The following is a 56,472-nucleotide window of genomic DNA, read 5'->3' as shown; positions in this document are numbered from 1 at the left end:
CAGGAGGACGGCGCCGCAGGTGACGAGCAGCTCGCCCAGGCCGCGGGCGACGCTGCGCCAGCGGTCCCCGCGGACGGGCTCGGGGCTGTCCTCGTCAGGCGCCCGGTGGGCGCCGGTGCGGGGAGGCACGGGCGGTCGCGTCCGCTGCGGTGCCCCGCTCATCGCGGGCACGCGGTCCCAGCGATCGGTCCGTTCCTGGGGCCGATCCCCGTCCGGGTCCACCATGCCGTTCCCCCGGTCCTCTCCCTGGCCGCCGGCGCTGCTCCCGCCGACGCTGCGAATGCTAGGCGAGACGGCTCCCGCGACCCGGTTCTGCCCGCCTCACCGGGTGTCGGACGCGCAGGAGCCCGGGCAACCTCGCGGTGGCCCGGGCTCCTGGGAGTGCGGTGACGGGTCAGACGGCCGAGCGACGACGGGAGGCGACGAGCAGCCCGCCACCCAGCAGCAGCGCCGCGGCGCCGCCGGCCAGCGGCAGCGCGATGTCGGCACCGGTGTTCGCCAGGCCGGCGCCGGCCTTCAGGGTCACGGCCATCGTGAGGTTGTGCGGAGCGCCGGACGGGTCGACGCCCCCGGCGACCAGCGTGTGGTTGCCGGAACCGGCCGGCAGCGTCACCGTGGCGGAGATGTTGCCGCTGGCGTCGGCCACCGTGGTGCCGAGCACGGTCGGGGTGCTGTACATGAGCAGGGTCACGGTCGACCCGGGCAGGTAGCCGCCGCCGGTCAGCGTGACCGACGCGCCGGGGGCCAGCGTCTTGACCGCGCCCTTGGTGGTGGACAGCGCGCCGGAGGACTTCGGCAGGGTGGCCGGGGCGGCAGCGGCCTGGATCTTCCCCGTGAGCACGAAGGCCGACTCGCCGCGACCGGCGGCGTCGAGGGCGACGACGCCCACGCTGTACTCCTGCCCGACGGGCACGCCGATCGTGCAGCTGCGGGCGGCCGCGCTCAGCGGCGGGCACTTCACCAGGCCGGCGCTGGACTGCGCACCGGCCGGCATCGCCCAGGCCTCGTACCCGGTGATCCCGGTCGGGTCGGCCGGAGGCGCCCAGGTGACGGTGATCGAGCCGGGGCCGGCTGTCGCGGTCACGCCGGTCGGCGCACCCAGGACGTGGCGGGGCGTGACCGTCTGGGCGACGGTCGGCTCGCTGGAGCCCCAGGTCGTCGTCGTGCGGACGCGCACCGAGTACGTGCGGCCGTTCACCAGGCCGGTGATGGTGGGCTCGTACTGGAAGTCGTTGCCGGTGACGAGCGCCTGCCAGGGGCCCTCGTCGAGGCTGTACTCGTAGACGGGCGTGGACGCGCCGTCGGGCAGGTCGCCGGCCCAGATCTGCAGGGTGGCGGACTTCTCGCCGCCCTCGATCCAGTTCACCGTCGGGGTGCCGATCTCGCAGGGCTGGACCGTGCCGCTCACGCTGCCGTTGCCGGCACCCGGAGCGACCACCCGGTCGAACTCGGTGCCCTCGACCCGGTTCCCGCCGTTGCCCTGGCCGAAGCCGGCGCTGCTGTCGGGGTCGGCGTCACCGCCGTTGCCGCCGAAGGCGAAGAGGAAGGGGAAGCCGTCGGCCTGCACGGTGGTGGCCCCGCCGCCGCCACCGCCGCCGGAGACGCCGTCCGCACCGGCGAGACCACCGTTGCCCTGACCGTCGCCGTTCGTGCCGCCGGCGCCACCGAGCCCGCCGGCGCCCGGCTGCCCCTCGGTGCCGGGGAAGAAGGTGAAGGTCTCGTCGGCGTACACGTCGGTGGTGACGACGAGCTTGCCGCCGTTGGCGCCGGGGGTGCCGCTCTGGGACGCGCCGCCCGACCCGCCGACGAGCGTCCAGTCGACGCTGCAGTAGCCGGCGGAGATGACCAGCGGGCTGCTGCTGGAGGTGAAGGGGATGGGGGTCAGCGGAGCGGCCTGGGCCACGCCCGCGACGCCGAGCACTGCGGTGGACATCCCGATCGCACCGACGGCCACGAGGCCGAGAGCACGACGGGGTGATGACGTGAGCTGCACGTCTGCTCCCTCGATGGGTCCCGGATCGCCGGGGCGGTGGCCCGGCGGTCCGGACGGCGCGAACCAGACCATGCGGCCGCAGCGCGAGATCCCGCCGCCACGCTCGCGGAACGGCTGGGACCACACGTGACCCGATCGTGACCTGCAGCGCGAAAACCCTGGTCAGCGCGCCGTCGGTGCAGCCGAAATAGCGACGAACCGCGCCCGGGCGGACTGTGCGGATCAGTTCACGCCGTTCTCGTACCGGTACGGGACCGGCGCGGGAAACTCCCGGACGGGGCCGCTCAGCGGATGTGCACGCCGGAGATGGTGCGGGCGATGACCAGCCGCTGGATCTCCGAGGTGCCCTCGAAGATCGTGTAGATCTTCGCGTCGCGGGCCATCCGCTCGACCGGGTACTCGCGGGTGAAGCCGTTGCCACCGAGGATCTGCATCGCCTTCTCGGTGACCCGGACGGCGGTCTCCCCCGCGACGAGCTTGGACATCGAGCCCTCGGCGGCGGTGAACTGCTGGCCGTTGCGGGCCATCCACGCCGCCCGCCACACCAGCAGCCGGGCCGCGTCGATCGACGTCTTCATGTCGGCGAGCATGAAGGCGATCGACTGGTTCTCGATGATCGCCCGGCCGAACTGCTCGCGCTGCTTGGCGTACTCCAGCGCGTAGTCGTAGGCCGCCCGGGCCACGCCGACCGCCTGCGCGCCGACGGCGGGCCGGGTGCGCTCGAAGGTGGCCATCGAGGGCTGGGTCCGGCCGCTCTTCACGCCCTCCCGGGCACGGGCCAGCCGCTCCTCGAGCTTCTCCCGGCCGCCGAGCAGGCAGTCGCCGGGGATGCGGCAGCCGTCGAGCACGACCTCGGCGGTGTGCGAGGCGCGGATGCCGTGCTTGAGGAACTTCTGCCCCTGGCTGATCCCCGGCGTGCCCGGGGGGACGACGAAGCTCGCGTGACCGCGGGCCTTGAGCTCGGGGTCGACGACCGCGGTGACCACGTGGATGTCGGCGATGCCGCCGTTGGTGGCCCACGTCTTGGTGCCCGTCAGCACCCACTCGTCGGTCTTCTCGTCGTAGACCGCGCGGGTCCGCATCGCGCCGACATCGGACCCGGCGTCGGGCTCGCTGGAGCAGAACGCGGCGACCTTGGGCTCGGCCTCGGTGCCGAACATCGCCGGGATCCACTGCCCGACCTGCTCGTCGGTGCCGTTCGCCCTCACGGACGCGGCGGCCAGCGTGGTGCCGACGATGGCCAGGCCGATGCCGGCGTCACCCCAGAAGAGCTCCTCCATGGTGAGCGGGATCCCGAGGCCGGACTCGTCGAACCCACTGGGTGGCGAAGAAGTCGAGCGAGTAGAGCCCGATCTTCGCCGCCTCCTGGAGCACCGCCCAGGGGAAGTCCTCGCGCTCGTCGTACTCGGCGGCCGCCGGGCGGACGACGTTCGCGGCGAACTCGTGCACCCACTTCTGCAGCTCGATCTGGTCCTCGGTGAGGTCGAACGACACGGCCATGCGGGATCTCCTGGTCTCAGAGCGGGCGGACGCGACGACGAGGCCCGGGACGCCTGTCGGGTCGATCATCGCCGGGCGGTCCGCTCACCGCTTCCGGGGGGCCACCTCTCCGCTGCGTGGGCCAAGGGAGCGCTCCAGATCGTCGCCAGCCGGGTCGCAGGCGTGCGACCGTGGTGTGGCTCACACCCAAGGGCGCACCAACCATCCCCCTCGAGAAAGCGACGGTCGACATGACGCGAGCAGCGGTGGTGCAGGCGGGATCCGTCCCCTTCGACCGGAAGGCGGCCGTCGCCAAGGCGATGGGCCTCATGCGCGAGTGCGCCGAGGGTGGCGCCACGCTGGCGGTCTTCCCCGAGGCGTTCATCGGGGGCTACCCCAAGGGATCGGCCTTCGGCAGTGCGGTCGGGTACCGCAGCCCGGAGGGGCGCGCGCTCTTCCAGCGCTACTTCGACGCCGCCATCACGCTCGACGGCGAGGAGGTCGCGCTGCTGGAGCAGGGGGCAGCCGAGCACAAGCTCTTCGTCGTCATCGGTGTGATCGAACGGCTCGGCAACACCCTCTACTGCACTGCCCTGATGATCGACCCGCACAAGGGCGTCGTGGGGAAGCACCGGAAGCTCATGCCGACGGCCGTCGAGCGCCTGGTCTGGGGCTTCGGCGACGGGTCGACGCTGGACGTCGTCGACACCCCGGCCGGTCGCCTGGGCACGGTCATCTGCTGGGAGAACTACATGCCCCTGCTCCGGCAGGCGATGTACGCCCAGGGTGTGCAGATCTACTGCGCTCCCACCGCGGACGACCGACCCACCTGGCAGAGCTCCATGGTGCACATCGCGCTCGAGGGCCGCGTCTTCGTGCTGTCCGCCTGCCAGGCGATCACGAAGGACGCCTATCCCGCCGACTACGAGTTCGACTACGACGCCCCGGACACGGTCATGCGCGGCGGCAGCATGATCGTCGATCCGCTGGGCAACGTGCTCGCCGGCCCCGTCTTCGGCGAGGAGACGATCCTGTACGCCGACATCGACCTCGGAGCCAAGACGAGGGGTCACATCGACATGGACGCGACGGGCCACTACTCGCGCCCGGACGTGTTCTCCCTCCGCGTCGACACGGGTTCGAAGACGTCCGTGGAGTTCTCGACGGAGCCGTCCGCACACGGCTGAGCCGGCCGCAGCCACCGCGGCCCCGCCGCCACGGCCCACGGCCTCGTCGGGCCGCGGGCCGGGGCTGACCCGGTCTCAGAGCGGGCGGATCGTGCCGACCAGGTGCTCGGTGCCGCTCTTCGCATTCCGCACCGCGGCGTCCCAGCCGCCGCCGGCCTGCGCCGTGGCGAGGGTGACCGTCGAGGGCAGGAACAGCGGCTTGCGGAAGCCGACGTCGACGGCGAAGGACTCCGGCAGCCGGTTGGCCAGGGCGCCCAGCACCCGGGCCTTGACCCACATGCCGTGCGCGATCGCGCGCTTGAAGCCGAACGCCTTCGCCGTCAGCCCGGACAGGTGGATCGGGTTCACGTCGCCGGAGACCGCGGCGTAGCGCCGTCCGGCGTCGTCGGGGATCCGCCAGGTGGCCACGGACCGCTCGAGGTCGCCGACGGCCACGGTGACGTCGGCCTCCGGCGCACCGGCCGGGGCCTTCGCGCCGCGGGCCAGGTAGGTCGAGCGGCTCCGCCACACCTCCGCGCCGCCGGCCGACACCGACGCGCAGAGGTCCACGGTGGCGCCGCTGCGGTGGCTCGCGAACCGCTCCGCCCACACCTCCAGGTCCAGGCTCTCGCCCGCCCCGATCGGCCGGACGACGTCGATCGTGTTCCGCACGTGCACCAGCCCGGGCAGGGCCAGCGGGAACGCGCGGTCGCTCATCAGCGCCATCTGCAGCGGGAAGGCGAGCATGTGCGGGTAGGTGGGCGGCAGCGTGTCGCCCAGCGGGAAGCCGCACACGCGGGCGTAGCCGGCGAGGTTCCCGGCGTCCACGGTCACGCCCCGACGGGCGAGCCGGGTGCCGGGCAGGTCGCCGCTGCGGCCGCGCGCGGTCAGCGCGGCCCTGGCGAACAGCGCCGCCATGTTCGGCGGCGACTCCAGCACCGTCACGTCCTCGGCCGCCATCAGGCGCCCAGCATCGACTGGCCGCAGACCCGCACGGTCTGGCCGTTGACCCCGGCGCTGCCCGGCTGGGACAGCCACGCGATCGTCTCGGCGACGTCGACCGGCAGCCCACCCTGGGACAGCGAGTTGATCCGCGACCCGACCTCCCGGGTGCCGACCGGCATCTTCGCCGTCATCTCGGTGATGATGAAGCCCGGCGCGACGGCGTTGATCGTGGCGCCGCGCTCGGCGAACTGCGGGGCCCAGGCGCGCACCATGCCGATGACGCCGGCCTTGCTGGCCGCGTAGTTGGTCTGCCCGCGGTTGCCGGCGATGCCCGACTGCGAGGAAACGCAGACGATCCGGGCGTTCTCGTTCAGCACGTCGCCGTCGTCGAGCAGCGCCTGGGTGATGTCCAGCTGCGCCTGCAGGTTCACCGCCATCACCGAGTTCCAGCGGGCGGCGTCCATGTTCACCAGCAGCTTGTCGCGGGTGATGCCGGCGTTGTGGACGACGACGTCGACCCCGCCGTGCCGCTCGCGGAGGTGCTCGATGAGCCGGTTCGCCGCGTCCGGCGCGGTGATGTCGAGCTGGAGGGCCGTGCCGCCGATCTCGTTGGCGACCGCGGCCAGGCTCTCCCCGGCGGCCGGGATGTCGACGGCGACCACGTGCGCGCCGTCGCGGGCCATCACCGAGGCGATCGAGGCGCCGATGCCGCGGGCGGCGCCGGTGACCACGGCGACCTTGCCGGCCAGCGGCTTGTCGGCGTCCTCACCGGTGGGCACGTCGGCGGGCGAGAGCGCGAGCAGCTGCCCGTCGACGTAGGCCGACCGGCCGGAGAGGAAGAACGCCAGCGGGCTGGCCAGCGAGGCCTCGGCGCCCTCGGGCACGTAGACGGCGTTGGCCGTGGAGCCGTTCAGCAGCTCCTTGGCGATGGACCGGACCAGTCCGTCCACCGCCTGGCGGGCGGCCGCCTGCGCCGGGGAGTCGGCGTCCGAGGGCGGGTCGGCCAGGATCAGCACCCGCCCCGAGGGCCGCAGCCGCTTGATGGCCGAGGCCAGGAAGTCGTGCGCGCTGGCCAGGTCGCCCGGGCCGGTCAGCCCGGTCGCGTCCAGGACCACCGCGCCGAGCTTCTCGCCGTCGGTCGCGCCGTCCGCCGTCACCGGGGACTGCACGGTCACCCCGGCGTCCCGGAGGACGGTGGTGACGGTGTCGCGCAGCCGGCCCTGGCCGGCCGAGCCGATGACGACCGGGCCCGGGAGCAGCGGCTGGCCGGGCTCGTAGCGGCGCAGCACCGCCGGGCGCGGGAGGCCCAGCTGCTTGGTGATCGTGGTGCCGAAGCCGGAGTTGGCGAAGGTGGTGTACCAGTCAGCCACAGGGGACTTCCTTCCGATGGACCGCGCTTTTCCGCGGAAACTCAGGGGTGAGTTTCCGCGGAAAAGCTGGGGGGTGGGTCAGGACTCGAGGATGGCGACGACGCCTTGGCCGCCGGCGGCGCAGATGGAGATCAGGCCGCGCTTGCCGGGGCCCGCCTGGTGCAGGGTCTTGGCCAGCGAGGCCACGATCCGCCCGCCGGTCGCGGCGAACGGGTGCCCGGCCGCCAGCGACGAGCCGTGCACGTTGAGCTTCGACCGGTCGATCGAGCCCAGCGGGGCGTCCAGGCCCAGCTTCTCCTTGCAGTACGCCGGGTCCTCCCAGGCCTTCATCGTCGCGAGCACCGTGGAGGCGAACGCCTCGTGGATCTCGTAGAAGTCGAAGTCCTGCAGCGAGAGGCCGTTGCGGGCCAGCATCCGCGGCACCGCGTAGACCGGCGCCATCAGCAGGCCCTCGCCGCCGTGCACGTAGTCGACCGCGGCGGTCTGCGCGTCCACCAGGTGGGCGAGCACGGGCAGGCCCTGCTCGGCGGCCCACTCGTCGGAGGCCAGCAGCACCGCCGAGGCACCGTCGGTGAGCGGCGTGGAGTTGCCGGCGGTCATCGTGGCCTCGGCGCCCTCGGGGAGAGCCTTGTCGAAGACCGGCTTGAGCTTGGCCAGCTTCTCCAGCGAGGAGTCCGGCCGCAGGTTCTGGTCGCGGCTCAGGCCCAGGAACGGGGTGACCAGGTCGTCGAAGAAGCCCTGGTCGTAGGCGGCGGCCATGTTCGAGTGCGACCGGACGGTGAGCTCGTCCTGCTCCTCCCGGCCGATCTCCCACTCGTGCGCGGTCAGCTGGGCGTGCTCGCCCATGGCCAGGCCGGTGCGGGGCTCGGAGTTGCGCGGGATCTCCGGGGCGATCATCCCCGGGCGGATCCTCGCGATCGCCTTGAGCCGGTCCTGCACGGACTTGGCGTTGTTGAGCGAGATGAGCACCCGGCGCAGGTCGTCGCTCACGGCCAGCGGCGCGTCGGAGGTGGTGTCCACACCGCCGGCGATCCCGGACTCGATCTGCCCGAGGGCGATCTTGTTGGCGACGAGGATCGCGGCCTCGAGGCCGGTGCCGCACGCCTGCTGGACGTCGTAGGCGGGGGTGCTCGGCGCGAGCTTGGAGCCCAGCACCGACTCACGCGTGAGGTTGAAGTCCCGCGCGTGCTTCAGGACGGCGCCGGCCACGACCTCGCCGACCTCCTTGCCCTGCAGCCCGAAGCGGGCCACCAGACCGTCGAGGGTCGCCGTCAGCATGTCCTGGTTGGACGCCTGGGCGTAGGTGGAGTTGCTGCGCGCGAACGGGATCCGGTTCCCGCCGACGATCGCGGCCTTGCGAGTCGCCGGCTTGGAGTTGCTCGCCATGGGGACCTCCGAGGTCGGGGTGGTGGCCGGGTTGGCCGGTACTCAGGGTACGCGGTACTGTTTGTCACATGAAAGCCGAGGCGGTGAGACGCTCGTCGCAGCTGCGCGCGACGGAGGACAAGATCGCGCAGGACGGCGCCCCGCGCGAGTCGAACGCCGTCGTTACCCGCGATCGGCGGAACTCACGCTGGGACGAGCACCGCCGCGCCCGCCGCGAGCAGCTCGTGGACGCCGCGCTCGCCGCGGTGAGCCGGCACGGCTCCGGCGTGGGCATGGAGGAGATCGCCGCCGCGGCCGGCACCAGCAAGACCGTCGTCTACCGGCACTTCGCCGACCGGTCGGACCTGCACGTCGCGGTGTGCAACCGGGTCGCCCAGCAGCTGCTCCCCCGGCTCCGGGAGGCGCTGGAGAGCAGCGACCACCCGCGGCAGATGACCGCCGCGTCGATCGACACCTACCTGGCCTTCCTGGAGGCCGATCCCGAGGTCTACCGCTTCGTCGTCACCCCGGTGCCGGGCAACGACCCGGTCGACCCCGTCGCCACGCTCGCCGACCTCGTCGGCGACCAGGCGGCGACGATCATGGCCGTCGCGCTGGAGCGTGCCGGCCGCGATCCGGCGGCCGCCGGGGCCTGGGGCCACGGCGTCGTCGGGCTGGTGCGCTCGGCCGCCGACTGGTGGCTTCGCGCCCGGCAGCCCATGCTCCGCTCCGAACTCGCCGCACACCTGACCGATCTCGCGTGGGCCGGCCTGTCCGGCGTCGTGACCGAGGAATCCCAGACCCCCCGCATCGAGGAGGCACAGTGACCACCAGCACCCCCGTGAATTCGTCGGTCGACCCGAAGGTCCTGCAGGAGGTCCTGGACGGCCGCTGGGCACACGTCCGGCGCGACGCACGCGAGAACCTCGACGACCCCGAGATGCTGCCGGTGTACGGGGAGACCATGCAGGAGGCCCGCGAGCGCGTCACCCGCATGTCCAAGAAGCTGGCCGACTCCGGCCGCGTCGTCCTCGGCTTCCCCAAGGAGTACGGCGGCCAGGACGACTCCGGCGGCTCGGTGACCTCCATCGAGATGGTCGCGTTCAACGACCTCTCCATCATGGTCAAGACCGGCGTCCAGTGGGGCCTGTTCGGTGGCGCCTTGCAGCTGCTGGGCAGCAAGCGGCAGCACGACGAGTACCTGCGCGACGTCATGAGCTTCGACCTGCCCGGCTGCTTCGCCATGACCGAGACCGGCCACGGCTCCGACGTCCAGCAGCTGCGCACCACCTGCACCTACGACGCGCAGACGCAGACCTTCGACCTGCACACCCCGCACCAGGCCGCCCGCAAGGACTACATCGGCAACGCGGCCAAGGACGGCCGGATGGCCGTGGTCTTCGCCCAGCTGATCAGCCAGGGCACGAACCACGGGGTGCACGCGTGGCTGGTGCCGATCCGCGACGCCGACGGACAGCCGATGCCGGGCGTCACCATCGGCGACGACGGCCCCAAGGCGGGCCTGCCCGGCGTCGACAACGGCCGGCTGAGCTTCGACCACGTCAGCGTGCCCCGCGACATGCTGCTCGACCGGTACGGCCAGGTCGCGGAGGACGGCACCTACACGTCCTCGATCGAGAACGAGACCCGGCGCTTCTTCACCATGCTCGGCACGCTGGTGCGCGGGCGGGTGAGCGTCGGCGGCTCGGCCGGCTCGGCGACCAAGCTGGCCCTGGACATCGCCGTCCGCTACGGCGACGTGCGCCGCCAGTTCGCCGCCCCCGGCGAGGACCGCGAGATCGTCATCAACGACTACCTGGTGCACCAGCGCAAGCTGCTGCCGGCGCTGGCCAAGACCTACGCGCTGCACTTCGCGCAGGGCGAGCTGGTCGAGACCATGCACGACGTGCAGACGGCGGTGCACGTGCACGGCCAGGAGATCGACGAGCAGGCCCAGCGCGAGCTGGAGTCGCGGGCCGCCGGCCTCAAGGTGGCCCAGACGGCCCACGCCACCGCCACCATCCAGATGTGCCGCGAGGCCTGCGGTGGTGCGGGCTACCTGCAGGAGAACCGGCTGCCCCACCTCAAGGCCGACACCGACGTCTTCACCACCTTCGAGGGCGACAACACCGTCCTGCTGCAGCTCGTGGCGAAGGGTCTGCTCACCGGCTACCGGGACAACTTCGGTTCCCTCGACGGCTGGGGCCGGGTCGGGTTCGTCGCCGACATGGTGCGCGAGACCGTGCTGGAGCGGACGGCGGCCCGCGCGCTCATCGCCCGGCTCGTCGACGCCGTCCCGGGCGTGGACGACGTGCCGATGCTGGAGCGCGGCTGGCAGCTCAAGATGCTGGAGTTCCGCGAGAAGCACTCGCTCGAGGGCGCGATCCGCCGGCTGCGCAAGAACTCCACGACCGAGGGCATGGCGCCGTTCGACATGTTCAACTCCGTCCAGGACCACGTGCTCAAGACGGCGCAGACGCACATCGACCGGGTCGTCCTGGAGGCGTTCGTCGCCGGCGTCGACCGGACCGACGACCCGGCGGTCCGGCAGCTGCTGGACTCGCAGTGCGACCTGTACGCGCTGTCGACCATCGAGGCGGACAAGGCCTGGTTCCTGGAGCACGGGCAGCTCACCCCGGCCCGCGCCAAGACGCTGACGGCGACGGTGAACCAGCTGATCCGCGAGCTGCGGCCGCACATGATCACCCTGGTCGACGCGTTCGCCATCCCGGCGCACTGGAAGGCCGCGGCGATCCTCGAGGAGGAGCCCGACCGGCAGGCGGCCATGGCCGCCCGCGACGCCGAGCTGCGCGCGCGGAACGGCGAGGACACCCCGGAGGGGACCGCGACCGACCTGGACGTCCCGCCCGGCCAGTAAGAGGACCCCCTCGCCCCCCGCCGCTCGCGAGCTCGCGCGGGCCCCTGCGAGATGGGCCGTTCCAGGGCGTCACGCTGACCCGCGCCTCGCAGGCTCGGCGCGGGTCAGCGCAGGCGGACGGCGAGGATCGCGACGTCGTCCTCGGCGCCGGGCAGGAACATCTGGTCCAGCACGCGGTCGCACAGCTCGTCCAGCGGCAGGCCGGCGCACTCCCCCAGCACCTGGAGCAGCTCGTCGGTGCCGGCATCGATGTCCCGGTCGCGCCGCTCCACCAGCCCGTCGGTGTAGAGCAGCACGGTGGAGCCGGGGGCCAGTACGGCCACGTGGTCCTCGCGGGCCGAGTCCGGGGCCACGCCCAGCAGCAGGTCGGCCTGCTTGCCGTCGAGCAGCACCACGCTGCCGTCGGAGGCGAGCAGCACCGGCGGTGGGTGGCCGGCGTTGGCCCAGCGCAGCCGCACCCGGCCGGTCTCCTCGTCCGGCTCCGGCTCGAGGTGGGCCACCAGCGCGGTGGCCATCGTGTTCAGGGCCAGCCCCTGGACGGCCCGGTCCAGCTCGCTGAGCACCTCGGCCGGCGAGCCGCCGCTGGAGTAGCTGATGCCGCGCAGCAGGCCCCGCACCTGGCCCATGGCCGCCGCGGCCCGCGTGTCGTGGCCGACGACGTCGCCGATCGCCAGCACCGTGGCCCCGCCGCGCTGCTGGAAGGCGTCGTACCAGTCGCCACCGATCTCGGCGCCCTCGGCGGCGGGGACGTACCGCACGACGATCTCGCTGTGCTCCGGCTGCGGCGGCTCGGTGAGCATGCTGCGCTGCAGCGCATCGGCGAGGTCGCGCTGCTGGCCGTAGAGGCGCGCCTGGTACAGGGCCAGCCCGGCCCGGCGGCCGATCTCGACGGCGGTGTCGACCTGCGCCTCGGTGAGCGATCCCCGCTCCTCGGTCGTGAACAGGCCCATCGCGCCGAGCGCCTGCCCGCGGGCCATCAGCGGGACCACCACACCGGACCCGGCGCCCAGCCGGGCGAACCGCTCGCGGACGGCGGCATCGGGCAGCGCCCGCCCCACGTGGTCCCAGTCGATCCGGGGCATCACCGCCGGGCGTCCGGTGGCGGTGACCGTGCGGGCCGCGGCCTGCTCGGTCATCCCCGCGACCATGGCGCGCACGTAGTCCTCGACCTCCGCGCGCCGGGCGGGGTCCCGGTGCCCGCTGGCGACGTCGTGCAGCCGGCCCTGCTCGTCGGTGACCACGATCCAGCACCAGTCCCCGAGGTCGGGCACGACCAGGGAGGCCAGCTGCTCGATCTGCCGGTCGATCTCGAGGGTGCCCGACAGCACCCGGCCGGCCTCGGCCAGCAGGCGCAGCCGCTGGTTGGCCTCCGCCATCGCGGCGACGGCCGTGGCGCGCTCGGCGTCGGACTGCAGCCGGGAGACGCTCAGCGCGATCTGCGCGGCCAGCGCCTCCAGCACCTCGACGTCGTCGCCGGCGAAGTCGTGGTCGACGGTCCAGACGGCGAGGAACGTGCCCAGCACCCGGCCCTCGACGCGCAGCGGGACGGCGGCCAGCGCCCGCAGCCCGAGCAGCTGGGTGACCGCGGCCAGCCCCGGGAAGCGCGCGGCGGCCTCCTGGACGTCGCTGATCAGCACCCGGCTGCCGTGCCGGGCCACGTACTGGGCCGGCAGCGCGTCGTCCATCGGGAGGACGACGCCGTCGTCCAGGTCGCCGGCCTCGGGGCTCTCCTCCCGCACGGTGCTCAGCAGGTTCCGCGTCAGGTGCAGCCGCAGCGGCCCGCCCGGGGAGTCGAAGATCGCCAGGCCGCTGGACTGCGCCCCGATGACCTGCGCGCCGCGCAGCACCACGTCGGCGAGCTCCTCCAGCCGCGCGGCGTTGGCCAGCTCGGCGGCGACCTCGGCGATGGCGGCCGCCCGCTGCACGGCGGTGAGGCGCTGCTGGGCCTGCCCGCGGGCCTCGGTGATGTCCAGGATCGTGCCCAGCACCCGGGCCGGGGCCCCGCTCGCGTCGGCCACCACCCGCCCCCGGGCCAGCGCCCAGCGCACGGCGCCGTCCTCGCGCAGCGCCCGGAACTCGACGGTGTAGTCGCCGCCCTCCTCGATCGCGACCCGCATGGCGTCCTCGATCGCGGAGTGGTCGTCGGGGTGCACGTGCGAGCCGAGCACGTCCTCCAGCGAGTCGAGGTCCACGGCGGAGGCGAGACCGAACAGCGCCGCGCACCGGTCGTCCCAGTGGATCGTCCCGGTGCGCAGGTCGCGCTCCCAGATGCCGATCGAGCTGGCCTCCAGCGCCACCTCCAGCCAGGCGCGGGACGTGCCGACCGCCGACTGCGCCGCGGAGAGCTCCAGCTCCGCCACGGCCGAGGCGGCGAGCTGCTCGAGCAGCTCGGTGGCGTCGCCCGACCAGTCGCGGGGGACGGAGTCGTAGACCGCCAGGGCGCCGATGACCTGCCCGGAGGCGGCCACCAGCGGGGCGCCCAGGTAGGCCAGGACCTGCCCGGAGGTGACGGCGGGCAGGGAGGCGACCCGCTCGTCCTGCGCCGCGTTCGGGACGACCAGGGGCCGGCCGGTGCGCACGGTGATGGCGGACAGCTCGCCGGTGAGCAGCGCGGGCCCGCCGACGACGCCCGCGGGGAGGCCGTACCCGCCGACGACGACGTCGTGGTCGGTGAACAGCGTGACCTTCGCGTGCCCGACACCGAGCACCCGCGCGGCCAGCGCGGAGAGCCGGTCGAAGGCCGCCGGCCCCGTGACCTCGAGCAGGAGCCGCCGGGCCGCGGCGACCCGCAGGGGGTCGGTCAGCGGGTCCTCGGCCGGTTCCGCGGTCGGGCGGCCGGGGACGGCCGGTCGGGGCGTGGGCACCGTGCTCCTCCCCACCGGCTGCGGCGCCCGGGCCGGGCGCTGGAGTCCACATGCTGGCACGCGGGCCGCCCCGGCGCGGGAACGGCCTCGACGGCGGGTCGTCTCCCCCACCGGGGTGAGGTTCGGGGCCCGGGTCAAGGAGCGGCGGCGCGGAGCCGATGGACAGCTCATGATCGGCACGCGCACGGACCGGCTCCCCGACTGCCGGCCACTGCTCGCCGACTCCGACGACCTCACCCTGGTGTTCCAGCCGATCGTCGACCTCTCCGCGGCCACCGTCGTCGGCTACGAGGCGCTGGCCCGGTTCCCCGGGACGGCCGGACCCGACGTGTGGTTCGCCGCCGCGGCGGAGGCCGGGATCGCCGCCGAGCTCGAGGCCCTGGCCATCCACAAGGCGCTGGACGCCGTGGACCGGCTGCCGGACAACACCTTCCTGACCGTCAACGTCAGCCCTCACCTGCTCGGCGCCGACGTCGTCCAGCGCGCGCTGGCGGTGCGCCCCGATCTGCACCGCGTCGTCGTCGAGCTGACCGAGCACACCGCGGTCGACGACCTGTCCTGCCTGCGCAGCCAGACCGACGCCCTGCGCGAGCGCGGCGCGCTGATCGCCCTGGACGACACCGGCAGCGGCTACTCGGGCCTGCAGCAGATGGCCGCGGTCCGCCCACAGCTGGTGAAGCTCGACCGCTCGCTCGTCGCCGACGCCGAGGACGACCCGGTGCGCATGGCGCTGGCCGAGATGATGGGCGAGTTCGCGGGCAGGATCGACGCCTGGCTGCTCGCCGAGGGCATCGAGACCCCCGCCGAGCTGGCCGCGTTCACCCGGCTCGGCGTCCCGCTGGCCCAGGGCTGGCTGCTCGGCCGCCCGTCACCGGAGTTCCTGCCGCTGGCCGACGACGTCGCCCAGCTCGTGCGCACCCAGGTCGCCCGCGCCCGCCTCACCGACAGCGTGGCCAGCCTGATGCGGCCGGTGCGCCAGTGCGTGCTCGGCGAGGACGACGTCCCCGACGTCCCCCCGGCGGTGCTGGTGGGACCGCACGGGGAGCCGGCGTCGCTGCTGCTGTCCGACCCGCGGACCCTCGAGGTCTACACCGCCCCGGTGTCCCTGCGGGTGCACCCCTCGACCGACATCGGCGAGGCGCTCCAGCGGGCCCTGACCCGCCCGCCCGCGCAGCGCTTCGACCCCGTCGTCTGCACCGATCCCAGCGGGCAGGTGCTCGGGCTGCTGCGGATCGAGGATCTCGCCTCGGCCGCCCGCGCCCGCTGACCCACGCCCCGAACACCGACATCCGACCCTGAGGAGAACCCCCGTGAAGAGCTTCGCCTGCGGCGACATCATCCCCGGCTGCGACGCCACGTTCACCGCCGCCGACGACGAGGGCATCCTCGTGCAGACCCGCCGGCACGCCGTCGAGTCGCACGGCGCGGCCGAGCCGGGCACGGACTCCGACGTGCTGGTCGTCCCCGCGATCCAGCACGCCTGAGGCCGCTACCCGTCGGAGGCGGCGCTCAGGCGCTGCCGCTGCTCGGCGGTGAGCTCCAGGTCCTGCATCGGGAGCAGGTCGGCCAGCTGCTCCACCGTCCGGCCGCTGGCGATCGGCGCGACGACGGTGGGCTGGTCGGCCAGCCAGCGCAGTGCGACGGCGGCCATCGGCACCCCGTGCTCGCCCGCGACCTCGGAGAGCGCTGCCAGCACCCGGTCGCCGCGCTGCCCCGCATAGGCCGCGGCGCCCTTCGCCCGCGGTGAGTCGATCTGCTCGCCGGGCCGGTACTTGCCGGTCAGGAACCCCTTGGCCAGCGCGAAGTAGGGCAGCACGCCCATCCCGGCCGCGGTGACGACGTCGCGCAGCTCGGCCTCGAACGCCGGCCGCTCCATCAGGTTGTAGTGGGTCTGCAGCGCCACGTACCCCGCGGTCCCGGCGCGCTCCGCCGTGCCCAGCGCCTCGGTGAGCCGGGGGGCGGAGTAGTTCGACGCCGCGACGTACCGGACCTTGCCGGCCCGAACCAGCTCGTCGAAGGCGGTGAGGGTCTCCTCCAGCGGCGTCGTCTCGTCGTCGTAGTGCGCGTAGTAGAGGTCGATGACGTCGGTCCGCAGGTTGCGCAGCGACCGCTCGGCGGCGCTGCGGATCTCACCGGCCGACAGCGGGTGGTCCTTCTGTCCCGGGGACGCCTTGGTGGCCACCACGATCCGGTCCCGCACGCCGCGGTCGGCCATCCAGGCCCCGAGGATCCGCTCGGAGGTGCCCTCCCCGTACATCTCCGCGGTGTCCACGAACGGCGCCAGGGTGCTCGGGGTGGCGTCGAGGTAGCGGTCCAGGACGGCGTAGGACGTCGCCTCGTCCGCCGTCCAGCCGAAGACGTTGCCACCGAGGCAGAGGTCGCTGACGGTCAGATCGGTGTGCGGGATCAGCGGCATGCCCCCACGCTAGCCAAAGGACCCTCCTGCCCCCCGCCGCTCGCACGCTCGCGACGGGCCCCTGCAGGAGGGCCTGAGCGTCCCGCGCGTGCTGAAACTGCTGTGACTTCCGGGTCTGCTGCGGGGTTCCGGGCACCCCCCGCTGGTCAGATGCCCGGGCGACATGGCAGCGTTCCACCGTCCGACCTCCTCACGAGGCCGGGCTCCCCGGGCACCGCGCGCCGCGCGCGCCGGTCACCGGGGGCTCCCGCGGGGCCGTGCGGCGCCCGGGAGGAGGAGCCGGCTGCGTGCCGAACCCTTGGCACCGCCACCGCCTACGAGAGGAAGCACATGAACAAGGCCGAACTGGTCTCCGCCATCGCGAAGCGCGCCGATGTCCCCGCCTCGACCGTGGACTCCGTCCTCGCCGGGCTGCAGGACGAGCTCGTCGACGCGATCACCCGCGGCGAGAAGGTCGCCGTCTCCGGCCTCATCACCGTCGAGCGCACGCAGCGCTCCGCGCGCACCGGCCGCAACCCGCAGACCGGTGAGTCGATCGACATCCCCGCGGCCAACACCGTCAAGGTGACCGCCGGCTCGAACCTGAAGAAGGCTGCGAGCTCCGTCCCGGTCTGATCCGGAGCGGAACTGTCCGCCGCCGGGCGGGCGCCCGACCCCCGTGTGTCCGGGCTCACAACGGCGTGAGCCAGGATGCAGGTCGAGGCGTCGCCCGGCGGCGGACGGCGTCCGGGACCCGGAGGTGCGCGTGAGCGGCGATCTGCAGGTGGACACCGATCCGGCCGAGGTGGGCATGGACGCCGGCCGGCTGGCCCGCATCGACCGCCGGATGGCCCGTTACGTCGACGACGGGCAGCTGCCCGGGTTCCTCGTCACCGTGGCCCGGCACGGCAAGCTCGTGCACGTGGGCCGCGGCGGCTCCCGGGACGTGGAGAACGGCCGCCCGGTCGAGCCCGGCACCCGCTGGCGCATCTTCTCGATGACCAAGCCGGTCACCTCGGTCGCGGCGATGATGCTGTACGAGGAAGGTGCCTTCCAGCTCACCGACCCGATCGCGCGGTGGCTGCCGGAGTTCGCCGAGACCCGCGTCTACGTCGCCGGATCGGCCATGAAGCCGGTGACCGCGCCGCAGACCGAGCCGATCCGGGTGTGGCACCTGCTGACCCACATGTCCGGGCTCACCTACGGCTTCCACCACGCCCACCCGGTCGACGCCATGTACCGGGCGATGGGTCACGAGTGGGGCACGCCGCCGGGTGCGGACTCCGCCGAGGTCTGCCGGCAGTGGGCGTCGGCGCCGCTGGTCTTCCAGCCGGGCACCGAGTGGAACTACGGCGTCTCCACCGACGTCCTCGGCCGGCTCGTGGAGGTCGTCTCGGGGCAGCCGCTGGACGAGTTCTTCGCCGAGCGAATCTTCGCCCCCCTCGGCATGACCGACACGTCCTTCGGCCTCCGCCCGGAGGACGACCCCGACTCGCTGGCCCGGCTCTACACCGCGGTGCCGGGGCAGCCCGGCGGCGCGCCGACCGGCATCGCCCCGCTCGACGCCATGGGCGCCGCGGCCCTGGCCAAGCCGGCGTTCCTCTCCGGCGGCGGCGGGCTGGTGTCCACCGCCGGGGACTACCTGCGGTTCGTGGAGATGCTGCGCCGCGGCGGCTCCTTCGACGGCGGCCGGCTGCTCGGGCCGCGCACGCTGGCGCACATGGTGACCAACCACATCCCGGGCGGGCAGGACCTGGAGACCTTCGGCCGGCCGCTGTTCGCCGAGACGCCGCTGCGCGGGGTCGGGTTCGGCCTGGGCTTCTCGATGATCCTGGACCCGGCGCGCTACGGCGGCGTCGCCAGCGCCGGGGACTACAGCTGGGGCGGCGCGGCGTCCACGGCGTTCTACGTCGACCCGGTCGAGGACCTCACCGTCAGCTTCTACACACAGCTGCTGCCCTCGAGCACGCTGCCGATCCGCAACTACCTGCGCCAGCTGGTCAACGCGTCCATCGTCACCTGACCCCGCCCCAGAGGGGCCAAAATCGCCACTTTGGCCCCTCTGGTGGCTACAGGTAGCGGCGGTAGACGACGGTGGCGACCATCGCGGGCTTGGTGCCGCCCTCGATCTCCACGGTCACGGTGAGGCTCATCTGGACGCCGCCCTCGAACGGGGTCGCGGCCTCCATCGTCGCCCCCGCCCGCACCCGCGCGCCCACGGGCACCGGCGAGGGGAAGCGCACCTTCTCCGTGCCGTAGTTGACGCCCATCCGGAAGCCGCTGATCTCCACGATCTGCGGCACCAGCGAGGGCAGCAGCGACAGCGTCAGGTAGCCGTGGGCGATCGGGCCGCCGAACGGGCTCTCCTTCTTCGCGCGCTCCGGGTCGACGTGGATCCACTGGTGGTCACCGGTCGCCTCGGCGAACTGGTTCACCTGCTCCTGGGTGATCTCCACCCAGTCGCTGTGGCCCAGGTGCTGGCCCACCAGGCCCTGGACCCCTTCGACACCCTCGGCCGTCGTCTGCGCCATCAGCTCTGCCTCCTCGTACACGGTCTGGTTGGCTGACTCCACCACACGCCACGATCGGACGGGGAGCGGGTTGCTGCGACTGGGGGCCCTCGACGTGCCCGACGGCCGGTTCGTGGTCATGGCGATCGTCAACCGCACCCCCGACTCGTTCTACGACCGCGGCGCCACCTACGAGCTGGCCGCCGCCGTCGAGCGGGTGGACCAGGTGGTCGCCGAGGGTGCGGACATGGTCGACGTCGGCGGCGTGAAGGCGGCACCCGGCGAGGAGGTCTCCCCCGCCGAGGAGATCCGCCGGACCGTCGACCTGGTCGCCGCCATCCGCGCGGCGCACCCGGCGCTGCCGATCTCGATCGACACCTGGCGGGCGCCGGTCGCGCGGGAGGCCCTCGCCGCCGGCGCCGACGTCGTCAACGACGCGTGGGGCGGGGTGGACCCGCGGCTGGCAGAGGTCGCCGCCGAGGCCGGCGCCGGCATCGTCTGCACGCACGCCGGCGGGCTGCCGCCGCGCACCCGGCCGCACCGGGTCGCCTACGACGACGTCGTCGCCGACATCGTGACCCGCACGACGGCGCTGGCCGAGGCCGCCGTCGCCTCGGGTGTGGACCGCGAGCGGGTGCTGGTCGACCCGGGGCACGACTTCGGCAAGAACACCCGGCACTCGCTGGAGGCCACCCGGCGGATCGGCGAGCTGGTGGACACCGGGTGGCCGGTGCTGATGGCGCTGTCGAACAAGGACTTCGTCGGCGAGACCCTCGACGTCCCGCTGGACCAGCGGCTCACCGGCACCCTGGCGGCGACGGCGGTGAGCGCCTGGCTGGGCGCCCGGGTGTTCCGCGTGCACGACGCCGCCGCGACCCGGCAGACGCTGGACATGGTCGCCTCCATCCAGGGCACCCGCCCGCCCGTGCGCACCGTCCGCGGCCTCGCCTGATGCGATGACATCGCGGTCCTCCGGCCCGCACCGCGGCCAATTGCCGTCGCCCACTGCCGTTGAGCCGCTGCCCATGTCCCGGTCGGGAGACCCTCCGGGCCCCCGCGACCGGTCCACTCCGCACTGCCGTCGACGACGTTGCCGCTAGGTTCCCTTCCCATGGCCGACACCGGGTTCCTGACCGCCGACGAGCTCAACGACCTGCTCCCGGGCACCTTCCCGGGGCTGCTGGGCATCGTGATCGACACGCACGAGCGCGGGCGCCTGACCAGCCACCTCGACGTCCGCCCCGAGCTGCTGGCGCCCAACGGCTACCTGCACGCCGGCACGGTGGTCACCCTGGCCGACACCAGCTGCGGCCTGCCCACCCGGGCCCTCCTGCCCGAGGGCTCGACCGGCTTCACCACCATCGAGCTGAAGAGCAACCACCTGGGCACCGCGCGCGAGGGCCGGATCGCCTGCACCGCGACCAACGTGCACGCCGGGCGGACCACGCAGGTGTGGGACGCGGTGGTGACCAACGCCGACTCCGGGAAGACCATCGCTCTCTTCCGCTGCACGCAGTCGGTGCTCTGGCCCCGCTGATCGGGCGAACCCGCCGGTAACCCCCTTGTGAGCCCCGACACGCCGGGTGTGAGACTGGGGCCACAACACCGTGCGAGGAGGAACCACCGTGGCTCTGGCCAGCCGTTATCCCGACGTCGAGATCCCGAACGTCTCCGTCCCCGAGTTCGTCCTGGCGGCCGGCAAGGAGCGGCCCGACGCGCCGGCCCTGATCGACGGGCTCAAGGGTGACGTGATCACCCACGGCCAGCTGGCCGCCTACGTCGACCGCGTCGCCGCCAACCTGCACGCCCGTGGGCTGCGCAAGGGCGACGTCGTCGCCGTCTTCTGCCCGAACACCCCCTGGTTCCCGGTGGTGTTCCACGGCATCGCCGCCGCCGGCTGCGTGATGAGCCCGATCAACTCGCTCTACACGCCCGACGAGATCGCCTTCCAGCTCAAGGACTCCGGCGCCAAGATCCTGATCACTATCGGGCTCTTCCTGGACCGCGCCACGGCCGCCGCGGAGAAGTCGCCGGTCGACGAGATCATCGTGCTCGACGGCGCCGAGGGGCACGCCAACCTCTTCGACCTGCTCGGCGCCGACGCGCCGTCGGTCACCGTCGACATCGACCCGGCCAACGACCTGGTCACGCTGCCCTACTCCAGCGGCACGACCGGCCTACCCAAGGGCGTCATGCTCACCCACCGCAACCTGGTGGCCAACGTGGCCCAGTGCCTGCCGCTGCTCAAGACCGGCGCGGACGAGAAGATCATCGCCGTCCTGCCGTTCTTCCACATCTACGGCCTGACCGTGCTGATGAACCAGGGCCTGGCGCTCGGCGGCGCCGTCGTGACGCTGCCGCGCTTCGACCTGGAGGACTTCCTCCGCACGATCCAGGACCAGAAGATCACCCGGGCCTTCGTGGCGCCCCCCATCCTGCTGGCGCTGGCCAAGCACCCGATCGTCGACAACTACGACCTCTCGTCGCTGACCTCGATCCTGTCGGGTGCCGCGCCGCTCGACGAGCAGCTGGCGCTGTCGGCCCAGTCCCGGCTGCGCAAGGGCGCCGACAGCGGCGTCGTCGTCGGCCAGGGCTACGGCATGACCGAGCTCTCCCCGGTCTCCCACACCAGCCCCGACCTGGACGCCCAGCCCCCGGGCGTCTCCATCGAGATCCCCAAGGGCTCGGTCGGCTTCGCGATCCCGAACACCGAGTGCCGGCTGATCGACCCGTCCACGGGCGAGGACGCGGCCCCCGGCGAGCGCGGTGAGCTGTGGGTGCGCGGTCCGCAGGTGATGAAGGGCTACCTCAACAACGAGGAGGCCACCCGCGCCACCCTCGACTCCGAGGGCTGGCTGCACACCGGCGACGTCGCGATCGTCGACGAGAACGGCTGCTACACCGTCGTCGACCGCGTCAAGGAGCTGATCAAGTACAAGGGCTACCAGGTGGCCCCGGCCGAGCTCGAGGCCGTGCTGATCAACCACCCGGAGATCGCCGACGCCGCGGTCATCGGCGTGCCGGACAAGGAGAGCGGCGAGGAGCTCCCCAAGGCCTTCGTCGTCCGCGCGCCCGGCTCGGAGCTGACCGAGGACGCCGTCATGGCCTACATGGCCGAGAAGGTGGCCCCGCACAAGAAGATCCGCTTCGTGGAGTTCATCGAGCAGGTGCCGAAGTCGGCCGCCGGCAAGATCCTGCGCAAGGACCTCAAGGCCCGCTGAATCCCGCACAGCACTCCCCTGAGCGCGAGCATGGCGCCGGGGCCACCGGCCAGCGTCGTCCGGTGGCCCCGGCGCCATGCTCGTCCACGGGGCGGGCCGGCGGCGGGGGGCTGGTGCCGGGCTGGAACGGCCCCGTCGCAGGGTCCCGGCGCGAGCGTGCGAGCGGCGGGGGGCTGGTGCCGGGCTGGAACGGCCCCGGCGCAGGGTCCCGGCGCGGGCGGGCGAGCGGCGGGGGGCTGGTGCCGGGCTGGAACGGCCCCGTCGCAGGGTCCCGGCGCGAGCGTGCGAGCGGCGGGGGGCGACGGGGTCCTTCTAGGGTCGGGGCATGCGTGCGGTGACGATCAGCGAACCCGGCGGCCCCGACGTCCTCACCTGGGCCGAGGTGCCCGACCCGGTCTGCGGACCCGGTGAGGTGATCGTCGACGTCGCCGCCACCGCGGTGAACCGGGCCGACCTGCTGCAGCGGCAGGGCTTCTACCCGCCCCCGAAGGGCGCCAGCGAGATCCTGGGCCTGGAGTGCAGCGGGATCGTCAGCGAGATCGGCGAGGGGGTCCTCGGCTGGCAGGTCGGCGACGAGGTGTGCGCGCTGCTGGCCGGGGGCGGCTACGCCGAGCGGGTCTCCGTCCCGGCCGTGCAGCTGCTGCCCAAGCCCTCCGGCGTCGAGCTGGCCACCGCCGCCGCGCTGCCCGAGGTCACCTGCACCGTGTGGTCCAACGTCTTCCAGCTGGCCCGGCTGCAGCGCGGGGAGACCTTCCTGGTGCACGGCGGGTCCAGCGGCATCGGCACGATGGCCATCCAGCTGGCCGCCCGGGCCGGTGCGCGGGTGCTCACCACCGCGGGCACGGCCGCGAAGCTCGACGTCTGCCGCGAGCTGGGTGCCGACACCACCATCAACTACCGCGACGAGGACTTCGTCGAGCGGGTGCGCGAGGCCACCGGCGGCCGCGGGGCCGACGTCGTGCTGGACAACATGGGCGCGAAGTACCTGGGCCGCAACGTCGACGCCCTCGCCGTCGGCGGCCGGCTGGTCATCATCGGCATGCAGGGCGGCTCGAAGGCGGAGCTGGACATCGGCACGCTGCTGGGCAAGCGGGCCTCGGTGCACGCCACCGCGCTGCGCTCCCGCCCCGCCACCGGCCCGGGCGGCAAGCAGGAGATCGTCGCCGCGGTCCGGCACGACGTGTGGCCCGACGTCGAGCGGGGCTCGATCCGGCCGATCGTCGACCGCCGGCTGCCGATGTCGCGGGCCGCCGAGGCGCACCGCGTGGTCGAGGCCAGCGAGCACGTGGGGAAGGTGCTGCTGCTCGCCGACTGACGGCCGATCAGCGCGGGCGCAGCGCGGCGACGGCGTCGATGATCCGGCCCACCTCGTCGGCGGTGTTGTAGTGCATGAGGCCCAGGCGCACCGCGCCGCCGGTCTCGTTCACGCCGAGGGAGTCGAACAGCTCACGGGCGTAGAAGTCGCCGTCCCACGCGCAGATGCCGTCCCGCGTGAGCTCGGCGGCCACCTGGCGCGGGCGCATCCCGGCCACGGTGAACGACAGCGTGGGGGTGCTGCGCTCGGGCCGGCCCAGCACCTGGACGTGGCGCATCGCCCGCAGCGCCTGGTCCAGCCACTCGAACAGGTCCCCCTCGTGCCGGGCGACGGCGGCCATCGCGGCCCGCAGCCGCTCCCGGCGCGTACCGGGGGCATCGCCGCAGACCCCGGCCAGGTGGTCGACGGCCGCGCTCACGCCGGCGTACAGCTCGAACGGCGGCGTGCCGGTCTCGAACCGGTCGGGCACCCTGTCCGACGACGGCACGAGCTTGTCGGGGTGCAGGTACCCGAGCAGGTCGGGGTCGGCGACGACGGCGCCCACGTGCGGCCCGCACCACTTGTAGGCCGACACCGCCACGAAGTCCGCACCCAGGGAGCGCTTGTCGAGGAAGACGTGCGGGGCGGCGTGAACCGCGTCGACGTAGACGAGCGCGCCGACGGCGTGCGCCTGCGCGGCGATGCCCGCGACGTCCGGCCGGGTGCCCAGCGCGTTGCTGGCCGCGGTCACCGCCACCAGGCGGGTGCGGCGGCCGATCAGGTCGGCGTACTGCCACGCGGGCAGCTCGCCGGTCTCGATGTCCACCTCGGCCCAGCGGACCTCTGCGCCCACGCTCGCCGCCAGCTGCACCCAGGGCCGCACGTTGGCGTCGTGGTCGAGCCGGCTGACCACGATGTCGTCGCCCGGGCGCCACGTACGGGCCAGCGCCCGGGCCATCGCGTACGTCAGGGTGGTCATGTTGGGCCCCAGCACCACCCCGCCGGGCTGCCCGCCCACCAGATCGGCGACGGCGGCCCGCGCCCCGGTGACCAGCGCCTCGGAGCGCCCCGACGCGGGGAACACACCGCCGCGGTTGGCGACCGGCATCCGCATGGCCGTGCCGACGGCGTGCGCGACGCTCTCGGGCACCAGGGAGCCGGCCGGGCCGTCGGCGTGCACGTAGCCGTCGGCGAGGGCGGGGAAGAGACCGCGCAGACGCGCGACGTCCAGCCGTCCGGCCCCCGTTGACATGTCGCGCACCCTAGTTGCTCCACCGGGTCCCCGACGCACCGTCCCGGGTCCTGTCGCGGGCGTCGCCCGGCCGGTCGGTCGCCGTCGGGAGCACGGGGCAGGATGGGGGCATGACAGCACCGGAGAACGGCAGCGGAGGTCCCCACCAGGTGGTCGTGGTCGGGCCCGACGGGCGCCCGCTGGGCGCGGTGCCCGTGGCCCCCTCGGGCGCGCAGGAGGGCGACGACGCCGGCGCCCTCGCCGTGGGCGAGCTGGTCGAGCAGCCGGCCAAGGTCATGCGGATCGGCACCATGATCAAGCAGCTGCTGGAGGAGGTCCGGGCGGCTCCGCTGGACGACGCCAGCCGCAACCGGCTGCGCGACATCCACGCCTCCTCGATCCGCGAGCTCGAGCAGGGCCTGGCGCCGGAGCTGCGGGAGGAGCTGGAGCGGATCACCCTCCCGTTCAGCGAGGACCAGACGCCGTCGGACGCCGAGCTGCGGATCGCGCAGGCGCAGCTGGTGGGCTGGCTCGAGGGCGTGTTCCACGGCATCCAGACGGCGCTGTTCGCCCAGCAGATGGCTGCCCGCGCCCAGCTGGAGGAGATGCGCCGCAAGGCCCTGCCCGGTGGGCAGCAGCCCGGCGCCCAGCCGGACCTCCGGCCGGGCGGCGGCCAGTACCTGTAGGGCGCGATGGAGGCGGAACCAACCGGTTCCCCTGACCGGGTGAATCATGATCATCCGCGGTTTCCCGGGGTGCCCGGGCGCCCATCCCCCGGGCCCGTGGCCGGGACCACCCGGCCCGACCCCGGGAGGACCCCGTGACCACTCAGTCGAGCACCCCCAGCACCCGGAGCGGCCAGAACGGGCTCGCGATCGCCGCGCTCGTCACCGGCATCGTCGGCATCGTCTTCGCGGTGCTGTTCGCGATCATCGGCCTGGCCCTGGGCCTCGTGGCCGTGGCCCTGGGAATCTTCGCGCGCCGCTCCGGCACGCAGCGGGGCCAGGCGACCGCGGGCGTGGCCACCGGTGCGGTGGCAGTCGTCGTGGCGATCGTGAACATGGTGATCGCCTACAACATCCTCACCTGAGGCGCCACCGACGCACGACGGCGCCGCCCCCGCGCAGGAGGACGGCGCCGTCGTGCGTCGTGCGGTCGCTGCTACACCCGGAAGCGAGCCACCGCGTCCTGCAGCTCGCCGCTCATGCGGGCCAGCTCGCCGGCCGCCCGCTGGGCGTCCTCGACCCGCTGATTGGTCTCGGCGGTGCCGGCGGCCAGCCCGGTGATCGCCGCGGCGATCCCCTGCGAACCACTGGCCGCCTCGGCGACGTTGCGGTTCATCTCGTTCGTCGTCGCCGTCTGCTCCTCGACCGCCGCGGCGATGGTCGCCTGGAAGTCGTTGATCTCACCGATGACCGTGCTGATCCGGCCGATCGCGTCCACCGCACCGGCGGTGTCGGCCTGGATCGCCTCCACCCGCTTGGAGATGTCCTCGGTCGCCCGAGCCGTCTCCTGCGCCAGCTCCTTGACCTCGGAGGCGACGACGGCGAAGCCCTTGCCGGCCTCCCCGGCGCGCGCCGCCTCGATCGTGGCGTTCAGCGCCAGCAGGTTCGTCTGCTCCGCGATGCCGTTGATCAGCTTGATCACCGTGGCGATCTCCGCCGAGGAGTCACCCAGCTTGCCGACCGTCCGGGTCGTGTCCTCCGCGACGTCCACGGCCTGACTGGCCACCCGGCTGGCCTCGCTGGCGTTCTGCGAGATCTCCCGGATCGCGGACTCCATCTGCGAGGACCCGGTCGCGACCGTGTCCACGCTGGAGGCCACCGCACCCGCGGAGGCCACGACGTCGTCGGCCTGACCGGCAGCCGTCTGCGCGTTCTGCCGCATCCCCTCGGCCGCGCCACTGAGCTGCTGCGAGGCAGCCGCCAGACGCGTCGAGGAGTCGCCGACGAGCACGAGCACGTTGCCGATGGCGTCGAGCGTGTGGTCGAGAGACACGGCCATCTCGCCGAGCTCGGCGCCGCCGGTGCGACCGGCGCGCACGGTGAGGTCACCCTCGGCGACCTGGCCGAGGATCTCGCGGATCCGCTGCACGGGGCGCATCACGCCGCGGGCCACGAGCATGGCCAGGACCACCGAGATGGCCAGGCCGGCGACGATGATCACGAGGGTGAGGGTTCGGGCGGTCTCGTAGGCCTCCTCGGCCTCGGTCGCGGTGGCGAGCGCCTCTGCCGACGCGGCCTCGGTGGCCTCGGCGAGCGAGGCGCCGATGACGGCCTCGTTCTCCGCCATCGTCCGCAGCAGCGGCGGCATGGCCGCCGGGTTGGTGGCGGCCTGCTGCTGGAGCTGGGCGAGCGCGGTCAGATATGCCTGGGTGGCTGCGCTGAAGGTCTCGAAGGCCGCCCGCGCGTCCGCGCTCAGCGGCATCTCGGCAACCGCGGCGGTGTGCTCGGCCAGGGCCTCGGTCGTCTCGGCCGTGCCCTGACGCGCCTTGGCGATCGTCTCGGCCGGCAGCGTCGGGATGGACGCCCGGGCCACGTTGGTCGACAGCCGCCACCAGTCCGTCTCCAGCTGCCGCAGCGCGCTGAGCGGCACGGCGCCTTCGTCGTAGACGTTCTTGGCCTGGTCGCTCAGCATCGACATCCGGTCGATCCCGAAGGCGCCGACGCCGACGGTCGTGACGGCGACCACGAGGATGGCGCCGAGCATCCGGCCGCGCAGGCCGAAGCGGTAGCCGGTGGCCCCGTCCTGGTCCCGCTCCGCGCCGTCTGCGGTCGGGGGTGCGGGGTCGTGCGCGTGCTCCATGCGTGCCTGCTCTCCTGTGTACCGATGACACGTTCGGAGGCCATTTCGGCAGGAACCGCCCGATCTTGAGCCGACTTGCCCCCGGAGCGGGCAGAAGGTGCTAGAGCGAGGACAGGAACGCGGCGACGCCGTCCTCGTCATTGCCAACAGTGACGTCGGTGCACACCGCCAGCAGGTCCGGGTGCGCGTGCGCCATCGCCACCGCCCGGCCGCCACCGTCGCGCACCCACTCGAACGCGGCGATGTCGTTGGGCATGTCGCCGAACACGACGACGTCCTCCGGCCCGACCCCGTGACGCGCCGCGACCTTCGCCAGGCCGGTGGCCTTGGTGACGCCGGGGGCCGAGATCTCGGCCAGCGCGTCGGTCGAGGAGCACGTGACCGTCGCCTGACCGCCGGCGACCTCCTCCACCAGGGCGACGAACTCGTCGCGCGGCAGATCTTCATGGCGGGCCAGGAGCTTCGCCGCCGGCTGCAGCATCATCTCCTCCAGCGTCGCCTCCGCGACCCCCGGAGCGTCGACGTCCCACCGCGGCTTGTAGACGGGCTCGTGACGGAACTCCAGCCCGTACTCGACGGCGAACCAGGTGTCCGGCTGCCGCCGCCGCAGCTCTGCAGTGACGGCCCGGAGAACGTCGGGGAGCAGCGGCTCCTCGTGCAGGATCTCGAAGCTCTCCAGGTCCAGCAGGACAGCGCCGTTGCAGCACACCGCCGTTCCGTGCCCCAGCACCTCACGGATGCGGTGCATCCAGCGCGGCGGGCGGCCGGTGGCCAGCACGACGGGGACGCCGTCGGCCCGCCAGCGTCCGAGCTCGGCGACGGTCGCCTCACTGACGGTGTCGTCCCAGCGGAGCAGCGTGCCGTCCATGTCGCTGGCGATCAGCCGCGGCTTCCAGTCAGACATCGAGCAGGGCCTCCAGGTAGCGGGCGACGCCGTGGGCGTGGTGGCCGCTGGTCCGCCCGTGCGTCACGGCCCGCACCGCGGGGTGTGCGTTGGCGACCGCGATCGCCCGGCCACCGGCTTCGGCGACGGCGGTGAGCATCGGCAGGTCGTTGGGCATGTCGCCGAAGACCAGCACGTCGCCGAGGTCGACGCCGTAGCGCTCCAGCGCGACCGCCAGCCCGGTGGCCTTGGTGACGCCGGGCGGCAGCACCTCGATGAAGCCGAGACCGGCGTGCGTCACCTCCGCGTCGGCCGGGTCGACGACGCCGCGCGCGCGGGCCAGCAGCTCGTCCTGGTCCAGCGTGGGTGAACGCAGGAAGACCTTGAGCACCGCCTCGGCCGGCAGCACGTCCGCGCGGGACAGCAGCTGCGTGCCCTCGGGGTAGGGCCAGTCGAAGCCGTGCTGCACGCGCAGCCGGGCGTGCACCTCGGCCTGCTGGGCGGCGTCCTCGACGGCGAGGACGAGTTCCCCGGCCACGGCCTCGATCCGCTCGATGACCGCGGCCGCTCGGTCGCGCGGCAGCGCCACGGTGCGCAGCACATCGTCCCGCTCCAGGTCGACGACGAACCCGCCCTGGGCCAGCACGGCGATCCCCCGCCCGTCCAGGGCGACCCGCACGCTGTCCAGCAGCCGGGGTCCGCGCCCGGTCACGCCGATCACCGGGATGCCGGCGTCCCAACAGGCACCGAGGGCCGCCCGGGTGCGCGGGCCGACCTCGCCGGCGGCGTCGAGGAGGGTGCCGTCGAGGTCGGTGGCGACCAGCTTGGGACGCCAGTTCCCGAGGTCCCCGAGCACGACCACCTCGTCGGCGCCGGGGAGGACGCCGTGGGCCGGCAGGGCCTTCGGCTGCTCGTGGCTCATGCGGTGGGGGGCATCGGCGCCGTGAGCGTCATGCCCGGGGTGATGGCCTCGATGCCGCCGAGCCACGGCCGCAGCGCCACCGGCAGGTGCACCGAGCCGTCGGCCCGCTGGTGCACCTCGAGCAGGCAGGCGATCGTGCGGGCGATGGCGCAGAGCGTGCCGTTGAGGGTGGCCGCGATCTGCGTCTTCCCGTCGTCGTCGCGGTACTTGATGCCCAGGCGCCGGGCCTGGAACGTCGTGCAGTCCGACGTCGAGGTCAGCTCCCGGTAGGTGCCCTGGCTGGGGAACCAGGCCTCGATGTCGTACTTGCGGGTGGCGCTGGTGCCCAGGTCGCCGGCAGCGATGTCGACGACCCGGTAGGGCAGCTCCAGTGCGGTGAGGAACTCCTCCTCCCACGCCAGGAGGCGCAGGTGCTCGGCCTCGGTGTCCTCGGGCCGGGCGAAGCTGAACATCTCGACCTTGTCGAACCAGTGCACGCGGATGATGCCGCGGGTGTCCTTGCCGTAGGAGCCGGCCTCGCGGCGGAAGCAGGACGACCAGCCGGCGTAGCGCTTCGGGCCCTTCGACAGGTCGAGCACCTCGCCGCTGTGCATGCCGGCGAGCGCCACCTCGGAGGTGCCGACGAGGTACAGGTCGTCGCGCTCGATGCGGTAGACCTCCTCGTCGTGCTCGCCGAGGAAGCCGGTGCCCTCCATGGCCTCCGGGCGCACCAGCGCGGGGGCGATGACCGGGGTGAAACCGGCGGCGACCGCCCGGCTGATGGCCAGCTGGGCGAGCGCGAACTCCAGCAGCGCGCCGGGCCCGGTGAGGAAGTAGAAGCGTGAGCCGGACACCTTCGCGCCGCGCTCCATGTCGATGGCGCCGAGCTTCTCGCCGATCTCGATGTGGTCGCGCACCCCGAAGTCGTAGGAGGGCACCTCACCGACGGTGCGGATGGTCACCGCGTCGTCCTCGCCGCCGGGCGGCACCTCGTCGGCCACGACGTTGGGGATCCGGGTGTGCACGGCACGCAGCGCGGCGTCGGCGGCCCGCTGCTCCTCCTCGGCCTCCTTGACCTCGGCGGCCAGCGCCTTGGCCCGCTCCAGGACGGCGGGGCGCTCCTCGGGGGTGGCCTTCTTCACCGCCTGCGAGGCATTCTTCTGCGCGCCGCGCAGGTCGTCGGCCCGCTTCACCGCTTCCCGCCGGGCGGTGTCCGCGGCGAGCAGCTGGTCGACCAGGGACTCGTCGGCGCCCCGGGCGCGCTGGCTGGCACGGACGAGGTCGGGGTTCTCACGCACGAGTCGCAGGTCGATCACCGCACGAGCGTAACGAGAGCCGCCCCGCGGCGGCGTCGACGACGGGAGCCGCCCCTGCGAGTGGCCGACGGCGGCGCGGGGTCCGGAGGGCTCCCGGCGTCGTGGGTCGGACACGCTCGACGCAGGCGGGGAACGGCTCCTGGTCGCGGTGTCGACCGGAGGACGACAATGTGCGCATGCGTTTCCTGCAGCGGCCCGATCACGACCTCACCTACTCCGACGTCTTCATGGTGCCGGCGCACTCGACGGTCGGATCGCGGCTCGAGGTCGACCTGACCACGCCGGACGGGGTCGGCACGACCATCCCGATCGTCGTCGCCAACATGACGGCGATCTCCGGTCGCCGGATGGCCGAGACCGTGGCCCGCCGCGGAGGACTCGCCGTGCTGCCGCAGGACATCCCCGTCGACGTCGTCGCCGAGGTGGTGTCGTGGACCAAGACCCGGCACCCGGTCTACGACACCCCGATCACCCTCTCCCCCACCTCCACCGTGGGCGAGGCGCTCTCGCTGCTGACCAAGCGCGCGCACGGGATCGTCGTGGTGGTCGAGGGCGACTCCCCCGTCGGCGTCGTCACCGACGGCCAGTGCCAGGGCGTGGACCGGTTCACCCAGCTGTCCGAGGTGATGACCCGCGAGCCGCTGACGATCCCGGCCGGCACCGACCTGCCCAAGATCTTCGACGTCCTCTCCGGCGAGCGGGTGAGCGCGGCCCCCGTCGTCGACGGCGACCGGCTGGTCGGCGTCATCACGAGGAAGGGCGCGCTGCGCTCGGCGATCTACACCCCCGCGGTGAACGCCGACGGTCACCTGCTCACCTCGGCCGCCGTCGGCATCAACGGCGACGTCGCCAGCAAGGCGTCGGCCTTGCTGGCCGCCGGTGTGGACGTGCTCGTCGTGGACACCGCGCACGGGCACCAGGAGAAGGCGATCGAGGCGCTGCGAGCGGTGCGGGCAGTGGCCGGCTCCGCGCCGGTCGTCGCCGGCAACGTGGTGACCGCGCAGGGCACCCGCGACCTGATCGAGGCGGGTGCCGACGTCGTCAAGGTCGGCGTCGGGCCCGGCGCCATGTGCACCACCCGGATGATGACCGGCGTCGGCCGGCCGCAGTTCTCCGCCGTCGAGGAGTGCGTCGCGGAGGCGCGTTCGCTGGGCAAGCACGTGTGGGCCGACGGCGGCGTGCGGCACCCGCGCGACATCGCGCTGGCCCTGGCCGCCGGTGCGGCGAACGTGATGGTGGGCTCCTGGTTCGCCGGCACGTACGAGAGCGCCGGAGACGTGCACGAGGACGGCGGCCGGCTCTACAAGGAGTCCTTCGGCATGGCCTCGGCCCGGGCGGTCAAGGCCCGGACGGCGACGCAGACCGGGTTCGAGCGGGCGCGTGCGGGCCTGTTCGAGGAGGGCATCTCGTCGTCCCGGATGTACCTGGACCCGGCCCGCCCGGGCGTGGAGGACCTGATCGACCAGATCGTGGCCGGTGTGCGGTCCTCCTGCACCTACGCGGGCGCCCGCACCGTGGACGAGCTGCACGAGCGGGCCGTCCTGGGCGTGCAGAGCTCGGCGGGCTACGAAGAGGGCCGGCCGCTGCCGACGTCCTGGTGAAGGCGCTGCCCATGCCGGTGTTCGAGGCGCTGGTCGCCGACGCGCTGGACGAGGTGCCGGCCGAGCTCATGGAGCTGCTGGACAACGTCGTCGTCCTGGTGGAGGACCGGCACCCCGACGAGCCCGAGCTGCTGGGCCTCTACGAGGGGTACGCGCTGACCGAGCGCGGCTGGGACTACGGCGGCGCGCTGCCGGACCGGATCATGATCTACCGCGAGGCGATCTGCGACATCTGCGAGACCGAGGACGAGGTGGTCGAGGAGGTCACGATCACCGTCGTGCACGAGATCGCGCACCACTTCGGCATCGAGGAGGACCGCCTCCACGAGCTCGGCTGGGGCTGACCCGAGCTTTTCCGCGGAAAGTCACCCCGCCTCTTCCGCGGAGAAGCGTGGGGGACGGCGACGGGTAGCGTTGACCGACGTGCCCGAGGACAACGCCGGCAAGCTGCCGATCAAGATGCTGCACGACCGCATCCTGGTCGCGCTCCGCAAGGAGGACGGCGACCGTCGCTCCAGCGGCGGCATCCTCATCCCCGCGACCGCCCAGGTGGCCAAGCGGCTGGTGTGGGGGGAGGCCAAGGGCGTCGGCCCGAGCGTGCGCCAGGTGAAGCTCGGCGACCAGGTGCTCTTCTCGCCCGAGGACCAGCACGAGGTCGAGGTGCACGGCGAGGACCTGATCATCCTGCGCGAGCGCGACGTGCACGCCGTCGCCGCCGAGCGCATCGAGGAATCGACCGGCCTCTACCTCTGACGCCGCGGCACCGCGGGCAGGGTCCCGGCCAGCAGCTCGTCGGCCTGCAGCTGTTCGACCATGTCGTCGGGGAGGTCGTCCTCGCAGTCCAGCCCGCGGGCGATCAGGTCGCGGTAGGTCTCGATCTTGGCCTGCACGACCGCCAGGTCGTCCCGCAGCTCGACCATCCGCTCCTCGATCTGGGCGCACTGCCGCTCCAGCAGCGCCATGCGCTCCGGGTGGTTGGCCAGCTCGCCGCCACCGAGCTCGATGAACTGCCGCACGTCGGCCACCGGCATCCCGGTGCGGCGGAGCGCCTGGACGAGCCGGATGAACCGCAGGGCGTCGGGTGGGTAGCGACGCCTGCCGTCGGACGCCCGCTCCACGAGCGGCAACAGCCCCACGCGCTCGTACCAGCGCAGCGTGTCGATGCTCAGGCCGGTCTCCTCGGAGACCTGGCGGATCCCGAGGGCCTGCTGCGATGCCGGAACCACGACCGAGTCCATGACCGAGTCCATGACCGAGTCCATGACCGCGAGGCTAGGCGTGCGCGCCACTACCCGGCCCGGTCCGGACCACGGCCCGTCCCGTGAGCGCCGCCATGGCGAGCACCGCGCGCCGGCGGCTGAGCAGCCGCGCGCCCGTCGCCACCACCTGGTTGAGCCGGCCCACCGCCACGCTCGGCGGCGGGTTCCGCCGGTCCAGTGCTCGCAGGGCGGTGGTCACCACCAGGCGCGGCGCCTGCCTCCCCCGCCCGCCGTCGGCCGCATCGTTGCCGAGGACGTCGAAGAACTCGGTGTCGGTGGCGCCCGGCGAGAGCGCCAGCACCCGGAGCCCGCTGGCCAGCGACTCCTGCCAGAGCGCCTCGGTGAAGCTGAGCACGAACGCCTTGCCGGCGGCGTACACCGCCATGTTCGGGCTCGGTGCGTAGGCGGCCATGCTGGCCACGTTCACCAGCACGCCGGTTCCGGCCGCCTGCAGCCGGCCGATGAAGGCGCGGCTGACGTCGACCAGCGCGGTGACGTCGACGGCGATCTCCTCGGCCAGCCGATCGGCGTCCTCCTGGGCGAAAGGCCCGTGCGTGCCGAACCCGGCGCAGTTGACCACGCTGGTCACCGGGATCCCGCGGCGGTCGACCTCGGCGGCGAGCGCCTGCCCTGCCGCCGGCCGCCCCAGGTCCAGGGGGACGACGGCCACCCGGACCCCGGAGGCCGCAGTCAGCTCGGCGGCCAGGGTGTCCAGCCGATCGGCGCGACGGGCCACCAGCACCAGGTCCGAGCCCCGCGCCGTGAGCTGCCGGGCGAACTCGGCCCCGATCCCCGCGCTCGCGCCGGTGACCAGCGTCGTCTGCCCGCCCCACTCCACCCGGCTCACGACCCCACCGCCAGCACGAAGCGGTACCGGACGTCGTTGCGCCCGAGTCGCTCCACCGCCGTGTTCACCTGGTCGAGCGGCAGCACCTCGACGTCGGCGACCAGGCCGTGCTCGCCGCAGAAGTCGAGCATCTCCTGGGTCTCCACGGTGCCCCCGGAGCCGGAGACGGTCAGCGAGCGGCCGAGCAGGCTCATCGGCGGCACCACGTACCGCTCCGGCAGACCGAGCACGCACAGCGTCCCGTCCAGCCGGAGCGCAGCCAGGTACGGCGCGAGGTCGTGCGCGCCCGAGGCGGTGTCCAGCACGAAGTCCAGCCGGCCGGCGACCGCCTCCATCGCCGCGGCGTCGGTGGAGACGACGACGTCGTGCGCGCCGAGGGCCCGGACGTCGGCCTCCTTCGCCGGCGACGTGGTGAACACCGTGACGCGGGCACCCAGCGCGGCAGCGAACCGCACCGCGAGGTGGCCCAGCCCGCCCAGGCCCACGACGCCGACCTGCTGCCCGGGGCCGACCCCTGCCCGGCGCAACGGCCCCCAGGTGCTGACCCCGGCGCACATCAGCGGCGCGACCGCGGCCGGGTCGAGCCCGGCGGGGAGGGCGTAGACGAAGGCGTCACGGACGACGTACTCCGTGGAGTACGCCCCCTGCGTCGGCGTGCCGTCGTACCGGTCGCGGCCGCCGTAGGTGAGCGTGGGGACCTCCCGGCAGTAGGGCTCCCGGTGCGCGAGGCAGTTCTCGCACGCGCCGCACGAGTCGACGATGTTGCCCACGGCGACCGGATCGCCGACCCGGAAGCGGGTGACGTCCGGCCCGACCTCGGTCACCTCGCCGACGAACTCGTGGCCGGGCACCAGCGGCGCCGCACCGGGCGCGAGGCCCTCGATGGCGTGCAGGTCGCTGTGGCAGACCCCCACGTGGGTGATCCGCACGGCGACGTCGTCGGCGCGCAGGTCCCGGCGGGTGAGCTCCAGCGGCCGCAGTGGCCCGTCCGGCCCGGAGGCCGCATATCCCGTCACCGATCTCATGCGGCGGACGCTAGGAGCTGGAGTGCACTCCAGCGCAACCCCGAGCAGGTGACGGGCGGCCGGGCTCGTTGACCCGGGCGGCGCGCGCCGCCAGCATGCTCGCCATGACGCGCGTCGCCGCTCGACCCCGCTCCGCCGCCGTGGGCGTGTGGGCGGTGTTCGTCGCCGCGACCGCGGTGGTCGCCGCCCTGCCGGGGGATCCGGGAACCGTCCCGGGCGGCTGGCTGGTGGTCCTCGCGGTCATCGGGCTGCTGGCGTTCCGCGGCAGCGACGCCGCCTATGCCGTCCTCGCCGTCCTGAACGTGGCGCTGCTGGCCACGGTGCTGCTGCTGGCCACCCCGGTCGCGCCGTCGATCTGGGCGTACTACGCGCTGGTCGCCGCGGCTCTGGCCGCCCTGGTGGGCATCCCCCTGCTCGCCCGGAGCGCCGCCCTCGCCTCCTCGGCTCCGTGACCGCCCCGTAGGCGGGACCATCACTCCTGGGGTTCGGGCGTGCGGGCGTGCGCGACGATCACGTCGGTCATCTCGACCAGGAACCGCCGGACGACGGCGAGCTCGTCGGGCGTATAGCCCTCCATCGCGGCCGAGAGGTCGCGGGCGAGCCCACCGAAGTGCTCGGCACCCGCCGCCATCGCGCTGTCCGACATCTGCAGCACGACCCGCCGGCGGTCCTCGGCGTCCCGTGCGCGGCGCAGGTGACCGACCTTCTCCAGCCGGTCCACCAGCGCCGTCACCGACGCCGACCGCAGCTCCACGGCCTCGCCCAGCCGGCCGGCGGTGAGCTCCTCGCCGCGACGCGCCGCGTCCATGATCGCGACCAGCGCCCGCACGTCGGTGCGGTTGAGGCCGTGCCGCTGGGCGAATCTCTGGCCGACTGCATCCAGTTCGACCGTCAGCCGGCGAAGGAGCAGTGCCAGTTCCCGCCGCGCGCGCTCGTCGTCCTCGGACACCGGTACCTCCGTTCGCGTCCGGCCGGATCCCGACCTAATCTCTCGATGATCGAGACTTTCGACCACCGAAGGACATCATGCCCCGCCGTACCCGCATCCTCCGCTGGTTGATCCCGGCCCTCATCGCCATCGCCTGGCTCGGCCTGGCCGGCCCGCTGGGCTCGTTCAGCGGCAAGCTCGGAGAGGTCTCGGAGAACGACTCCGCCGCCTTCCTCCCCGACAGCGCGGAGTCCACCCGGGTCACCGAGCTGCAGCGGCAGTTCCAGACCGAGCGCGCCCTCCCGGTCATCCTGCTCTGGGAGAGCGACGACGGCGCCCTCGACCCGGCTGCCCTGGCCGAGGCGCAGGAACGCGTCGACGCGGCCGTCGGGATCGCCCAGGACGCCGACGCGCTCCGGGGCGAGCCGTCCCCGGCTCTCCCGTCGGAGGACGGCGAGGCGGTCCAGGCGGTGCTGCCCTTCGACCCGGACCTGGGCGACACCCTTGGCGAGGTCATCGGCGAGCTGCGCGACCTGCCCGGGATCGACGGGACCACGGCGTACGTGACCGGGCCCGGGGCGATCTTCTCCGACTTCGCCGAGGGCTTCTCCGGCATCGACGGACTGCTGCTCATCGCGGCGTTCGGCGTCGTCCTGCTGATCCTGCTCGTCGTCTACCGCAGCCCGCTGCTGCCGCTGCTGGTCATCGGCACCGCGGCGATGGCGCTGGTCGTCTCGCTCGCCGTCGCCTACTTCCTCGCGAAGCAGGGCTGGATCGCGGTCAACGGCCAGAGCCAGGGCATCGCCTCGATCCTCGTCGTCGGCGCGGCCACCGACTACGGCCTGCTGCTGGTCGCCCGCTACCGCGAGGAGCTGCGCCGCGAGGAGTCGAAGTACACCGCGATGCGGGTGGCGCTCAAGCAGTCGTGGGAGCCGATCCTCGCCTCGGGCGGCACGGTGATCCTCGGCGTCCTCTGCCTGCTGTTCTCCGACCTCGGCTCCAACCGGGGGCTCGGGCCGATCTCCGCGGTCTGCATCGCCTTCGCCATGCTCGCCGCGCTCACCTTCCTGCCCGCCGTGCTGGTGCTGTTCGGCCGCGCCGCCTTCTGGCCGTTCCGCCCGAAGCACGGCGAGGAGCAGGCCCACGGCCGCGGCTGGGAGCGGATCTCCACCTCGGTCGGCCGCCGTCCGGGCCGCTACCTGCTGGGCAGCGCCGGGGCGCTCGTCGTCCTCGCGCTGTTCGTCCCGACCTTCGACTCCGACGGCATCCCGCTGTCGGAGGCCGTGCGCGGCGGCTCGGAGTCCGGCGCCGGCCAGGAGGCCCTGGCCCGCCACTACGAGGCCGGTGCGGCCAGCCCGGCGGTGATCATCACCCCGGCCGACGGCTGGGAGGACGTCGCCGAGGCGGCCGCCGCGACCGACGGCGTGGCCGGGGTGGCGCCCTTCACCGGTCAGCAGGGCGGCCCGCCCGGCGCCGGCGCCACCGAACCCGTCGAGGTGGACGGACTGGTCCGTCTCGACGCCACGCTGGACGACGCCCCGGACAGCGAGGCCGCGCAGGCCACCGTCTCCGCACTGCGGACGGCCGTCAGCGACGTCGACCCCGACGCCCTGGTCGGCGGTTCCAGCGCCAGCGACCTCGACACCCAGGAGACGGCGGCCCGCGACCTGCTGGTGATCGTGCCGCTGGTGCTGCTGGTGATCACCGTCGTGCTGGCCCTGCTGCTGCGGGCGGTCGTGGCCCCGCTGCTGCTGGTCGGCACGGTCGCGCTCAGCACGGCCGCGACCGTCGGCGTCGCCGCGCTGGTCTTCGACCACCTGTTCCAGTTCCCGGGCAGCGATCCGCAGGTGCTGCTGATCGGGTTCGTCTTCCTGGTGGCCCTGGGCATCGACTACAACATCTTCCTGATGACCCGGGCGCGGGAGGAGTCGATCCGGCACGGCGCGAAGGCCGGCATCCTCCGGGCGCTGGCGGTGACCGGCGGGGTGATCACCTCGGCCGGGCTGGTGCTCGCCGCGACGTTCGGGGCGCTCACCGTGCTGCCGCTGGTCATCCTCATCCAGCTCGGGTTCCTGGTCGGCTTCGGCGTGCTGCTGGACACCTTCGTCGTCCGCACCCTGCTGGTGCCCGCCGCGGTCCACCTCATCGGCGACAAGGTGTGGTGGCCCAGCAAGCTGGCGAAGGGGCCGACGGCGCCGACGGAGGACCGGGAGCTCGAGCGCGTCTGAGCCCCCCGCCGAGTGGTCGGTTGCGGTCGCCTCCCCGTCAGCCGAGGCGACGACGACTGCTCACTCGACGCCGGAGGGCCGATGGCAGGCTGACCGCGTGGAGACCTTGCGCGTGGCGGTCCTGGGACCCGGCGGCGTCGGCGGCCTGCTGGCTGCCCTGCTCGCCCGCGACGGGCACGCGGTCAGCTGCCTGGCCCGCCCGGGGACGGCGCAGCACCTCGACCGCGCCGGTCTGGCCGTCCGCAGCGACCGCTACGGGGAGCTGACGGCCACCGTGCGCGGGGTGGAGCGGCTGGACGGGCCGGTCGACGTCCTCCTGGTGACGACGAAGGCCACCGCCCTGGACGCCGCGCTCGACCGGGTGCCGGCCGACGTGCTGGGGAACGCCGTCGTCGTGCCGCTGCTCAACGGGGTCGAGCACCTGGCGCTGCTCCGCGAGCGCTACCCCGCCGCCTCCGTGGTCGCGGGCACGATCCGGGTGTTCGCCTCCCGGCCCGGTCCCGGCGTGATCCGGCACGAGGGGCAGCTCGCCGCGGTCCAGCTGGCGCCCGGCGCCGAGCGGCTGGCCGCTGCCCTCGACGCGGCAGGGGTGGACGTCACCGTCCGCCCCGACGAGGCCGGTCTGCTGTGGGACAAGCTCTGCTTCCTCGCGCCGATGGCGCTGCTCACCACCCGGACGCGGCAGCCGCTCGGGGCGGTGCGCGAAGGGCACGGCGAGGAGCTCACCGCCGTCATCACCGAGGTCGCCGCCGTCGCCCGCGCCGAGGGGGCGGCCTCCGACCCAGCCGCCACCCGCGACTTCGCCTGGTCGCTGCCGGACGGGATGCGCTCGTCGATGGAGCGGGACGCCGCGGAGGGCAATCCCACCGAGCTGGAGCCGATCGGCGGCGCGGTGCTGCGGGCGGCCGACCGGCACGGCGTGGACGTGCCGGTCACCCGGTCGATCGTCGAGGAGCTCCGCAAGCGGCTCGGATGAGCCGACCCGCCGGCGATCGGCGGTGCGCCGGACGGGGGTCTAGCCGGGCCACCGCCCCCGGAGCCGTGCCACGACGCGGCTCCAGGGACGCTGACGCGGCTCAACCCGCGGCGACGACGGGGTAGGCGGCCCAGACGAAGATCAGTCGCCGCCACGGCTCCACCCGCCGGAGCTCAGACGGCGCCGGAGCGGAGGCGGGTCAGCCAGTCCCCGGCCTCGGCGAAGGCGGCGTCGGCGGACTCCGCCGGCACCGGCCGGTTCTCCCGGCCGTCCTCCCGCGGATAGGACCCCAGGAAGCGCAGGTCCTCGCACATCCGGTGCAGGGCCGACAGCGCCTCCCCCACCCGCGGCTCGGCCACGTGCCCCTCGCAGTCGAGGGAGAACGAGTAGGCGCCGAGCCGCTGCCGGGTGGGGCGCGACTCGATCCGGGTCAGGCTGATCCCCCGGACGGCGAACTCGCTCAGCAGGTCCAGCAGGGCGCCGGTCCGGTCGGCGACGACGGCGACCAGCGACGTCTTGTCGTTGCCGGTGGGCGCGGGCAGCGGGCCGGGGCGGGCGACCAGCACGAACCGGGTGACCGCGCCGGCGTGGTCGGCGACGTCGTCGGCCAGCGCCTCCAGCCCGTAGCGGGACGCCGCGATCGCCGCGCACACCGCGGCGTCGACCTCGCCCGCGGCCACCGACGCCGCGGCCGCCGCCGTCGACGTCGCGGGCATCGGGGTGACGCCGGGCAGGAGCTCGGCCAGCCGGCCGGCGGTCTGGGCCAGGGCGTGCGGGTGGCTGGTCACCGAGCGGACGTCGGCCAGCGCGGTGCCGGGGCGCACGGCGAGCACGAAGGCCACCTCGAGGAACACCTCGCGGGTGATCACCAGCGGGTCGCCGTCGGCCAGGCCGTCCATGGTCGCGGGCACCGAGCCCTCGACGGAGTTCTCGAACGGGACCAGGGCGGCGTCCGCCTCCCCCGATCGGACGGCGGACAGCGCGGCGGCCACGCTCGGCCGGGGAGCGCGCGATCCCTCCGTCGACGGAATCGCCCTGCTCAGGGCCGCTTCGGTGAAGGTACCCTCCGGTCCCAGGTACACGAATCGCGTCGGAGGTGTACTGGGTGGCATCCCGGGCATCCGACGAGGGTAGTGCCGACGGGGCGAGGCGCACGTCCCGCCCGGGAGGATCGGCCTCACTACGGCAGGACCGGCCGGCTGGCCGCCGAACCCGAGTGGAGGACAGGTGACCCCCGGCCCGGCCCGCGTCGCCCCCGGAGTCCTCCAGGCGGCGCTGTGGCGGTACCTCGACGCCAGCCACGTCGAGGACCCGGAGCCGTTCCTCGCCCTGCTCGACGAGTCCGCCGACACCTTCGCCGACGGCTGCGAGCCGACCTGGACCGCCTGGCGGCACGCGCTCTCCGCCCGCCGGGCCACGCTCGACCGCGACCCCGACACCACCGCCGACGAGGTCACCGCCGCCCGCGACCTGCTGGACCGCTGCCCGGTGTCGTCGGAGACGGCGCTGCTCATGGCCTACCTCGCGCACGTCGAGATGACCGCCGACCACTTCGACCACGCGATGCTGCTCGCCGTCGACGCGAGCCTGCTCACCGACGGCCAGGCGCAGCCCTCGCGCGCGCTGCTGCAGGCCCACCGCTGGCTGTCGCTCACCCTCTGCGGCCTGGACCTGGAGGAGCTCGCCGTCGCGCACGCGGTCCGCGGGCACCAGGTGGCCGCCGGGCTGCCCGACGTCGGCGACCACGGCCGGCTGCTGCTGCTCGGGGCGCGGCAGCACGCGGAGCTGGCCCAGACGCTGCGCCGCCGCGGCGACACCGAGCGCGCCGCCGAGCTGGCCACCGAGGCGATCGCCTGCGCGACCGCCGCCCGCGAGCTGCCGTGGGAGCCGGAGCCGGCCGAGGGCGACCTGCTCGACGTCGTGCACGGGTGGGCCCTGGTGGTCAGCGGCGACCTGGACGGCGCGCTCGGGCCGCTGCGCCGGGTCCGCCGCTCGGTGCAGCGGGACGGCGGGGTCTGGCTGCGCGGCTACACCGACCTGGCGCTGGCCCGGCTGCTGCGCGCGCTGTCCCGCCGGGACGGCGACGTCGCCGTCGGCGAGGAGGCCATCGGGCTGCTGGTCGACGCCGCGGGCGCGTTCGCCTCCACCGGCGACCGGCGCCGCTACCGGCAGAGCCTGCTCGAGCTGGGCCAGGACAACGCCGACCTGGGCCGCACCGCGGAGGCGCTGCACTGGCTGGAGGCCTACCGCTCCGACACCGGCCGGGCGCACGCCCGCGGCCGGGAGATGTGGGCGGAGATGTTCGTCCGCCGCAGCCGGCTGCGGGAGGCCGAGCGCCAGGCCGCGATGCTGCGCCGGCACGCCCTGGAGGACCCGCTCACCGGGCTCGGCAACCGGCGCAGCGCCGAGCGCCGGCTGGGCGCCCTGCGGCTCGGCGAGGAGCCGCTGTCGCTGGCCGTGGTCGACGTCGACCGGTTCAAGGAGGTCAACGACGCCGCCTCGCACACCCACGGGGACGCCGTCCTCCGCCGGGTCGCCGACCTGCTGCGGGAGCACAGCCGCAACGGCGACGAGGTGTACCGCTGGGCCGGCGACGAGTTCCTCGTGGTGCTGCCCACGGCCACCGAGGCGCAGGCCGTGGTCGTGATGGAGCGGCTGCGCTCCGCCGTCGCCGCGGCCGACTGGACCGAGCTGGAGCTCTCCGCCGACGTGACCGTCAGCATCGGGGTGGCCACCGCCCCGGCCGTCCCCGCCGGGCAGCCCAGCCCCGTGGTCGGCTGGCGGGCGCTGTTCGACACCGCCGACCTGCACCTGTTCTCCGCCAAGCGCGGCGGGCGCAACCGGGTCCGCGCGCACGCCCCGCCCGACGTCCTCCGCGCCGCCGCGCGGAAGCGCGGAGCCGGCGCGTGAGCTTCCCGCACGCGTGGGACGGGAGGGACGCGACGGACAGGGGACGGCGCGTTCCGGGGCCGGTTCTCGACACTGTCGGTACCGGCATGCACAGTGCGCTCGTGCCACCGGGAGCCCTGCATCACCGGGTGACCGCCGCCTTGAGCAACTGGCAGCTCGACGACGCCGAGCAGCTGCTCGCAGGTGTGGAGCGGGACCCGTCCCCCTACGTCGCGGCCGTTCCGGGCGCCGACGCGGTCGAGGGCGCCCCGATGTCGCTGGGCCGGGCCTGGGCCGACACGCTCCGCGCCGAGCTGCTCGTCCGCCGCCTGCGGGTCGCCGGCTTCACGCTGGTGGGCGACCCGGTCTCCCCCGAGTCCTCCGCCGAACCCGCCCTGGACCTGCACGCCGGCGTCGCCGAGCTGCTCGACGGCACCGGCGGCGGAGCCGACGCCCGCTCGGAGTCGGCCTCGCGCGCGGCGCTGGCCATCGCGCTGGTCCGCTCGGCGAAGGCCGCCTTCGACGCCGCCGACGACGACCTGCAGCGCGCCGCCGGCCTCGCCCGGCACGCCCGCATCGAGCTGCTGTCCCGGCGGATCGACGCCGCCATGGACGAGGCCGTGGAGGCCGCGAGCCTGCTCGACCCGACGCTCCCGCCGGGCGTCCTGCTGGTCGACACGCTGGGCACGCTGGCCGGCGTGCTGGCCGACCTGGAGCTCATGCCACTCGCGCTGGACTACCAGCGGCGGGCGCACGAGACGGCCCTCGCCGCGGCGACCGACCCCGACGTGCTGGCCCGCGACGGCGCGGACCCCGACGTGCTCGTCGCCGTCGCCGCCACCCGGCTGGGCGAGCTGTGCGCCGAGCTGGGCGAGGGACTGCTCGACGACGGCGTGCCGGAGTCCGCGGCGCCCTACTTCGCCGAGGCCCGCCGGCTGGCCGAGCAGGCCCTGGTCCAGCTGCCGCCCGACTCGGCCGGCATCGTGCCCGCGCAGATCGTGCACGGCTGGGCCCTGGTCGGCATGGGTGAGCAGGCCGCGGCGGTCGGCCCGCTGCGCGCCGCCGTCCGGCTGACCTCGGCGTCGGCCGACCGCGCCCGGCTGGCCTCGGCGCAGCTGGCGCTGGGCCGGGCGCTGCGCCGCAACGGCGACGGCCGCACCGGCGACGAGCACCTCGTCGCCGCGCTGGACCTGGCCACCGAGCACGGGCTGCCCCGGGTCCGCCGCGCCGCGCTGCGGGAGCTGTGCACCCTGCACGCCGACCTCAACGACGCCGACCGCGCGCTGCCCTACCTGCAGGCCTACCTCTCCGACGAGCTGGACCGCGTCGACGAGCGGCGCACCCGCTGGGTGGAGCTGTTCGGCCGCCGCAAGAGCCTGCTGGAGACCGAGCGCGCCGCCGGCCAGCTGCGCCGGCAGGCCTACGAGGACCCGCTCACCCACCTGCCCAACCGGCGTTACGCCGAGGCCCGGCTCGACGGCCTGCTGGCCGCCGGCGACGTCCCGGCCCTCGCCGTCGTGGACGTGGACCGGTTCAAGTCGATCAACGACGCCATCGGCCACCCCGGCGGCGACGCCGTCCTGCGGGCGGTCGGCGAGCTGCTGGTGGCCGGGGTCCGCGACACCGACGAGGTGTGCCGCTGGGCCGGGGACGAGTTCGTGATCCTGCTGCCGGAGACCACCGCCGAGCAGGCCGAACGCGCTCTGGAGCGCATCCGGGCCTCGGTGGCCCGCTACTCGTGGTCCGAGCTCGGGCTCGACGTGCCGGTCACGATCAGCGTCGGCATCGCGTCGGCCACCCGCGGCGACGACCGCAAGACCCTGTTCGCCGCGGCCGACGGCGTCCTCTACGACGCCAAGCGCAGCGGGCGGGACCGGGTCGTGCGGCTGTCGGCCGTCACGCAGACCCGGGCCGCCGCGAGCCCGCTCGACGTGCTCTTCGGGCCCCCGCCGGCAGCTGCCGACACGGCAGACGACAGCCCGGATCCGACGCCGGACGCCGATGTCGTGGCGGAGGTGCAGGCTGCTCCGGGGAACGACGTCCACCGGGCGGTCACCGCCGTGCGCGAGGAGACGCCGGGCTTCGCCGCCCTGCTGACCCCGCACCCGCCGCTCGGCACCGACCGGCCCGATGAGCCGCTGCTGGGCCCGGTGCCGGTGTCCGCCGTCGAGCAGTCCGCCGTCGAGCAGTCCGCCGTCGAGCAGTCCGCCGGTCAGACCGCCGTCGAGGAGTCCCCCGCCGCGCAGCCGCTGGCCGGCACGCCGGCCGCCGTGGAGCCCGAGGTGGTCTGGGCCACCGGGCGCACGACCGAGCAGGTGCTGGCGCTGGTCCGCGCGGCCCGCGCCGAGCACCCCGACCGCCCGGCGCTCGTGCTGCGCGCGACCCCGGAGACCCTGGTCGCCCTGGCCACGGAGCACGACGCGTACACGACCATGGACGCCGCGGCCTCGGCCGCCGCGGTGGGCCCGGTGCCCGAGCCCACCGGCCGCATCACCGTGCTCTGCGCCGGTGGCGCCGACGCACCGGTGGCCGCCGAGACCGCCTTCGTCGCCCGCGTGGCCGGGGCCGAGGTGGTCCGCATGGACGACGTGGCCGGCGGCCGCGTCCGCACCCTGCTGTCGGACCGGTCGCTGTTCGACGACGTCGACTGCCTGGTCGTCGTCGCCGGGATGGACGCCTCCCTGGCGACGGTGATCGGCTCCCTCACCGACGTGCCGGTCGTCGCGGTGCCCACCTCCACCGGGCAGCCCAGCGCGTTCGGCGGCCTCGGCGCGCTGATGACCATGCTGACCGCGGCCACCCCCGGCATGACGGTGAGCAACATCGACAACGGCTACTCCGCCGGGGTCTTCGCCGCCCGCGTGGCGCGGAGGAGCGCCCGCCGGTAGTCCCGGAGGGGGCGCAGCATGATCGGCTGGCTGGACCTGGCGGCCGGCGCGTCGGGCGACATGCTGCTCGGCACGCTGGTGGACGCCGGGGTGCCGCTGGACGTGCCGGCCGAGGCCGTCGCGGCGTTGCACGTGGAACACGTCCACCTGGTCGCCGAGCCGGTGACCCGCCACGGGCTGGGCGCCACCCGCGTGCACGTGCACGCCCCGCCCTCGGACGTGCACCGCAGCTGGGCCGACGTCCGGGCGCTGCTCGAGGACTCCGCCCTGCCCCCGCCCGTGCGCGACGGCGCCCTCGCGGTGTTCGAACGGCTGGCCGTCGCCGAGGGCCGGGTGCACCGGGTCGACCCCGACCAGGTGCACTTCCACGAGGTCGGTGCGCTCGACGCGCTCGCCGACGTGGTGGGCGTCGTCGCCGGGCTGGAGTACCTGGCGCTCGACCGGCTCACCGCCTCACCCGTCGCCCTGGGCAGCGGCTCGGCCCGGAGCTCGCACGGCGTGGTCCCGATCCCCGGGCCGGCCGTGCTCGAGCTGCTGACCGGCGTACCGGTGCTCGCCGGGCCGGTGCCCGCGGAGATGTGCACGCCCACCGGGGCCGCGCTGCTGGCCGCACGGGTCGACGAGTGGACGGCGTTGCCGGCGCTGCGCCCGGAGCGGGTGGGCACCGGCGCCGGGGGCCGCGACCCCGAGGAACTGCCCAACGTCGTCCGGCTGGTCCTCGGTGAGCCGGACGCCCCCGCCCCCGCCCGCCCGGTGGTGCTGGAGACCAACGTCGACGACCTCGACCCGCGGCTGTGGCCGGGCGTGCTGGACGCACTGTTCGCCGCCGGCGCCTCCGACGCGTGGCTCACGCCGATCCTGATGAAGAAGGGCCGGCCGGCGCACACGCTGTCGGCGCTCTGCCGGCCCGATGCCGTGGCCGCGGTGCAGGCGGCGGTCTTCGCCACCACCTCCACCATCGGCCTGCGGGTGGTGGAGGTCGGCAAGGTGGCCCTGGAGCGGGCGCACGCGACCGTGGACGTCCTCGGCGGTCAGGTCGGCGTGAAGCTGGCCGTCTCCGGCGGGCGGTTGGCCAACGTCAGCGTCGAGTTCGAGGACGTCGCGGCCCTCGCCCGGGAGCGGGACCTGCCCGTCAAGGAGGTGCTCCGCGCGGCCACCGCGGCCGCGGAGGACGCCTACCCGGTCAGCACCGCGGAGGCACCCCCGCTGTGGGGGTGAGCGGCCTGCCCGGCAGGTCCGGCGTGCGGCCGGAGCGGCCGGCACCACCCGTGCGGGGGAAGTGCTCCGGCGAGCCTCAATAGCGCGTCCCGCCGCGCCGTTGCGAAACTGAACGGATCGGAGTCACCGGCCGTACGCGGAGGGATCCCAGGATGACCAGCACGGCTGAGCCCGCACCGGTGCTCGGCCGTCCGGCTGCCCTCGCCCCCGACACGGAGCTGCCGGTCATGGACGCCGACCCCGCGCTCGACGGGCTGGTCCGGGTCGCCGCGGCCGTCATCGGGATGCGCTGCGCCTCGGTGATCACCATGGACACGGCCATCATGCGCGTGATGGCCGTCCACGGCTTCCGTGGCGCCTCCTGGCCGCGGGAGGGCTCCATCGTCGCGACGGTGCTCGACGGTGGGACCGGCGTGCAGACCTGCGACGACCTGAGCCTGGTGCCCGGATTCGCCGGGAGCCCGTGGGTCGACGGCCGACGCGGCCGGATGCGCGCCTTCGGCACCGTCCCGGTCGTGGTGGACGACGTCGCGCTCGCCGCCATCTGCGTCTTCGACGACCAGCCGCACGCCTTCACCGACGAGGAGCGCAGCCGGCTCGCCGACGTCGCCGTCGCCGTCGCCTCGCTGGTCCGCGCCGCCCAGCAGGCCCGCCAGCTGGCCGACCTCGCCGCGGCCAGCCAGCTCGCCCGGGCCGAGACGGCGCGAGCGCACCAGGAGCTCGCCCGCTCGGCGGCGTTCACCCGCTCCCTGCTCGAGGTGCTGCCCGTCGGCGTCGTCGGCGGGGACGCCGAGGGGCGGGTCACGCTCTTCAACGCCGCCGCCCGCGCCTGGCACGGCCTGGACGCCGACCCGACGGTCGCCGTCGAGGACATCCCGAGCACCTTCGGGCTCACCGACGTCGACGGCACGCCCCTCGCCTACGACGACGTCCCGTTCAGCCGGGTCTACAGCGAGGGCCGCGTGGACGGCGCCGAGATGGCCATCGCCCTCCCCGGCCGACCGCTGCGCCGGGTGTCCGGCTCGGGCGTCCAGGTGCACGACGACGACGGCACCATGCTCGGCATCGTCGTCACCATCTCCGACGTCACCGAGCAGCGGGCGCTGGAGGCCGCCCTCCGCGAGGCGGCGCTGCACGACCCCCTGACCGGGCTGCCCAACCGCAACCTGCTGCTGGACCGGCTCGACCAGAGCCTGGCCGCTGCCGAGCGGGCCCAGCGGCCGATGGCGGTCCTCTACTGCGACCTGGACGGGTTCAAGCCGGTCAACGACACGGCCGGTCACGCCGCGGGCGACGAGGTGCTCGTCGAGGCGGCGCGCCGGCTGGCCGCGGCCGTCCGGCCGGGGGACACGGTGGCGCGGATCGGCGGCGACGAGTTCGTCGTCCTCTGCCCCGAGGTGGGTTCCGAGCAGGCCGCCCAGGTCATCGCCGACCGGATCACCGCCGCCTTCGACCGGCCGCTGCGCCGCTCCGGTGGCGCCGAGCACGCGGTGGGGATCAGCATCGGCGTCGCCCTCTGCGGGCCCGACGACACCGCCGACAGCGCACTGGCCAGCTCGGACGCCGCGATGTACCGGGTGAAGGCAGCACGCCGGCCCGGCGTGATCCGGCCGCGCCAGCCCGTCTGACCCGCCGGTCGCGAACACCGGGCACCCCGCCCGCTACCGTGGTCGCCGAGAGGTCGCCTGCCCGAGCCCCGCCCGGCAGTGAGCCGCGGAGGAGAGTTCGACGTGATCTGGTCGGTCGTGCTGGCCGCGTTCGTCCTGGTGCTCCCGGTGGAGCTGCCGGACAAGACGCTCTTCGCCAGCCTGGTGCTCGCCACCCGCTTCCCCCCGCTGCCGGTGTTCGTCGGCGTCGGCACCGCGTTCGGCCTGCAGGTCGCCATCGCCGTCACCGCCGGCTCGCTGCTGTCGTTGCTGCCCGAGGCGCTGGTCACCGGCGTCGTGGCGCTGCTGTTCCTGGTCGGCGCGGGAATCCTCTGGCGCAGCGCCACGGGGGAGGCCGAGGACGGCGGGACGGCCGCGGACCGCCGCGAGCAGACGTCGTTCCTGCGCGCGGCAGCCATCTCCTTCGGAGTGCTGTTCGCCGCCGAGTGGGGCGACCTCTCGCAGCTGGCCACCGCCGGCCTGGCCGCCCGCTACGAGGAGCCGCTGTCGGTGTTCGTCGGCGCCTGGGCCGCGCTGCTCGTCGTCTCCGGCCTCGCGGTCTTCCTCGGCAAGAAGCTGGCCGACCGGCTGCCGATCCCGCTCATCCGCCGGGTCGCCGCCGGCCTGTTCCTCGTGTTCGCCGTCGTCGCCGCCGTGGAGACGGTCCGCGCGCTGGTCTGAGCCCTAGGTTGTCCGTCATGGAGTTCCGGACGACGGTGACCCTCGGCGGCAAGACGGCCACCGGCCTGCAGGTTCCCGACGAGGTGGTCGACGCCCTCGGCGGCGGCAGACGGCCTCCGGTGGTGGTCACGGTGGGCAGCCACACCTACCGGACGACGGTGGCCCCGATGGGCGGCGCGTCCTGGATCCCGCTGGCCGCCGAGCACCGCGAAGCCGCGGGGGTGCGGGCCGGCGACGAGGTCACCGTCACCGTCGAGCGGGACGACGCGCCCCGCGAGGTCGAAGTGCCCGACGACCTGGCCGCGGCCCTGGGCGACGACGTCCGGGCGACCTTCGACGCGCTGGCGTACTCGCACCGCAAGGAGTGGGTCCGCTGGGTGACCGAGGCGAAGAAGCCCGAGACCCGGTCCGCCCGGGTCGCGAAGACCGTCGAGTCGGTCGCCGCCGGGAAGAAGACCCGCTAGGCCCGCCGGGCGACCAGCATCCGGCACAGGTTCTGCAGCCGGTAGCCGCCGTCGGCGGTGCGGTAGGGCTCGAGGTGCTCGAGCACCGCCGCCCGCAACGTGCCGGGGTCGGTCCGCTCCGCCACCGCGCGGGCCAGCGGCGCGGCCATCAGGGACCGGAACATGGCGTCCTCGCCGGCGTAGTGGAACGGGACCGCCACCTCGTCGAGCCGCTCCACGACGAGTCCGGCCCGCTCGGCCATCGAGCGCAGCCGGGCCGGTTCGCCGACCGACTGCCCCCGCGCGGGCCGGCTCGGCCCCGACCACGGGGCGAGCGCCTCCTCGAACACGCGCAGGTCGCACTCGCGCTCCCGGCCCCAGACCGTGGCGGCGACCACCCCGCCCGAGCGCCTGGCCCGGCTGAGCACGGTGAGCGGGTCGGCGACGTGCATGAGCAGCTGCACCGCGGCCACCACGTCGAACGGGCCGCGCGGCGGGTCCTGGGCGTTCCGCACCAGGAACGTGCCCTCGGGGACCTCCGCGGTGGCCACGGCGACGGCGTCGGCATCGGTGTCCACGCCGGTCACCCGCGCGCCCCGGTCGGCGGCGGCCCGGGCGAACAGCCCCACGCCGCAGCCGAGGTCGAGCACGGTGGTGCCGGGCCCGATACCGGTGGCCTCGAGCACGGCCTCGTACAGCGGCGTGCTCCAGCCGCCCGGGCCCTCCTCGGTCACCGCGCGACCCTATCGGCGACCGTCGTCGGGAAAGCTGCTTGACCCTGACGCGACGTCAGGCCGCAGGCTCGTCGCCGTCAGAGGAGGAGGAACGAAGATGAACGTGGGAGAAGTGGCCGCGCTGGCCGGCGTCACGGTGCGCACCCTGCACCACTACGACCGGATCGGGCTGCTGTCGCCGTCCGGGCGCACCGCGGCCGGCTACCGGCAGTACTCGCCGGCCGACCTGACCCGGCTGCACTCGGTGCTGCTCTACCGCGAGCTCGGGTTCCCCCTCGAGGAGGTCGCGACCCTGCTGGACGACCCGTCCGCCGATCCCGCGGAGCACCTGCGCCGGCAGCACCGGCTGCTGCGGGACCGGCTGGAGCGGACGTCGGCGATGGTCGCGGCCGTCGAGAAGGAGATGGAGGCACACGCCATGGGGATCTCACTGACCCCGGAGGAGCGGTTCGAGGTGTTCGGCGACTGGCTGCCGGAGGAGTACGCGGCGGAGGCCGAGCAGAAGTGGGGCGAGACCGAGGCCTGGGCGCAGTCCCAGCAGCGGACCCGCGCCATGACCAAGGACGACTGGCTGCGGGTCAAGGCCGAGAGCGACGACGTCGAGCGCCGGTTCTCCGAGGCACTCCGGTCGGGGGTCGCCCCGGACTCGGAGCGGGCGATGGACCTCGCGGAGGAGCACCGGCAGCAGATCAGCCGGAACTTCTACGACTGCGGCCCGGAGATGCACGCCGGTCTCGGGCGGATGTACGTGGAGGACGAGCGGTTCACCGCGTACTACGAACGGATCGCGCCCGGCCTGGCGCAGTACGTGAGCACCGCCGTCCAGGCCAACGCCGCCCGGCGCGCCTGACGTCGTCCGGGAGGGGCCGAAATCGCCACTTCGGCCCCTCTCAGCGGCGGATCAGCAGCTCGCCGTGCAGCATGCCGAGCCAGCCGTCGTCGGCCTCGGCCCAACGCAACCAGGCGGCGGCGACCTCCGTGAGCTCGTCCGGTGTCGCCAGCCCGTAGCCGACCGCCTGCTCGGCGAAGGCGGACGACGTCGCCCGGCCCGCCCAGCTGCGGCCCCACCACTGCCGCTCCTCGGCCGAGGCGTAGCAGTACGTGCCCGCCGTCGCCGTGACGTCGCGCAGACCCGCGGCGTGCGCCCAGGACAGCAGCCGGCGGCCGGCATCGGGCTCGGCGCCGTTGCGGCGGGCCACCTGCTCGTACAGGTCCAGCCACCGGTCGAGACCGGCGTCGAGCGGGAACCACGTCGTCGCGGCGTAGTCGACGTCGCGCACGGCGATCACGCCGCCCGGCCGGCATACCCGTGCCATCTCGCGCAGCGCGGCGACCGGATCGGTCAGGTGCTGGAGCACCTGGTGGGCGTGCACGACGTCGAAGGAGTCGTCGGGCAGGTCCAGGGCGTAGACGTCGCCGACGGCGAAGGTCGCCGCCACGCCGGCCCGCTGGGCGTTGGTCCGCGCCTCGTCCAGCGGGTCCGCGGAGAGGTCGAGCCCGAGCACGCGACCGGGCGCCACCCGCGCGGCGAGGTCCACGGTGATCGTGCCGGGCCCGCAGCCGACGTCGAGCAGATCGAGCCCGGGGCGCAGGTGCGGCATCAGGTAGGCGGCCGAGTTCTCGACCGTGCGCCAGCGGTGCGACTGCAGGACGGGCTCCGCGTGCCCGTGCGTGTAGGTGTCCACGGGGAAGTCCTACTCCGCCTGTCCCACTCTACGAAACTGCCTTCCCATTCCTTTGGGACCGCGAGCTGGGACTCAGAGCTCGGCGGCGAGCACCTGCTCGGCGACCGGGACGGCCCGCTCGCGGTCCGCGGGCACCAGGCCGATGCGGGTGCGCCGGTCGAGCAGGTCGGCGACGGTCCGCGCCCCCTCGTGCCGGACGGCGAACCGCAGCTCCCCCACCGTCTCCGGGCGGCCGGCCACCACCAGCGCCGGGCCCAGCGCTTCGACCACCGGCGCCTCGGTGCCGTAGCGGGCAACCAGGCGGCCCGGCGCCGGCACGCGGTCCAGCGCCACCCGCGGCGCCGCTCCGACCAGCGGCAGCCGCGCCGTCGTCGTCCGCCGGGCGCCACGACCGAGCCGGGCGACGACGGCGTCCACCGTCTCCTCGGCCATCGCGCGGTAGGTGGTCAGCTTCCCGCCCACCACGGAGAGGACCGGTCCGTCCCACATCAGCAGGTGCTTGCGGGAGAGGTCCGCGGTCGCGCCGCCCGGCCCGGTCCCGGCCGACTCCGGCAGCACCAGCGGCCGGTAGCCGGCGTAGGCGCCCACGAGATCGTCGCGGCCCAGGGGCGAGGACAGCACCTGGTTCACCGTGTCCAGCAGCTGCTGCACCTCGGCGTCCGAGGGCACCGGGTCCTCGTCGGGCACCGCGCCGTCCACCGGTTCGTCGGTCAGGCCGAGGTAGACCAGCCCGTCGGCCTGCGGCAGCGCGAACACGTACCGCGAGCGGGAACCGGGCAGCGGCACGGTGAGCGCCGCCGACGGCGACCCCAGCCGCTCCCCCGGCACCACCAGGTGCGATCCGCGCGAGGGCACCAGCCGGATCCGCGGCGCCAGCCGCTGCGACCACACCCCCGCGGCGTTCACCACGACGCCGGCCCGCAGCGACAGCTCCGCCCCGTCGACCCGGACGTGCACCTCGCCGTCGTCCACCGCCAGCACGTCGGCGCCGGTCAGCACCCGCGCCCCATGGGCCGCGGCGGTTCGGGCCAGCGCCACCACCAGGCGGGCGTCGTCGGTGAGCTGCCCGTCCCAGAAGACGACGCCACCGAGCCCCGGGCGCACGCCCGGGGTCATCCGGGCGACGTCGTCGGCGCGCACCCGCCGCGTCGAGGGCAGCGAGCGCCGCCCGCCCGGGACCGACAGCCGCACCGCGTCGCCGAGCCGGCCACCGGCCCCCGCCAGCGCGGTCACGTCCCGCCCCGCGGCGTCCGGGACGAGGAAGGGCAGCGGACGGACCAGGTGCGGCGCGGTCGCCCCCATGAGCACGGCGCGTTCGCGGGCGCTCTCGCGGGCCAGCCCGATCTCTCCGTGCGCCAGGTACCGCAGCCCGCCGTGCACGAGCTTCGACGACCACCGGCTGGTGCCCGCGGCGAGGTCGGTGCGCTCCAGGAGCACCACCGACAGACCGCGCGAGGCGGCGTCCAGGGCGACGCCCGCACCGGTCACTCCCCCGCCGACCACGACGACGTCGACCGCCGATCCGGCCAGCCCCTGGACGTCCCGGGCTCGCCGGTCCGGCGACAGCGAGCCGATTCCCTGGTTCCTGGTCCCGGGCGGCACCGGCAGACTGTAGCCGTGCCCGAGCAGCCGGAACTGACCATCCAGGGATGGGGGCCCGCCCCCGCGGCCCCCACCGAGCAGGGCGGGAACGGCCTCGACGGCGTCCTGACCAAGGCCGCGCGCCGCCACCTCGTCCGCGAGCTGGGCTGGACGCCGCGCGCCACCCCGCCGGTGCCGGTCGAGGAGATCGCGCTGGCGCCCAGCCGGCTGCCGGAGGCCGCGCGGGATGCGCTGGCGGCCCTGCTCGGGGCCGACAACGTGCGCACCGACCGCGAGTCGCGGCTGCGCCGGGCCGGTGGCAAGAGCTACCTGGACCTGCTGCGCCGCAGGGAGGGCGACGCCTCCGACGCCCCCGACGCCGTGGTCCTGCCGGGCACCACCGAGGAGACGGCGGCGCTGCTGGCCACCTGCAGCGAGCTCGGCGTCGTCGTCGTGCCGTTCGGTGGCGGGACCAGCGTCGTCGGCGGGCTCGCGGGCGTGGACCCCGACGACCGGCCGACGATCGCGGTCGACCTGGGCCGCATGGCCTCGGTGCAGGCGCTGGACGTGCCGTCGTCGATGGTCACCGTCGGGCCGGGCATGCGCGGGCCGGCGCTGGAGCAGGAGCTCGGCCGGCAGGGGCTGACCTTCGGCCACCTGCCGCAGAGCTGGGAGTTCGCGACCCTGGGCGGGTACGCCGCCACCCGGTCGGCCGGGCAGGCCTCCACCGGCGTCGGCCGGTTCGACGACCTGGTCGCCGGGCTGACGCTGGCCTCGCCGTCGGGGGTGCTCGAGCTCGGGCACGCCCCCGCCTCGGCCGCCGGCCCCGACCTGCTCGGCCTGGCGCTGGGCTCGGAGGGCACCCTCGGTGTGATCACCGAACTGAAGCTGCGGGTCCGCCCCAAGCCCTCGGTCTCCTCCTACGAGGGCTGGTCGTTCCGCACCTGGCCGGCCGGGCTGGCCGCGCTGCAGAACCTGGCCCGGCTCGACCTGCTGCCCGACGTCGTCCGGCTCTCCGACCCCGACGAGACCCGCGCCAACCTGCTGATGGCCGGCGGCACGGGGGCGAAGGCTCTGCGCGGCAGCCTGCGGGCCCGCGGCCGGGGCGACGGCTGCATGCTCGTCGTCGGCTGGGAGGGCGTGCCCGACGTGGTGCGGGCCCGCATGCGTGCGGCGTCGTCGCTGCTCCGCGACGGCGGCGCGGTGCGGCTGGGCCGGCGCGTGGGCGAGTCGTGGCGGTCGCACCGCTACGGCGCCCCGTACACCCGCGACCGGCTGATGGACGGCGGCCTGCTGGTGGAGACGCTGGAGACCGCCGCCACCTGGACGGCGCTGCCGACGGTCTACGACTCGGTCCGCCGGGCGCTGCGCGAGTCGCTGGTCCGCACCGGCCACCAGCCGCTGGTGATGACCCACCTCTCGCACGGCTACCCGACCGGCGCCTCGCTGTACTTCACCGTGATCGCCGACCGCGACGACGCGCTGCCGATCCAGCAGTGGCTGGGCGCCAAGCGGGCGGCCACCGACGCGCTGCTGGCCGCGGGCGGCACGCTGACCCACCACCACGCCGTCGGCGCCGACCACCGCCCCTGGCTGGAGCGCGAGGTCGGGCCGCTCGGCGTCGAGGTGCTGCGCGCGGTCAAGCAGCGACTGGACCCCCAGGGCATCTGCAACCCCGGAGTCCTGCTCCCCGACTAGAACCGCCTCGCCGCCGCGTGGTGGCCGCGACCGCCGCGTTGCAGCGCGGCGGTCGTCACCACGCGGCGGCGGTGGCCGGCTCAGATGGTGGTGGCGATGCCGCCGTCGACGGGGATGACGGCGCCGGTCACGTACGACCCGGCCCGGGAGGACAGGTAGACGACGACGCCGGCCATGTCGTCGGGGCGGCCGATGCGGCCCAGCGGCGCCTTCTCGGCGATCGCGTCGCCGAAGGCCTCCAGCGTGGCGGCCATCATCTTGGACTCGAACGGGCCGGGGGCCACGGCGTTGACCGTGATGTTGCGGCGGCCCAGCTCCTGCGCCAGCACGCGGGTGAGGTGGTGCAGCGCCGCCTTGGACGAGGAGTACGAGTAGGTGGGCAGCCCGGGCACGTGCAGCCCGTCGATGCTGCCGACGTTCACCACGCGGGCCGGCTCGCCCGGAGCACCGGCGGCCTCCAGCAGCGGCAGGAACGCGCGGGTGAGGAAGAACGGCGACTTCAGGTTCAGGTCGAGCACCTTGTCCCACGCCGAGGCGGGGAAGGTCTCCAGCGGCTCGCCCCAGTTCGCGCCGGCGTTGTTGACCAGGATGTCGATGCGCTGCTCGTGCTTGCCGACCTCCTCGGCCAGCCGCAGGCACTCGGCCTCGGTGGAGAGGTCCGCCGGGACGGAGACGACCTTCCCGAACTCCTGGAGCTCGGCGACGGCGGCGTCACCGGCCTCGGCCTTGCGGGAGCTGATGTACACCGACGCGCCGGCCTGCAGCAGACCGCGGGCCATCATGAGGCCGATGCCCCGGGTGCCACCGGTGACGACAGCCACCTTGCCGGTCAGGTCGAACAGGTGCACGGGTACCTCCGCAGTCGGCGTCCGGGCCGGCACACCGGCCCCAGGGGCACCCTAACCAGGCGGTTCCCGACACCGGAACGAGCGCCGGGCCGCGCCGGTGTGCCAGCCTGCGAGCATGATCGACCCCGCCGCGCCGTCCGTGGGCGCCACCAGCGAGGTCGGCCCGCTGCGCACCGTGATGCTGCACCGGCCCGGCCCCGAGCTGCGCCGGCTGACGCCCCGCAACAACGACCAGCTGCTCTTCGACGGCGTCCCGTGGGTGGACCGCGCGCAGGAGGAGCACGACGCGTTCGCCCAGGCGCTCACCGACCGCGGCGTCGAGGTGCTGCACCTGGACGCCCTGCTGGCCGAGATCCTGTCCTTCCCGGCCGCCCGTGCCGAGCTGATCGGCGCCGCCGTCGACGACCCGCGGCTGGGGGCCACCCTGCAGCGCGACGCCACCCGGCACCTGGCCTGGCTGTCCCCCGAGGACCTCGCCGCCGCCCTGATCGCCGGCCTGGCCCACGACGAGCTGCGCGGGCACGGGCTGGCCTACCAGCTCATGGACCGCTCGGACTTCGTCGTCCCGCCGCTGCCCAACCTGCTGTTCACCCGCGACTCGTCGGTGTGGATCGGCGACGAGGTGGCGGTGACGTCGCTGGCCATGCCCGCCCGCCACCGGGAGAGCACGATCACCGCCGC

The 56,472-nt window shown here is 74.3% G+C and carries 52 protein-coding genes (1 of these 52 only partly in view); 28 read left to right on the top strand and 24 right to left on the bottom strand.

Features of this window, described 5'->3' with window-relative positions; all coding sequences use genetic code 11:
- From GCU60_RS00255 to GCU60_RS19985, 4 genes are all read right to left on the bottom strand, one after another.
- A protein-coding gene (locus GCU60_RS00255; RefSeq protein ID WP_345770296.1) for a class E sortase crosses the window boundary here: on the bottom strand, window positions 1-129 show its 5' end (the start). The gene continues 654 nt to the left of window position 1, outside the view; the window shows 129 of its 783 coding nt (coding positions 1-129); it begins with the start codon at window positions 127-129; its stop codon lies off the left edge, out of view.
- A gap of 265 nt (window positions 130-394) precedes the next feature.
- Entirely contained in the window at window positions 395-1,993 is a 1,599-nt protein-coding gene (locus tag GCU60_RS00250) for a fibronectin type III domain-containing protein (RefSeq protein WP_163201639.1), read from the bottom strand.
- Between the two features lie 284 nt (window positions 1,994-2,277).
- Entirely contained in the window at window positions 2,278-3,273 is a 996-nt protein-coding gene (locus GCU60_RS00245; protein ID WP_239520223.1) for an acyl-CoA dehydrogenase family protein, read from the bottom strand.
- Window positions 3,251-3,493, bottom strand: a complete 243-nt coding sequence (locus GCU60_RS19985) for an acyl-CoA dehydrogenase family protein (RefSeq protein ID WP_239520222.1) — start codon at window positions 3,491-3,493, stop codon at window positions 3,251-3,253. The genes GCU60_RS00245 and GCU60_RS19985 overlap by 23 nt, the downstream gene beginning before the upstream one ends.
- Before the next feature lie 230 nt (window positions 3,494-3,723).
- Between GCU60_RS19985 and GCU60_RS00240 the strand changes: the two genes are divergently transcribed.
- Complete coding sequence (locus GCU60_RS00240; protein ID WP_163201638.1) at window positions 3,724-4,659, top strand: carbon-nitrogen hydrolase family protein; 936 nt, start codon at window positions 3,724-3,726, stop codon at window positions 4,657-4,659.
- A 75-nt stretch (window positions 4,660-4,734) separates the two neighbouring features.
- On the opposite strand, the gene GCU60_RS00235 is transcribed toward GCU60_RS00240, so the two are convergent.
- The 3 genes from GCU60_RS00235 to GCU60_RS00225 all read right to left on the bottom strand — a co-directional run bounded on the left by GCU60_RS00235 (window position 4,735) and on the right by GCU60_RS00225 (window position 8,339).
- The gene (locus GCU60_RS00235) at window positions 4,735-5,598 is read right to left on the bottom strand and encodes a MaoC/PaaZ C-terminal domain-containing protein (RefSeq protein ID WP_163201637.1); all 864 of its coding nucleotides are present in this window, start codon (window positions 5,596-5,598) and stop codon (window positions 4,735-4,737) included.
- A complete protein-coding gene (locus GCU60_RS00230; RefSeq protein ID WP_163201636.1) occupies window positions 5,598-6,953 on the bottom strand; it encodes a 3-oxoacyl-ACP reductase in 1,356 nt (451 codons plus the stop codon). Before GCU60_RS00230 ends, GCU60_RS00235 begins: the two co-directional genes overlap by 1 nt.
- 78 nt (window positions 6,954-7,031) lie before the next feature.
- A complete protein-coding gene (locus GCU60_RS00225; RefSeq protein WP_163201635.1) occupies window positions 7,032-8,339 on the bottom strand; it encodes an acetyl-CoA C-acetyltransferase in 1,308 nt (435 codons plus the stop codon).
- Between the two features lie 68 nt (window positions 8,340-8,407).
- Here GCU60_RS00225 and GCU60_RS00220 point away from each other — a divergent pair, with 68 nt between their 5' ends.
- Window positions 8,408-9,145: a TetR family transcriptional regulator gene (locus GCU60_RS00220; RefSeq protein WP_163201634.1), complete on the top strand. Its 738-nt coding sequence runs from the start codon at window positions 8,408-8,410 to the stop codon at window positions 9,143-9,145.
- On the top strand, window positions 9,142-11,196 hold the full coding sequence (locus tag GCU60_RS00215) for an acyl-CoA dehydrogenase (RefSeq protein WP_163201633.1): 2,055 nt from the start codon (window positions 9,142-9,144) through the stop codon (window positions 11,194-11,196). The genes GCU60_RS00220 and GCU60_RS00215 overlap by 4 nt, the downstream gene beginning before the upstream one ends.
- A 104-nt stretch (window positions 11,197-11,300) precedes the next feature.
- Here GCU60_RS00215 and GCU60_RS00210 read toward each other — a convergent pair whose 3' ends face one another.
- Entirely contained in the window at window positions 11,301-14,060 is a 2,760-nt protein-coding gene (locus GCU60_RS00210) for a SpoIIE family protein phosphatase (RefSeq protein WP_345770295.1), read from the bottom strand.
- Between the two features lie 169 nt (window positions 14,061-14,229).
- Here GCU60_RS00210 and GCU60_RS00205 point away from each other — a divergent pair, with 169 nt between their 5' ends.
- Together GCU60_RS00205 and GCU60_RS00200 are read left to right on the top strand one after the other, a co-directional pair.
- On the top strand, window positions 14,230-15,327 hold the full coding sequence (locus GCU60_RS00205; RefSeq protein ID WP_163201632.1) for an EAL domain-containing protein: 1,098 nt from the start codon (window positions 14,230-14,232) through the stop codon (window positions 15,325-15,327).
- 43 nt (window positions 15,328-15,370) lie between these two features.
- Window positions 15,371-15,544: a DUF1059 domain-containing protein gene (locus GCU60_RS00200; RefSeq protein WP_163201631.1), complete on the top strand. Its 174-nt coding sequence runs from the start codon at window positions 15,371-15,373 to the stop codon at window positions 15,542-15,544.
- Window positions 15,545-15,549: 5 nt separating this feature from the next.
- On the opposite strand, the gene GCU60_RS00195 is transcribed toward GCU60_RS00200, so the two are convergent.
- Window positions 15,550-16,476 (bottom strand): aldo/keto reductase, encoded by a 927-nt coding sequence (locus tag GCU60_RS00195; RefSeq protein WP_163201630.1) that lies wholly within the window; start codon window positions 16,474-16,476, stop codon window positions 15,550-15,552.
- 330 nt (window positions 16,477-16,806) lie between these two features.
- Here GCU60_RS00195 and GCU60_RS00190 point away from each other — a divergent pair, with 330 nt between their 5' ends.
- Both GCU60_RS00190 and GCU60_RS00185 read left to right on the top strand, forming a co-directional pair.
- The gene (locus tag GCU60_RS00190; protein ID WP_091932307.1) at window positions 16,807-17,091 is read left to right on the top strand and encodes an HU family DNA-binding protein; all 285 of its coding nucleotides are present in this window, start codon (window positions 16,807-16,809) and stop codon (window positions 17,089-17,091) included.
- 130 nt (window positions 17,092-17,221) lie between these two features.
- Window positions 17,222-18,478 carry a serine hydrolase domain-containing protein gene (locus tag GCU60_RS00185; protein ID WP_345770294.1) on the top strand — a complete coding sequence of 419 codons (1,257 nt, stop codon included), beginning with the start codon at window positions 17,222-17,224 and terminating at the stop codon, window positions 18,476-18,478.
- A gap of 46 nt (window positions 18,479-18,524) precedes the next feature.
- On the opposite strand, the gene GCU60_RS00180 is transcribed toward GCU60_RS00185, so the two are convergent.
- A complete protein-coding gene (locus GCU60_RS00180) occupies window positions 18,525-19,028 on the bottom strand; it encodes a MaoC family dehydratase (RefSeq protein WP_430537401.1) in 504 nt (167 codons plus the stop codon).
- 28 nt (window positions 19,029-19,056) lie between these two features.
- Between GCU60_RS00180 and folP the strand changes: the two genes are divergently transcribed.
- The 4 genes from folP (at window position 19,057) to GCU60_RS00160 (ending at window position 23,501) form a co-directional block, all read left to right on the top strand.
- Window positions 19,057-19,917: a dihydropteroate synthase gene (folP, locus tag GCU60_RS00175; RefSeq protein WP_163201629.1), complete on the top strand. Its 861-nt coding sequence runs from the start codon at window positions 19,057-19,059 to the stop codon at window positions 19,915-19,917.
- A 159-nt stretch (window positions 19,918-20,076) separates the two neighbouring features.
- A complete protein-coding gene (locus GCU60_RS00170; RefSeq protein WP_163201628.1) occupies window positions 20,077-20,502 on the top strand; it encodes a PaaI family thioesterase in 426 nt (141 codons plus the stop codon).
- Window positions 20,503-20,590: 88 nt separating this feature from the next.
- Complete coding sequence (locus tag GCU60_RS00165) at window positions 20,591-22,186, top strand: AMP-binding protein (RefSeq protein ID WP_163201627.1); 1,596 nt, start codon at window positions 20,591-20,593, stop codon at window positions 22,184-22,186.
- Between the two features lie 325 nt (window positions 22,187-22,511).
- Entirely contained in the window at window positions 22,512-23,501 is a 990-nt protein-coding gene (locus GCU60_RS00160) for an NAD(P)H-quinone oxidoreductase (protein WP_163201626.1), read from the top strand.
- 7 nt (window positions 23,502-23,508) lie between these two features.
- Here the strand turns inward: GCU60_RS00160 and GCU60_RS00155 are convergent, their stop codons facing one another.
- Window positions 23,509-24,732, bottom strand: coding sequence for a cysteine desulfurase-like protein (locus GCU60_RS00155; RefSeq protein WP_163201625.1), 1,224 nt, complete (start codon window positions 24,730-24,732; stop codon window positions 23,509-23,511).
- 110 nt (window positions 24,733-24,842) lie between these two features.
- Here GCU60_RS00155 and GCU60_RS00150 point away from each other — a divergent pair, with 110 nt between their 5' ends.
- Together GCU60_RS00150 and GCU60_RS00145 are read left to right on the top strand one after the other, a co-directional pair.
- The gene (locus GCU60_RS00150) at window positions 24,843-25,397 is read left to right on the top strand and encodes a bacterial proteasome activator family protein (RefSeq protein WP_163201624.1); all 555 of its coding nucleotides are present in this window, start codon (window positions 24,843-24,845) and stop codon (window positions 25,395-25,397) included.
- A 134-nt stretch (window positions 25,398-25,531) separates the two neighbouring features.
- Complete coding sequence (locus GCU60_RS00145) at window positions 25,532-25,801, top strand: DUF4190 domain-containing protein (protein WP_163201623.1); 270 nt, start codon at window positions 25,532-25,534, stop codon at window positions 25,799-25,801.
- 71 nt (window positions 25,802-25,872) lie between these two features.
- Here the strand turns inward: GCU60_RS00145 and GCU60_RS00140 are convergent, their stop codons facing one another.
- The 4 genes from GCU60_RS00140 to serS form a co-directional block, all read right to left on the bottom strand.
- Window positions 25,873-27,516: a methyl-accepting chemotaxis protein gene (locus tag GCU60_RS00140; protein ID WP_163201622.1), complete on the bottom strand. Its 1,644-nt coding sequence runs from the start codon at window positions 27,514-27,516 to the stop codon at window positions 25,873-25,875.
- Window positions 27,517-27,616: 100 nt separating this feature from the next.
- On the bottom strand, window positions 27,617-28,420 hold the full coding sequence (locus GCU60_RS00135) for an HAD family hydrolase (protein WP_163201621.1): 804 nt from the start codon (window positions 28,418-28,420) through the stop codon (window positions 27,617-27,619).
- Complete coding sequence (locus GCU60_RS00130) at window positions 28,413-29,321, bottom strand: HAD family hydrolase (protein WP_163201620.1); 909 nt, start codon at window positions 29,319-29,321, stop codon at window positions 28,413-28,415. Before GCU60_RS00130 ends, GCU60_RS00135 begins: the two co-directional genes overlap by 8 nt.
- On the bottom strand, window positions 29,318-30,616 hold the full coding sequence (serS, locus tag GCU60_RS00125; RefSeq protein WP_163201619.1) for a serine--tRNA ligase: 1,299 nt from the start codon (window positions 30,614-30,616) through the stop codon (window positions 29,318-29,320). The genes GCU60_RS00130 and serS overlap by 4 nt, the downstream gene beginning before the upstream one ends.
- A 176-nt stretch (window positions 30,617-30,792) precedes the next feature.
- Between serS and GCU60_RS00120 the strand changes: the two genes are divergently transcribed.
- The 3 genes from GCU60_RS00120 (at window position 30,793) to GCU60_RS00110 (ending at window position 32,970) form a co-directional block, all read left to right on the top strand.
- Complete coding sequence (locus GCU60_RS00120; RefSeq protein WP_163201618.1) at window positions 30,793-32,217, top strand: GuaB1 family IMP dehydrogenase-related protein; 1,425 nt, start codon at window positions 30,793-30,795, stop codon at window positions 32,215-32,217.
- Between the two features lie 11 nt (window positions 32,218-32,228).
- Window positions 32,229-32,561, top strand: a complete 333-nt coding sequence (locus GCU60_RS00115) for a metallopeptidase family protein (RefSeq protein WP_163201617.1) — start codon at window positions 32,229-32,231, stop codon at window positions 32,559-32,561.
- Window positions 32,562-32,640: 79 nt separating this feature from the next.
- On the top strand, window positions 32,641-32,970 hold the full coding sequence (locus GCU60_RS00110; protein ID WP_232796997.1) for a GroES family chaperonin: 330 nt from the start codon (window positions 32,641-32,643) through the stop codon (window positions 32,968-32,970).
- Here GCU60_RS00110 and GCU60_RS00105 read toward each other — a convergent pair.
- Genes GCU60_RS00105 through GCU60_RS00095 form a run of 3 tightly spaced genes read right to left on the bottom strand, consistent with a single transcriptional unit; the run spans window position 32,961 to window position 35,348 of the window.
- Window positions 32,961-33,479, bottom strand: a complete 519-nt coding sequence (locus GCU60_RS00105; protein WP_239520221.1) for a MerR family transcriptional regulator — start codon at window positions 33,477-33,479, stop codon at window positions 32,961-32,963. The genes GCU60_RS00110 and GCU60_RS00105 overlap by 10 nt on opposite strands.
- A 10-nt stretch (window positions 33,480-33,489) precedes the next feature.
- Window positions 33,490-34,323, bottom strand: coding sequence for an SDR family NAD(P)-dependent oxidoreductase (locus GCU60_RS00100; protein ID WP_163201616.1), 834 nt, complete (start codon window positions 34,321-34,323; stop codon window positions 33,490-33,492).
- Entirely contained in the window at window positions 34,320-35,348 is a 1,029-nt protein-coding gene (locus GCU60_RS00095) for an NAD(P)-dependent alcohol dehydrogenase (protein ID WP_163201615.1), read from the bottom strand. Before GCU60_RS00095 ends, GCU60_RS00100 begins: the two co-directional genes overlap by 4 nt.
- Window positions 35,349-35,452: 104 nt before the next feature.
- Here GCU60_RS00095 and GCU60_RS00090 point away from each other — a divergent pair, with 104 nt between their 5' ends.
- Window positions 35,453-35,800 (top strand): hypothetical protein, encoded by a 348-nt coding sequence (locus tag GCU60_RS00090; RefSeq protein ID WP_163201614.1) that lies wholly within the window; start codon window positions 35,453-35,455, stop codon window positions 35,798-35,800.
- Between the two features lie 20 nt (window positions 35,801-35,820).
- Here GCU60_RS00090 and GCU60_RS00085 read toward each other — a convergent pair whose 3' ends face one another.
- The gene (locus GCU60_RS00085; protein WP_163201613.1) at window positions 35,821-36,297 is read right to left on the bottom strand and encodes a MarR family transcriptional regulator; all 477 of its coding nucleotides are present in this window, start codon (window positions 36,295-36,297) and stop codon (window positions 35,821-35,823) included.
- Window positions 36,298-36,374: 77 nt separating this feature from the next.
- Here GCU60_RS00085 and GCU60_RS00080 point away from each other — a divergent pair, with 77 nt between their 5' ends.
- Entirely contained in the window at window positions 36,375-38,504 is a 2,130-nt protein-coding gene (locus GCU60_RS00080; RefSeq protein WP_163201612.1) for an MMPL family transporter, read from the top strand.
- Window positions 38,505-38,601: 97 nt separating this feature from the next.
- Complete coding sequence (locus GCU60_RS00075) at window positions 38,602-39,480, top strand: 2-dehydropantoate 2-reductase (protein WP_163201611.1); 879 nt, start codon at window positions 38,602-38,604, stop codon at window positions 39,478-39,480.
- A 173-nt stretch (window positions 39,481-39,653) separates the two neighbouring features.
- On the opposite strand, the gene pheA is transcribed toward GCU60_RS00075, so the two are convergent.
- Window positions 39,654-40,592: a prephenate dehydratase gene (pheA, locus tag GCU60_RS00070; protein WP_163201780.1), complete on the bottom strand. Its 939-nt coding sequence runs from the start codon at window positions 40,590-40,592 to the stop codon at window positions 39,654-39,656.
- Between the two features lie 115 nt (window positions 40,593-40,707).
- On the opposite strand from pheA, the gene GCU60_RS00065 reads away from it, so the two are divergent.
- The 6 genes from GCU60_RS00065 to GCU60_RS00040 all read left to right on the top strand — a co-directional run bounded on the left by GCU60_RS00065 (window position 40,708) and on the right by GCU60_RS00040 (window position 49,266).
- Window positions 40,708-42,390 carry a diguanylate cyclase gene (locus GCU60_RS00065; protein WP_163201610.1) on the top strand — a complete coding sequence of 561 codons (1,683 nt, stop codon included), beginning with the start codon at window positions 40,708-40,710 and terminating at the stop codon, window positions 42,388-42,390.
- A gap of 128 nt (window positions 42,391-42,518) precedes the next feature.
- Window positions 42,519-45,257, top strand: a complete 2,739-nt coding sequence (locus tag GCU60_RS00060) for a diguanylate cyclase domain-containing protein (RefSeq protein ID WP_345770293.1) — start codon at window positions 42,519-42,521, stop codon at window positions 45,255-45,257.
- Window positions 45,258-45,275: 18 nt separating this feature from the next.
- Window positions 45,276-46,475 carry a nickel pincer cofactor biosynthesis protein LarC gene (gene larC, locus GCU60_RS00055; protein ID WP_163201608.1) on the top strand — a complete coding sequence of 400 codons (1,200 nt, stop codon included), beginning with the start codon at window positions 45,276-45,278 and terminating at the stop codon, window positions 46,473-46,475.
- A gap of 152 nt (window positions 46,476-46,627) precedes the next feature.
- Window positions 46,628-48,103: a sensor domain-containing diguanylate cyclase gene (locus GCU60_RS00050; RefSeq protein WP_163201607.1), complete on the top strand. Its 1,476-nt coding sequence runs from the start codon at window positions 46,628-46,630 to the stop codon at window positions 48,101-48,103.
- 102 nt (window positions 48,104-48,205) lie between these two features.
- Window positions 48,206-48,802: a TMEM165/GDT1 family protein gene (locus tag GCU60_RS00045; RefSeq protein WP_163201606.1), complete on the top strand. Its 597-nt coding sequence runs from the start codon at window positions 48,206-48,208 to the stop codon at window positions 48,800-48,802.
- Window positions 48,803-48,819: 17 nt separating this feature from the next.
- Window positions 48,820-49,266 (top strand): YdeI/OmpD-associated family protein, encoded by a 447-nt coding sequence (locus GCU60_RS00040; protein WP_163201605.1) that lies wholly within the window; start codon window positions 48,820-48,822, stop codon window positions 49,264-49,266.
- On the opposite strand, the gene GCU60_RS00035 is transcribed toward GCU60_RS00040, so the two are convergent.
- A complete protein-coding gene (locus GCU60_RS00035; protein ID WP_163201604.1) occupies window positions 49,263-49,979 on the bottom strand; it encodes a methyltransferase domain-containing protein in 717 nt (238 codons plus the stop codon). The two genes, GCU60_RS00040 and GCU60_RS00035, sit on opposite strands and share 4 nt — an antisense overlap.
- Before the next feature lie 97 nt (window positions 49,980-50,076).
- On the opposite strand from GCU60_RS00035, the gene GCU60_RS00030 reads away from it, so the two are divergent.
- Window positions 50,077-50,829, top strand: coding sequence for a MerR family transcriptional regulator (locus GCU60_RS00030; protein ID WP_163201603.1), 753 nt, complete (start codon window positions 50,077-50,079; stop codon window positions 50,827-50,829).
- Window positions 50,830-50,869: 40 nt separating this feature from the next.
- Here the strand turns inward: GCU60_RS00030 and GCU60_RS00025 are convergent, their stop codons facing one another.
- Both GCU60_RS00025 and GCU60_RS00020 read right to left on the bottom strand, forming a co-directional pair.
- Window positions 50,870-51,664 (bottom strand): methyltransferase domain-containing protein, encoded by a 795-nt coding sequence (locus tag GCU60_RS00025; protein WP_163201602.1) that lies wholly within the window; start codon window positions 51,662-51,664, stop codon window positions 50,870-50,872.
- Between the two features lie 72 nt (window positions 51,665-51,736).
- The gene (locus GCU60_RS00020; RefSeq protein WP_345770292.1) at window positions 51,737-53,266 is read right to left on the bottom strand and encodes a glycerol-3-phosphate dehydrogenase/oxidase; all 1,530 of its coding nucleotides are present in this window, start codon (window positions 53,264-53,266) and stop codon (window positions 51,737-51,739) included.
- 15 nt (window positions 53,267-53,281) lie between these two features.
- Here GCU60_RS00020 and GCU60_RS00015 point away from each other — a divergent pair, with 15 nt between their 5' ends.
- Window positions 53,282-54,943 (top strand): FAD-linked oxidase C-terminal domain-containing protein, encoded by a 1,662-nt coding sequence (locus tag GCU60_RS00015; RefSeq protein ID WP_163201601.1) that lies wholly within the window; start codon window positions 53,282-53,284, stop codon window positions 54,941-54,943.
- A gap of 80 nt (window positions 54,944-55,023) precedes the next feature.
- Here the strand turns inward: GCU60_RS00015 and GCU60_RS00010 are convergent, their stop codons facing one another.
- Complete coding sequence (locus GCU60_RS00010; RefSeq protein WP_163201600.1) at window positions 55,024-55,791, bottom strand: SDR family oxidoreductase; 768 nt, start codon at window positions 55,789-55,791, stop codon at window positions 55,024-55,026.
- A gap of 115 nt (window positions 55,792-55,906) precedes the next feature.
- Here GCU60_RS00010 and GCU60_RS00005 point away from each other — a divergent pair.
- The coding region (locus GCU60_RS00005; protein WP_239520220.1) for an arginine deiminase family protein at window positions 55,907-56,472 on the top strand (566 nt) is incomplete at its 3' end.

Source organism: Blastococcus saxobsidens, from assembly GCF_010682065.1.
GTDB classification, from domain to species: Bacteria; Actinomycetota; Actinomycetes; order Mycobacteriales; family Geodermatophilaceae; genus Blastococcus; species Blastococcus saxobsidens_B.
The sequence above is the reverse complement of the archived record's forward strand: the minus strand, read 5'-3'. Positions and strand labels throughout refer to the sequence as shown.

What these genes read in the sequence shown, in the direction of transcription:
- GCU60_RS00150 (WP_163201624.1), top strand. Translation starts at nt 24,843, where the DNA reads ATGACAGCACCGGAGAACGGCAGCGGAGGTCCCCACCAGGTGGTCGTG.
- GCU60_RS00190 (WP_091932307.1), top strand. Translation starts at nt 16,807, where the DNA reads ATGAACAAGGCCGAACTGGTCTCCGCCATCGCGAAGCGCGCCGATGTC.
- GCU60_RS00115 (WP_163201617.1), top strand. Translation starts at nt 32,229, where the DNA reads ATGCCGGTGTTCGAGGCGCTGGTCGCCGACGCGCTGGACGAGGTGCCG.
- GCU60_RS00030 (WP_163201603.1), top strand. Translation starts at nt 50,077, where the DNA reads ATGAACGTGGGAGAAGTGGCCGCGCTGGCCGGCGTCACGGTGCGCACC.
- GCU60_RS00135 (WP_163201621.1), bottom strand. Translation starts at nt 28,420, where the DNA reads ATGTCTGACTGGAAGCCGCGGCTGATCGCCAGCGACATGGACGGCACG.
- GCU60_RS00240 (WP_163201638.1), top strand. Translation starts at nt 3,724, where the DNA reads ATGACGCGAGCAGCGGTGGTGCAGGCGGGATCCGTCCCCTTCGACCGG.
- GCU60_RS00235 (WP_163201637.1), bottom strand. Translation starts at nt 5,598, where the DNA reads ATGGCGGCCGAGGACGTGACGGTGCTGGAGTCGCCGCCGAACATGGCG.
- GCU60_RS00245 (WP_239520223.1), bottom strand. Translation starts at nt 3,273, where the DNA reads ATGGAGGAGCTCTTCTGGGGTGACGCCGGCATCGGCCTGGCCATCGTC.
- GCU60_RS00195 (WP_163201630.1), bottom strand. Translation starts at nt 16,476, where the DNA reads ATGCCGCTGATCCCGCACACCGATCTGACCGTCAGCGACCTCTGCCTC.
- GCU60_RS00050 (WP_163201607.1), top strand. Translation starts at nt 46,628, where the DNA reads ATGACCAGCACGGCTGAGCCCGCACCGGTGCTCGGCCGTCCGGCTGCC.
- GCU60_RS00155 (WP_163201625.1), bottom strand. Translation starts at nt 24,732, where the DNA reads ATGTCAACGGGGGCCGGACGGCTGGACGTCGCGCGTCTGCGCGGTCTC.
- GCU60_RS00040 (WP_163201605.1), top strand. Translation starts at nt 48,820, where the DNA reads ATGGAGTTCCGGACGACGGTGACCCTCGGCGGCAAGACGGCCACCGGC.
- GCU60_RS00080 (WP_163201612.1), top strand. Translation starts at nt 36,375, where the DNA reads ATGCCCCGCCGTACCCGCATCCTCCGCTGGTTGATCCCGGCCCTCATC.
- GCU60_RS00160 (WP_163201626.1), top strand. Translation starts at nt 22,512, where the DNA reads ATGCGTGCGGTGACGATCAGCGAACCCGGCGGCCCCGACGTCCTCACC.
- GCU60_RS00220 (WP_163201634.1), top strand. Translation starts at nt 8,408, where the DNA reads ATGAAAGCCGAGGCGGTGAGACGCTCGTCGCAGCTGCGCGCGACGGAG.
- GCU60_RS00105 (WP_239520221.1), bottom strand. Translation starts at nt 33,479, where the DNA reads ATGGACTCGGTCATGGACTCGGTCATGGACTCGGTCGTGGTTCCGGCA.
- GCU60_RS00095 (WP_163201615.1), bottom strand. Translation starts at nt 35,348, where the DNA reads ATGAGATCGGTGACGGGATATGCGGCCTCCGGGCCGGACGGGCCACTG.
- GCU60_RS19985 (WP_239520222.1), bottom strand. Translation starts at nt 3,493, where the DNA reads ATGGCCGTGTCGTTCGACCTCACCGAGGACCAGATCGAGCTGCAGAAG.
- GCU60_RS00170 (WP_163201628.1), top strand. Translation starts at nt 20,077, where the DNA reads ATGGCCGACACCGGGTTCCTGACCGCCGACGAGCTCAACGACCTGCTC.
- GCU60_RS00140 (WP_163201622.1), bottom strand. Translation starts at nt 27,516, where the DNA reads ATGGAGCACGCGCACGACCCCGCACCCCCGACCGCAGACGGCGCGGAG.
- GCU60_RS00120 (WP_163201618.1), top strand. Translation starts at nt 30,793, where the DNA reads ATGCGTTTCCTGCAGCGGCCCGATCACGACCTCACCTACTCCGACGTC.
- pheA (WP_163201780.1), bottom strand. Translation starts at nt 40,592, where the DNA reads ATGCCACCCAGTACACCTCCGACGCGATTCGTGTACCTGGGACCGGAG.
- GCU60_RS00225 (WP_163201635.1), bottom strand. Translation starts at nt 8,339, where the DNA reads ATGGCGAGCAACTCCAAGCCGGCGACTCGCAAGGCCGCGATCGTCGGC.
- GCU60_RS00130 (WP_163201620.1), bottom strand. Translation starts at nt 29,321, where the DNA reads ATGAGCCACGAGCAGCCGAAGGCCCTGCCGGCCCACGGCGTCCTCCCC.
- GCU60_RS00205 (WP_163201632.1), top strand. Translation starts at nt 14,230, where the DNA reads ATGATCGGCACGCGCACGGACCGGCTCCCCGACTGCCGGCCACTGCTC.
- GCU60_RS00090 (WP_163201614.1), top strand. Translation starts at nt 35,453, where the DNA reads ATGACGCGCGTCGCCGCTCGACCCCGCTCCGCCGCCGTGGGCGTGTGG.
- larC (WP_163201608.1), top strand. Translation starts at nt 45,276, where the DNA reads ATGATCGGCTGGCTGGACCTGGCGGCCGGCGCGTCGGGCGACATGCTG.